Below are 56125 nucleotides of genomic sequence, written 5' to 3'. Positions count from 1 at the left end.
CCGAAACTCGGCCTTCTGGCGCCAGAGGGGTTGTTGCTGCCGCTGCGTGATCGGCTGAACGACAATCGTCGACAGGCTGAGCGCCTCGCTGCCGAAATCTGTGGCGGCCATGGGCGTGCGGTGCTGAAGCAGGGCTGGTTTGCTGCCGGCTCCATGTTCTGGTTTCGCCGGGGCGCACTGCAGGATCTGTCGGCCTCGCGCCTTATTGGCGAGTTCCCTCCGGAACGCGGCCAGCTTGACTCGACCGGTGCCCATGCGTTGGAGCGGCTCTTCGTGATCGCCGCCGAACACCGGGGCTTCGTTGCGCTACCGGCTGATGCTTTGGCTCAAGCCTCGTCCGTCAAGACGAAGGAGGACGCGCACCGGATCGCCGCGGAACGCCCGCCCAGCGAACATAGCTGGCTGCCGTCGCGTCCCCTGTTGATCGCACAGCGATACGTCCCGTTTCTCGCCTGGACATACCGGCGCATTCCGCCCCGCCTTCAGCAAGGACTGCGCCGGATCCTGCCGAGCGCCAGCAAGCGGCCTCCCCGCTCGTCCTAGGAACCCGCAGTGCCCTGTTCTGCGACCGAAGCCTTTGATCGCTGCAGCTCTGCTCGAACGGCGTATCGGGTCTCGGCACTCCCGTGTCGAAATTGGCCCGTAGCGCATCCCTATCGGACGACGTCAACGATACGCCGCGACATTCTGGGACTGACCACCTGGGTCATTCCAACCCGTTTCGGCGGCCGCCTCAAGCCGCGGCTGCCAAGACCACAATTGGCTGGATGTGAAATCGGGACCGAACAGGGTCGATCCAACCGATCGCGCCCATCCCGGGCTTTGCACTGGGGCGGCGTTGGCGAGACGCCGAGCACTGAAGGGCTCGGTCAGAACGCAGAACAACCATCGTTCTGAGACAAGCTGCTGGCCGCTCACATGGGGTGTAAGTTCGACATTTTGCCGATCGCGAAGACGTCTTGGTGGTTGTCCCACGCATGATCAACCTGCCGGTTGACGCGAAGCCCGGCCTCGGTCACAGCCGCTGTGACCCACTCTCGCTTTGCTGCCGAGATCCCATACTGCGCGTTGTGCGGATAGGGAGCGTAGCCGTAACCACTGTTCAGATAGCCGCTCAACACTTGCCGGGTTGAATCGGCGTCTAACCCGTAGATGCCGTCGGCCCGAAAGCTCGCCTCGAGGAGGCGACCCGCAACGAAGGCACCGTGAACGCTGACAACGGCAACACCCTCCGGCGAAAGATGTCGAGCGATGAATGCGAGGAAAGACTTCGTGTCCTGGTCTCGCAAGTGGGTGACGAGCGATCCAACCCAGATCAGATCGAACTGAATTCCGAAATTGATGCCATCGAACTTCTCGTTGGACGTCAGCTTCGTGCATCCGAGGACGCTGGCGCAAAAATCAGCGCCTTCCTCATCAAGATCTGCGACGTACACGGTGGAATTTGGATAGGTGGCACGCAGATGACGCGCGACGCGCCCATGCCCGCAGGGCAGATCAAGAATGGCCTTCGGCGACTGAGGCACTCCCGCCAGCGCCATTGCCTTCATGGCCGAACGGCCGACATCCAGATATCGGGCCAGGTCACCGTCCATCATCGTTTCCGATGATGAAATCGTTTCGTTTACAGCCACGCCAGCTGCTCCCGTCGTTTAACTGCTATGGCATAAGGAGATTGCCGGTGCGTTGCAAGCCCAGCACGCTTCTGCGTCCATGGGCACGCCCGCTACAAAGTCGATTGGCTTTCGGCCACGCCAATGATAACAGCCCTACATCAACGAGAGGCTAGGGCATGATGCGCATCGGGCGGTCGAGTATAATTCTTTGGATAGTCGCGCTAGCTATTGTCGGAATCTACACCGCAGTATTGATCCAGAATTCGCTGTATCAAGGCTCACTTGCTCTCCCGATGACATTCGATGATTCATCGTATTATCTCGATGGCGCGCGTTTTATAGCGGCCCTTTACGATCGCGGGGTAAGCGGCATCAGGTCAGAGTATTTACCGGCCCCACCGCATTCACCGCTCTCGACGGGAATGGCTTTCGTCGGCTTCCTCGTCTTCGGCATCACAAAATGGTCTGGATACGCGGTCGGCGGGCTTGTGCTGGCTTGTTTCGTCCGTTTGTTTCTTGGCGCCTCTTCGTCGATACCGTTAGGCTACGCGATCCTGCTCGTGATCGGACTGCTGACAGCTCCCTATTTCGGTCAGACCGTCATGTGGTTTCGGCCGGATATGATCGTGGGTCTCCTGATGGCGGCCGGCTCTCTTCTGATCGTTGTCAGCGGTGACTGGGTCGTTCGCCGGAGAACGCAGCTTCTCAGTGGTGTCTTCTTCGGACTGGCACTGCTGGCGAAACCAACTGTATTCCATCTGACCTTTGCGGTGTTTGGCGTCGCATTTCTGCTCGCCAGCGTACCCCATGTGGTCAGAAAAGAATGGCGCTTACTCTGTGAAGCCTGGCTTGTGACCGGCCTCCTCGGCGTCTTAGTGGCCCTGCCACATTATTACATCGCGGCCACCAGTATATTGACCTATATCTGGGACGTGGTGTTCGGCGCTCAAGCCGAGATCTGGACACGTCCCGTTCCGTTCTGGCAGTCGGCAAAGTTCTATTTCGTCGATCCCAATTATGGCTGGCCCGTGCTCGGATACTGGTATATCCCGACGCTTTTTGTCGGTCTGGTCGCTGTTGTCGCGCGATGGTTGCGTTCTGAGCCACTTTTGTGGTCCCGGGGCGCGGCGCCCGCCCTGCTGTTGTTGGCGACCTATCTGCTCGTCACGATTCCGAGCTTCAAGGGACCCCATGGGTTTGTTTTCGCGGCCTTGCTCATCTCGACCGCTGCCCTTGGGTCGGTTTACCTAACGGCAGTGTTGCCGAAACCCGTTGCTTGGGTCATTCCCGTCGCCGCACTTCTCTTCGGCATCACCACCTTTGTGTGGCCCTTCCAGCTTCGTGGCGGACAACCTGACCATAAGTTCATGGCGTCGCGGACCGAGATTCTCGACCAAGCCTTCTCTGCCATCCAGGCTCTGGACAGCAGTAAAGTGATGTTGGAGACAACTTCGTCAGTATATTTGAACTACAATAATATCGCGCTGAAAGCCTATGAGGAAGGTCAAAAGCCTTTGAGACCCGCCTCTATCGCAATGGCTACGGAAGAGAACGAGATTCGGGATGCCATTTCGAGATCCGATGCCATCTTAGCCTTCACGCCCGAGTATACGATGGTCTTCGACCATCTTCCCAGCGCATCGCCGGACGTGCGGGCACTGACGATCAGGCTGATCGAGGAAAGTGGCCGCTTCGGGCCACCGACAGCGATCGAGGACAAGGCTGCTGGTGGTGCCGCTTTGATCTATAAGGTCAGGGGAGAACCACCCCTCTAAACGTCGGTGCCTATCGTCTGATGGGTGGCGGACAAGAAGACGCGCCGGCGGAGAACTCCGGGCCGAGAATGGGCGCCGACTTTTAGGCTCTGCTGCCGGCCCTGCCGAACTGACAGACGCGGGCTCTCGCCGCCCGCGCCCCCGTCCTGCGCTGATGCTTCAGGCGAACACCACCGTCTTGTGCCCATTCAGCATGACGCGGCTTTCGACATGCAGCTTTACCGCCCGCGCGAGCACCCGGCTTTCGATGTCGCGGCCGGCGGCGACGAGGTCGTCGGCGGTCATGGCGTGGGTGACGCGCTCGGTCTCCTGCTCGATGATCGGCCCCTCGTCGAGATCGGGCGTGACGTAATGGGCCGTCGCGCCGATCAGCTTGACGCCGCGCTCGTGTGCCTGGTGGTAGGGTTTGGCGCCCTTGAAGCTCGGCAGGAAGGAGTGGTGGATGTTGATCACCTTGCCGAACAGCCGCTTCGACAGGGAGTCCGACAGGACCTGCATGTAGCGGGCGAGGACGACGAGGTCGGCGCCGGTGTCGCGCACGATCGCCAACAGCTTCTCCTCCTGTTCGGCCTTGGTGTCCTTGCCGACCGGCAGATGGTGGAAGGGGATGCCCTCGATCTCGGCGATGCGGCGGGCCTCCTCGTGGTTGGAGACCACGGCGACGACCTCGGCATCCATCCAGCCGACATGGATCTGGTAGAGCAGGTGGCGCAGCGCATGGTCGAACTTCGAGACCATCACCACGATCTTCGGCCGCACCGCGGCGTCGATGACCCGCGTCTTAACGTCGAAGCGCGAGATGACCGGCTCGATCGCCCTTTCGACGCCCTCGCGGGTCACGCCGACGGGCGCGGTGAAGGCGATGCGCATGAAGAAGCGCCCGGTGCCGCGATCCCAGAACTGGTTCGATTCGGCGATGTTGGCACCGAGCTCCGCCAGTTCCGTCGTGACCGCGGCGACGATGCCAGGCCGGTCGACGCAGGACAGGGTGAGCACATAGGTGGCGATGGGGGCTTCGGCCATGCGGGAACTCCGGGGGTGGATGGATGCGCGGACCGCCGCAAAGGCGGCGTTCCGGCGCGGCGCTGATCCTCTCTAGCGCTGCAGCGCAGCGCAGGCGAGGCCGATCCCGACCGTTTGCGTCGAGTCCGCGACAGGCTGCGCGCGGCGGGCTGTGGAAAGGTCGCCTGAACCCATCAAATTTTGTGATCCGGGCCATTCTCCGGCGAAATGTCGGGTTGCGTCGGCATCGCTGCTATGAAACTGATCATGCTCAGGTGATCGACAGCGTGTGGCCGAAAGGCGGCGGTCGATCGTGGGCACCACGCGGACGGCACGCAAAGGCGGTTCATGGAATATTTTCTGCAGCAATTGATCAACGGGCTGACGCTCGGCTCGATCTACGGGCTGATCGCCATCGGCTACACCATGGTCTACGGCATTATCGGCATGATCAACTTCGCCCATGGCGAGGTCTTCATGGTCGGGTCGTTCGTCGCCCTGACGACCATCCTGGCACTGGCGATGATCGGCGTCACCTTCTTCCCGATCGTCCTCATCATCATGCTGGTCGTGGCCATGGCCTTCACGGCGCTCTGGGGCTGGACGATCGAGCGCGTCGCCTACCGGCCGCTGCGCGGCTCCTTCCGCCTGGCGCCGCTGATCACCGCCATCGGCATGTCGATCTTCATCCAGAATTTTGTCCAGGTGACGCAGGGCGCCCGCGCCAAGCCGCTGGCGCCGCAGCTCTCGGGCAATATCGTGCTCTATGCCGGCGAGGGCAACATCGACGTGCAGGTCTCCTACATGCAGATCCTGATCATGGTGACGACCGTCGTCTTGATGACGATCTTCACCCTCGTCATCGCCAAGACCCCGCTCGGCCGCCAGCAGCGCGCCTGCGAGCAGGACGCCAAGATGGCCTCGCTGCTCGGCGTCAATGTCGACCGCACGATCTCGCTGACCTTCGTCCTCGGCGCCAGCCTCGCTGCGGTCGCGGGCACCATGTACCTCCTCTACTACGGCGTCATCGACTTCTACATCGGCTTCCTCGCCGGCGTGAAAGCCTTCACCGCGGCGGTGCTCGGCGGCATCGGGTCGCTGCCCGGCGCCATGCTCGGCGGCCTCCTGATCGGGCTGATCGAGACCTTCTTCGCCGGCTACTTCGCCGCCGAATACAAGGATGTCGCCGCCTTCTCGATCCTGGCCATCGTGCTGATCTTCATGCCCTCCGGCCTGCTCGGCCGTCCGGAAGTGGAGAAGGTCTGATCATGACGAGTCTCGACCCCACCGCCACCGCCGAGCCGGTGCGTGACACCCGGCTCGTCCGGTCGGTGAAGGATGCCTGCATCGCCGCGGCGATCGCCGCCCTCCTCACCGTCTTTTTCTTCCTCCTGCGCAGCGACATCGCCGTCGGCGGCCTCGTCCTGTCGATCCGTCCCGATCTCTGGGTCATCGCCATCGGCCTCGTCTTCGTCGTCCGCTTCCTCGTGTCCTACTTCATCTTCCGTGCCGAGCGCCCGGTCGACACACGGGCGAAGGCGCCTGCCTCGGCCTCGCGGGCCAACACGCTGAGCGTCCTCGACAAGGCCTTCGGCATCGCCATGCTGCTGATCGCGCTGGGCCTGCCCTTCCTCATCGACGCCGTGCTGCCGAACCAGAACCGCTATCTGCTCGACCTCGCCATCCTCATCGTCACTTATGTGATGCTGGGCTGGGGCCTCAACATCGTCGTCGGCCTCGCGGGCCTCCTCGACCTCGGCTATGTCGCCTTCTATGCCGTCGGCGCCTATTCCTTCGCGCTGCTCGCCATCAACTTCGACCTCGGCTTCTGGGTCTGCCTGCCGATGGCCGGCCTGTTCGCCGCGGCCTGGGGCGTGATGCTGGGCTTTCCCGTGCTGCGCCTGCGCGGCGACTATCTCGCCATCGTGACGCTCGCCTTCGGCGAAATCATCCGCGTGGTCCTCATCAACTGGGCGCCGATCACCGGCGGTCCGAACGGCCTGCTCGGCATCCCGAAGCCGACGCTGTTCGGTCTCGAATTCAACCGCGGTGAAGGCGGCTTCGCCGACTATTTCGGCCTCGAATACTCCTCGATCCACCGCTTCATCTTCCTCTACTACATCATCCTGGCACTGGCCCTGTTTACCAACTTCGTCACCATGCGCATGCGCAAGATGCCGATTGGCCGGGCCTGGGAAGCGCTGCGCGAGGACGAGATCGCCTGCCGCTCGCTCGGCATCAACACCACCAACGTCAAGCTCACGGCCTTCGCCACCGGCGCGATGTTCGGCGGCTTCGCCGGCTCGTTCTTCGCCACGCGCCAGGGCTTCATCTCGCCGGAGAGCTTCACCTTCATCGAGTCGGCGATCATCCTGGCCATCGTCGTCCTCGGCGGCCTCGGCTCGCAGCTCGGCGTCGTCATCGCCTCGGTGGTGATGATCGGCGGCATCGAACTGCTTCGAAACCTCACCATCCTCAAATCGGTCTTCGGCGAAGGCTTCGACCCGACGCAGTACCGCATGCTGATCTTCGGCCTCGCCATGATCGCCATCATGGTCTGGAAACCGCGCGGCCTGATCTCGTCCCGAACGCCGTCCGCGATCTACAAGGAGAAGAAGAAGATCGGCGCCGACATGGTCTCGCAAGGAGAGGGTCACTGATGGCCGTCGCCATGAACTCCCCCGCCGTCCCCGTGGCCGAGGCGCCGCAGCGCTGGCTGACCGATCCGATCCTGAGGGTCGAGAACCTCACCATGCGCTTCGGCGGCCTGACCGCCATCGACCGGCTGTCCTTCGACGTCGGCCGCGGCGACATCACCGCGCTGATCGGGCCGAACGGTGCCGGCAAGACCACGGTCTTCAACTGCGTGACCGGCTTCTACAAGCCGACGGAGGGCCGCATCGCGCTGAAGCGCGGCCGCAACATCGCCGATTCGGTCGTCGACCAGCTCACCGCCAGCGGCGACCAGCACCGCGAGCATGCCGACGGCTCGGTGTACCTGCTCGAGCGCATGGCCGACTTCAAGATCACCGAAAAGGCCGGCGTCGCCCGCACCTTCCAGAACATCCGCCTGTTCGGCGGCATGACGTGCCTGGAAAACCTGCTCGTCGCCCAGCACAACACGCTGATGCGCGCCTCCGGCTTCACCATCGCCGGGCTGTTCGGCCTGCCAGCCTATACCAGGGCGCGCAAGGCGGCGATGGAGAAGGCGATCGCCTGGCTCGGCTATGCCGATCTGCTCGACCGCGCCGACGATCCGGCGGCCGACCTGTCCTACGGGGCGCAGCGCCGGCTGGAGATCGCCCGGGCGATGTGCACGGGCCCTGCTCTGCTCTGCCTCGACGAGCCGGCCGCCGGCCTCAACCCGCGCGAATCCGCCGAGCTGAACAAGCTGCTGCGCCTCATCCGCGACGAGCACGACGTGTCGCTGCTCCTGATCGAGCACGACATGGGCGTGGTCATGGAAATCTCCGACCACATCATCGTCCTCGACTACGGCAAGAAGATCGCCGACGGCTCGGCGCTCGACGTGCGCAATGACCCCCGGGTCATCGCCGCCTATCTCGGCGTCGACGACGAGGAGGTCGAGGCGGTGGAGGAGAAACTGGACGTCGGCGACGTCGACGCGGCCATCGAGGTCGCCCATGTCGACGGCACCACCGATGCGCAAGGGAGAGCTTCGTGAGCGCTCTGGAACAGACCGAGACGGCGGCGCCCGTTGTGCCGATGCTGACGATCCGCGGCCTCGAGACCTTCTACGGCAAGATCCAGGCGCTGCGCGGCGTCGATCTCGACGTCAACCAGGGCGAGATCGTCACCATCATCGGCGCCAATGGCGCCGGCAAGTCGACGCTGATGATGACGATCTGCGGCAATCCCCGGGCGCGCGAGGGGTCGATCGTCTATCGCGGCGAGGACATCACGCAGCTGCCGACCCACACCATCATGACCAAGGACATCGCCCAGTCCCCCGAGGGGCGGCGGATCTTCGGCCGCATGACGGTGACGGAAAACCTGCAGATGGGCGCGACGCTGCAGGACGAAAAACACTATGATGACGACCTGAAGCGGGTCTTCACCCTCTTCCCGCGCCTGAAGGAGCGGGCCGGCCAGCGCGGCGGCACGCTGTCGGGCGGCGAGCAGCAGATGCTGGCGATCGGCCGGGCGCTGATGGGGCGGCCGAAACTGCTTCTCCTCGACGAGCCTTCGCTCGGCCTCGCGCCGCTGATCGTCAAGCAGATCTTCGAGGTGATCCGCGAATTGAACCGCAACGAAGGCCTGACCGTGTTCCTGGTCGAGCAGAACGCCTTCCACGCGCTGCGCCTCGCCCATCGCGGCTACGTCATGGTCAATGGCCGGATCACCATGACCGGCACGGGGCGCGAGCTGCTGGCCCGTCCGGAGGTGCGCCAGGCCTATCTCGAAGGAGGAGCGCATTGATGGCGCCGGACATGAGCCTCTTGTGGGAAGTCAGCTGGGTCGAATTCCTGGTCGTCACGCTGGCGCTCGGCGGCGGCGGCGCCTGGATGGTCGGGCGCTCGACGGCGCTCACCTGGAGCGGCTGGGGCGTTCTCGTCTTCTACGTCCTGCTCCTCACCATCGCGGCCCGCTTCATCCATTTCAGCCTGTTCGGCGGCAGCTTCTTCCTGCCGGCCTCGACGATGGCGACCGCCCTGCACTACGCCGTCGTCGATTTCGTCCTGCTGATGGCGATCGCGGCGGCCGGGCGCCAGTTCGTCCGCCGCCGCCAGATGGCGCGGCAGTACGGCTTCCTTCGGCCGGCTGCACCGAACCTCTCTTAGGACCGGGAATCTTTCACCAAAGGCACCGATAAGTAGCATGCCGCTATTCCGTCACCGCCTTTCCTAGTCTTTACTCTCGTCAGGCAGCGCGTTTTGCCCGTGCTGGCTTTCCACCCCCCGTCCACCCCAGTCCGTACACACAGGAAGGTTGTCATGAAAAAAGCTCTTTTGGCCGGCGCCGCGCTCAACATGGTTTTCGCCGGCATGGCGTTCGCTGACATCACGATCGGCGTCGCCGGTCCGATGACCGGCCAGTACGCGGCTTTCGGCGAGCAGCTGAAGACCGGCGCCGAGCAGGCGGTGGCCGATATCAACGCCGCGGGTGGCGTCAACGGCGAGAAGCTGGTCCTCTCGGTCGGCGACGATGCCTGCGATCCGAAGCAGGCCGTGGCGGTCGCGAACTCCTTCGCCGGCCAGAAGGTCCCCTTCGTCGCCGGTCATTTCTGCTCGGGCTCCTCGATCCCGGCCAGCCAGGTCTATGCCGAGGAAGGCATCATCCAGATCTCGCCCGCCTCGACCAATCCCGACTTCACCGACAAGCGCCCGGGCGACGGCATCTTCCGCGTCTGCGGTCGTGACGACCAGCAGGGCCAGGTCGCCGGCGCCTTCATCGCCGAGAAGTTCAAGGATGGCGTCGTCGCCGTGCTGAACGACAAGTCCGCCTACGGCAAGGGTCTGGCCGACGAGACCGAGAAGTACATGAAGGAAGCCGGCAAGGAGCCGGTGCTGGTCGAGTCCTACACGGCCGGCGAGAAGGACTATTCCTCGCTCATCACCAAGCTGAAGCAGGCCGGCGTCACGCTCGTCTACATCGGCGGCTACCACACCGAGGCCGGCCTCATCGCCCGCCAGATGAAGGACCAGGGCGTCACCGCGACCATCATGTCGGGCGACGCGCTCGTCACCGACGAATACTGGGCGATCACCGGCGACGCCGGCGAAGGCACGCTGATGACCTTCTCCCCGGATCCGCGCAAGAACGAGGCGGCCGCTCCGGTCGTCGCCGAACTCGACAAGGCCGGCAAGTCGGCCGAGGGCTACGTCCTCTACACCTATGCCGCGATCCAGGCCTGGGCCGAGGCTGCCAAGAAGGCCGGATCGACCGAGTACGAGGCCGTCACCGCGGCCCTGAACGAGGGCGGCTACCAGACCGTCATCGGCGACATCACCTTCGACGACAAGGGTGACGTCAAGCTGCCGGGCTACGTCATGTACGAGTGGAAGGCCGGCAAGTACGACTACCTCGCCGCCGCCCAGTAAGGACGGAAGGTACTTTTCGGCCCGCCGGGTCGGATGAAGGGTCCGGTGCAGCGATGCGCCGGACCTTTTTTTTTGTGGCCGCGCAAGCCGCAGGGCGGCAAGGTGCCAGCTGCCCACCTTTCCCAGCATGGCGCCATTCTTCTCCCCGCCGGGGGAGAAGGTGGCCGCCGCAAAGCGGCGGACGGATGAGGGGGCGACGGCTCAGAACATCCTCCTGGCCGTGCCCCCTCATCCCCCTGCCGGGACCTTCTCCCCGAAGGGGAGAAGAAAACCCTCCTCAAGGCCTGCGCATCGAGCGCTTTTGCGGATGCGTGCGCGCCCCCGCGCCTGTATGTCTTGCCCGTCCCGTCCGTCGTCGGAAACGCATCATGAGCAGTCTCAAATTCGGCACTAGCGGCCTGCGCGGCCTCGTCGGCGACCTCGTCGGCGCCCCGAGCTTCGCCTACACGCTCGCCTTCCTGCGGCACCTCGAGGCCGTCGCACCGGCCTCCGCCCGTGACCGCGTCCTGCTCGTCGGGCAGGACCTGCGCGCCTCGAGCCCGGCGATCGCACGCTCCTGCCTGGCCGCGGCCGAAGCTGCCGGCTACACCCCGCTCGACTGCGGTGCCCTGCCGACGCCGGCGCTGGCCCTGGCCGCCATGGCGCATGGCGCTGCCGGGGTGATGGTCACGGGCAGCCACATTCCCGACGACCGCAACGGCCTGAAATTCTACCGACCGGACGGCGAGATCGACAAGGACGACGAGGCCGGCATCGTCTCGGCCTTCGCCGCGCTCAGGACCGTCGGCACGCCGCCCGAGGCCGCCGTCGCGGCGCCCTACCCGGCGCTCGCGGCCTACATCACGCGTTATCTCGATTTCTTCCCGCGCGACGTGCTGGCCGGCCTCACCATCGGCGTCTACGAGCAGAGCTCCGTGGCGCGCGACGTTCTGTCGGAGGTGCTGTCGGCGCTCGGCGCTCGGGTCGAGGGCCTGGCGCGCTCGGACCGGTTCATTCCCGTCGATACCGAGGCGCACCGGCCCGAAGACAAGGCGCTGATCGCCGGCTGGGCCGCCGACGGGCGCTTCGACGCCATCGTCTCGACCGACGGCGATGCCGACCGGCCGCTCGTCGCCGACGAGACCGGCAGCATCCTGCGCGGCGACATTTTGGGTCTCCTGACGGCCGGTCATCTCGGCATCGGCACCATCGTCACGCCGATCACGTCGACTTCGGCGATCGAGACCTCCGGCATCGCCGCGCGGGTCCTGCGCACCCGCGTCGGCTCCCCCTATGTCATCGCCGGCATGCTGGCGGCGGGCGACGGCACCGTCCTCGGCTTCGAGGCCAATGGCGGCGTGCTTCTCGGCACCCCCATCGAAAGAGCCGGGCGACGCCTCGCGGCCCTGCCGACGCGAGACGCGCTGCTGCCGATCATCGCCGTCCTCGCCACGGTCGCGGCAAAGGGCCAGTCGCTCAGCCAGGTTGTGGCAGGCCTCGACGCCGGCCATACCGCCGCCTACCGCCTGCAGGACGTGCCCGCAGCGCGCAGCGGCGAGCTCCTCCGCCGCCTCGGGGACGATGCGGCCTATCGGGGCGATTTCATGGGCGATGTCGGCGCCGTGGTCGCGGTCGACCGGCTGGACGGCGTGCACATGACGCTGGCCGACGGCAGCGTCATCCATTTTCGCGCCTCGGGCAATGCGCCGGAACTGCGCTGCTACATCCAGGCCGCCGATGCGCAGCGTGCCGAGAGCCTGCTGGCCTGGGGCCTGGCGCGGGCAGATGCGGCGATGGCCGCGCTGGCCTGAGCCGGCCCGCAGTCGACCGGAAACGGCAGCCCGCGGGCCTCGCCGCTTCCGCCGGTGCAGGTGTCAGATGGCGGCGCGCAGAACGGCGTGCACGCCGACCGGCGCCGGCTCGTAGACGAGCTCGGCCTTCAGACTGTGCGCCATGGCGCCCATCAGCCGGCGGCCGAGGCCGGTGCCGCGCGGCGCATCCGACGGCGCCAGCCCGCGACCGTCGTCTTCGACGCGGAGCTCGAAGCGGTCCTCGCCCTGCTTCATCAGCGAGATCCGCACCTCGCCGGAATGGCCGGGATCGTAGGCGTATTTGCACGCATTGCTGACCAGCTCGTTGACGATGACGCCGATCGACACGGCCTGGTCGGTCTTCAGCCGGAGCGCCTCGACATGCAGCCGGAGATGCCGCGGCGCCGTGGCGCTCGACCAGGTCTCTTCCAGCTCGGCGAGCAGCGCGGTGAGATAGTCGACCATGTCGACGAGGCTGACCTCGTCCGAGGTGTAGAGCCGGCGGTGGACCTGGGCGATGGCGAGGATGCGGCGCTGGGTATCGCGCAGGGCCGAGCGGGCGCTCTCCTCCTCGACGGCGCTCGCCTGCATCTGCACGAAGCTCGAGACCATCTGCAGGCTGTTGGCGACGCGGTGGTTCACTTCCTTCAGCAGCGCTTCCAGCCGCGCATTGGTGGCGAGCAGGGAACGCTCGGCATTCTCCTTGCCGAGGCGCAGCTGGCGGTGATCGAAGGCCTGCTGCAGCGTCGTCGACAGGAGGTCGAAGAAGTCGTCGCCGATCGTCTTGACCACATAGTCGGAGGCACCGGCCTTCATTGCCGCGACCGCAATGCTGCTCTCCTCCGAGCCGGTGACGTAGACGACCGGCGGCTGGTACGGCAGTTCCCGCAGCCCCGCCAGCGTCGCCAGCCCGTCCTGTCCGGGCATGTAGTGGTCGACGGCGATGACGTCGAACATCTCCGCGCCGGCCAGCGCCACTCCCTCCTGGCCCGAGCCGGCCGTCACCACCGTGTATCCCCGACGCGTCAGCGCCCGCGCGGTGATTTTGCGCAGTCCCTCGTCGTCGTCGATATACAGAATGCGCTCGGCCGCAGTCATCCCGCGTCGGCCTCGACTTCCGGCACCTGGATGACCGTCAGGAACAGGCCGAGCTGGCGGATCGCCTGGGCGAAGGATTCGTAGTTCACCGGCTTGGTGATGTAGACATTGGCGCCGAGATCGTAGCAGCGCTGGATCTCGACCTTGTCGTCCGTGGTGGTCAGGACGACCACCGGCGTGCGCCGGAGCGCGCTGCCTTCCGCCTTCATCCGCTGCAGGATGTCGGTGCCGCTCATGTCCGGCAGGTTGAGGTCGAGCAGCACCAGCGCCGGTCCGTTCATCGCCGGGCCGTCGGGCGCGTGGAAGAGGTATTCCATCGCCGAGGTGCCGTCGGTGAAGTGGCGGATGGCGTTGGTGACGCCGGCGCGGCGGATGTTCTTTTCGATGAGGCGGGCATGGCCCTCGTCATCCTCGATCATCACGATATTCACGGTCTGATGGCCGGTCACTTGGCACCTTCCTTGTTGAGTTGAAACTGCGGCGGCATGGACAGGCGGAACGTCGCGCCCTCGCCGAGGCTGGATTCGCAGCTGATCGTGCCGCCGAGACGATAGGCCAGCGCCCGGACATGGGCGAGTCCGATGCCCTCGCCGGGCTGGTCCTGCGCGCCCGAGCGGCGGAAAAGATCGAAGATCCGCTCATGGTCCTTCGGATCGATGCCTCGGCCGTTGTCCTCGACCTCGAAGACGACCCGTCCGGCGGCGCGCTTGGCGCGGACGACGACCCTTCCCGGACGCCCGGGCTTGAGATATTTCACCGCGTTCTCGACGAGGTTGGACAGGATCTGCTCGACGGCGACGCGGTCGCTGACGATCTTCGGCAATGGCTTCTCGATCTCGACTTCGGCGCCGACCTCGGTGAGGCGATGCTGCATGCTGTCGACGATGCCGTCGAGCATGGTGCCGACGTCGAGCGGCTCGGGCGTGATGACGCGCCTGCCTTCGCGCGACAGGCGCAGGATGGCGTTGATCAGCCGGTCCATCTTCTGCGTCGAGGAGCGGATGAAACCGATCGCCTCGGGCAGATCCTCCCGGACCGCCAGGCGCACTTCCTCGGTGACCAGCGCCGGCGCCTCGACATCGACCTTCTCGATCAGCTCCGCCAGCGGCTTGACCACGGCGTCGAGCTCGCTGGTGAAGCCCATCACGTTGACCAGCGGCGAGCGCAGATCGTGCGAGACGATATAGGCGAAGCGCTGGATCTCGTCGTTCGCCCGCTGCAGGTCGGCGGTGCGCATCAGCACGGCGGTCTCGAGATTGTCGTTGAGGTCGCGCAGCGTGTCGCGCGAGCGCTTCACGTCGCGGAAATTCTGCCGCAGCGAGACGCTCGTCACCGCCGCCACCAGAAGCAGGAGAATGCCGGAGACGGCCAGCAGGATGTAGGAAAGAGCGATGCCCTCTTCCTGGCTTTCGCGGCGGGTGAGGAGGAGGCGCTGCTCCTCCTCCGACATCCGCCGCGCCGTCTCGCGCAGCTCGTTCAGGATGTCGCGCCCTGCCGCCGCGAACGCCGCCTGCGCCGCCTCCGGTCCCTCGGTGCGGCGAAGCGCGATCGAGCGCGTGATCTGGTCGAGATGGGCGGCGCTCCGCGTCCTCAACGTCGCCAGCGCATCGATCTGCACCGGGTTGTCGCTGGTCAGCGATCCGATCCTGTCCATGACCGCCGTCCGGCTGGTCACCGCGTCGTCGAGGGTCGCGAGCAGGTCGTCGGCCGGGTCCAGCAGATAGCCCCGCCGTGCCGACTCGACGCGCTCCGTCAGACCGCGGAACTGCAGGATCGCCTGCTCCACCTCATAGGTGTGCGACACCAGCCGACCGATCTCCTGCGACTGCGACAGTCCCCACATCGCAGCGCCGACAGCGACGATGAGGGAAAAGAAACCGGAGACCAGCGAGATCAGGATGAAGCGGTTGGACAGGCGGTCGGGCATCTTCATCGGTGTGCAGGTTCCTGTCGCGACATGGGCGCCATCCCCGGCCGGCAAGGCGGCACGAAGGGGCGAAAAACCCCAGGCATCCCTGTGCGTATATGATGACCCGCGTCAATGGCTAGAGCCGGCTTGCCCCCGGGGAACGGCCCGCCGCACAAGTTTGTTGGCTACCTCGCGACCGCAAGACCTTGGTAACCAAGATCATTGCCGCGTTGGCCCGCCGTCAGGCATGGCGCAGGGCGGGATAGAGCGCGCGGTAGCGGCCATAGGCCTCGTCGACGGCGGCGGCGAGGTCCCGGCGCGGCGCGAAGGCGCGCGCGATCGGCGGCTCACTCATGATCTCCAGGGGATCGGCACCGGTGGCTGCGCACAGGCCCAGCCTTGCTGCGCCCAGCGCCGCGCCGAAATCGCCCGCCGCCGGCAGCACGATCTCGCAGTCCAGCACCGTCGCCATCAGCTCCAGCCAGTAGGCCGAGCGCGAGCCGGCGCCGACGGCGACCAGCCGGTCGACCGTGCCGCCGCCGGCGACGAGGCAGTCGCGCATCGAGAAAGCGACGCCCTCGAGCACAGTCCGCGTCATGTCCGGCCGGTCGGTGTCGGCCTCGAGGCCGGCGAAGACGCCGCGGATGGCGGCATCGTTGTGCGGCGTGCGCTCGCCCGAGAGATAGGGCAGGAAGAGGAGCCGGCCGGGCGCCTGAACGTCCGTCCCGAGCGCTTGGGTCAGCTCGCCCGGCGTCTCGCGCAGGAGCTTGCTCAGCCATTCGAGCGAACCGGCGGCGGAGAGCGTCACGCCCATCTGGTGCCAGGTGTTCGGCAGCGCATGGCAGAACGTGTGCACGGCCGTTTCCGGCCGCGGCGCATAGCTCGCCGCTGTGGTGAACAGCACGCCCGACGTGCCGAGCGACAGAAAGCCCGAGCCCGGTCGGACGATGCCGACGCCGCAGGCCGAAGCTGCATTGTCGCCGCCACCGCCGGCGACGACGATGCCGAGACCGAGGCCCCATTCCGCCGCGAGATCCGGCCGCAGCGTGCCGCTGACTTCGGTGCCTTCGACCAGAAGCGGCATGTGATCGAGCGTCAGGCCCGTGCGCGCCAGCATTTCCGGCGACCATTCGCGCGCGCCGGTGTCGAGCCAGGCCGTGCCCGCGGCGTCGGACATTTCCGAGACCGCCTCGCCGGTCAGCCAGAGGCGCAGAAAATCCTTCGGCAGCAGGACGCGGCGAATCTTGGCGAAGATCTCGGGCTCGTGCCGCTGCACCCACAGCAGTTTCGGCGCGGTGAAGCCTGGGAAGACGATGTTGCCGGTGATCGCCCGCGACTGGGCGTCGTCGAGCTCGTGCGCCTCCTCATGCGAGCGGGTGTCGTTCCACAGGATGCAGGGGCGCAGCACCCTGTCGTCGGGGCCGACCAGCGTGGCGCCGTGCATGTGGCCGGAGAGGCCGATTCCCTCGACCCGGGCCAGCGCCTCGGCATGGCTCGCCTTCAGCATCCCCATCGCCGTCTGGCAGGCGGCGATCCAGGAGGCCGGGTCCTGCTCGGACCAGCCGAAATCGGGCCGCTCGACCGTCAGTGGCACGCTGGCGGTGGCGATCGGCGCCTGGTCCTCGCCGATGATGAGGACCTTCAGCGAGGAGGTCCCGAGGTCGAAACCCAGATAGTTCGGCATGTGATCGGCCTTCTCGATGAGGTCCGGCCACGAGGCCGGGAGTCGGATCAAAAACGGCGGGCCGCCCTGCGTCAACTGCAGGGCGGCCCGCGGGGTACAGGGCGCGAAGCGCGGTCAGACGTAGCGGTTGACGATGCCTTCGAGCAGCTCCTGGCGGCCCGACCGCGGCTGCGGGTCGAGCCCCTCGGCACGCGCGGCGATTGCTTCGAGCGTGCGCCCGCCCGAGGCCATGGCCTGGCCTTCCTCGCCCGACCAGCCGGCATAGCGCTCGGCGAGCGGCCCCGTCAGCGCACCGTCGGCGAGCATCTTCTCGGCGGCCAGAAGCCCGCGCGCGCAGGTGTCCATCGAGGCGACATGGGCGATCAAAAGGTCGTCCGGCTCGATCGACTGGCGGCGGATCTTGGCGTCGAAGTTCAGGCCGCCGGTGGAGAAGCCGCCATGTTTGAGCATTTCGTGGAAGACCAGCGCCATTTCCTTGGCGTCCATGGCGAACTGGTCGGTGTCCCAGCCGAGCAGGTCGTCGCCGCGGTTGACGTCGAGCGAGCCGAAGATGCCGAGCGCATAAGCGAGCTTCACCTCGTGCTCGAAGGAATGGCCGGCGAGGATCGCATGGTTCTGCTCGAGGTTCAGCTTCACGTCCTTGGTCAGGCCGTAGCGCTCAAGGAAGCCGTAGACCGTCGCCGTGTCGTAATCGTACTGGTGCTTTGTCGGCTCCTTCGGCTTCGGCTCGATCAGGATCGGGCCGGAGAAACCGATCTTGTGCTTGTAGTCGACGAGCATGGAGAGGAAGCGGCCGAGCTGGTCGAGCTCCTTCTTCATGTCGGTGTTCAGCAGCGTCTCGTAGCCCTCGCGCCCGCCCCAGCAGACGAAGTTCGCGCCGTTCAGCTTATGGGTGGCATCGATCGCGGCCTTCACCTGGCCGCAGGCATAAGCGAAGACGTCCGGGTCCGGATTGGTCGCCGCGCCCGCCATGTAGCGGCGGTTGGAGAAGAGGTTGGCGGTGCCCCAGAGCAGCTTTACCTTCGCGCTCTGCATCTTCTCGGCGAAGATGTCGGTGATGACGGCGAGGTTGCTGTTGGATTCGGTCAGCGACGCCCCTTCCGGCGCGACGTCGACGTCGTGGAAGGCGAAGAAGGGCACGTCGAGCAGGCGGAACATCTCGAAGGCCACCTCGGCCTTGGCCTTCGCCTGGCTCAGCTCGTCGCCGCCGTGCATCCAGGGGCGCAGAAAAGTCTCGCCGCCGAAGGGGTCGCCGCCCGGCCAGGTGAAGGAGTGCCAATAGGCAACGGAAAAGCGCAGATGCTCCTCCATGCGCTTGCCCATCACCATCCGGTCCTTGTCGTAGAAGCGGAAGGCGAGCGGATCGGTCGAGGCCTCGCCGGCGAAGGCGACGGGTTCGGTGCGCGTAAAGAACGAGGTGGTCATGGGGCTCCTCCGAGCAGTGCGGCGGTCCGGCCAGGGGCTGGAACCGGGGTTGCGTATCTCACATCGACGGGACGAGGCAAGCGGGGCGGCCGGTCGCCCGTCTGTCCGGCGGAGCGGTCGACCGGGCGTCCGGACGGGGCGTCCGGCGGGGCCTCCAAGCGGGGCGCCGTCACGGCATGGCTTCCGCCGCCAGGATCGGCGCCACCGTCTCCATTCGCGCGCCGGCGCTGGGCGCCCGCGAAAACTCCTCGTCGACGGCCGCCAGCGCCAGCGTCGTAGCGGCCTCCATGGTGACGCGGTCGACATCGGGCAGGACGTGGAAGGGAATGTCGGCGCCGGCCCCGGCGATGGCGCTTTCGGCGATGCCGCGCCGGATCGAGGGTTCGAGCAGGTCCATCGCCGCCGCGCCCGAGCCGACGAAGACGATCGGCAGCGGGTCGATCAGCGCGAACAGGCGCCCGAGACCGTAGCCGATGGCCTCGCCGGCGCGCGCGAAAGCCTCTTTCGCCGCGCCCTCGCCGCCGCGCGCGGCGGCCGCCAGGCCCCGCATGTCGGCGTCCGGCACCCGGCGCTCGACCGCCGAGGGTGCGCCACGGGCGGCGCGCCAGATTGCGTAGTCGCCGGCATAGGCCTCGATGCAGCCGCGGTTGCCGCAGCGGCAGAGGTCGCCGCGCGGAATGTGGTTGAGATGGCCGAATTCGACCGCCGAGGTGTGCGAGCCGCGAAACGTGCGGCCGCCGAGTTTCAGCCCCATGCCGACGCCGAAGCCGATGAACAGCGTGGCGAAATCGGCGGCCTCGACCTCGTTGCCCCAGCGAAACCGCTCCGGCATGGCGCCGCAATCGTTGAGGATGCGCGTCGCCGCCCCCGTCGCCGCCTCGATCGGCGTCGCGATGTCGACGTCGCGCATCTGCAGAACCGGCGACCAGGCGATGCGCCGCTCGGCCGCGTCGGTCACGCCCTGCACGCAGACGACGATCTGGCGCAGGGCGCCCTCGCCCATCACGCCGCCGGCCGTCGTCTGGGAAAGCAGCGTCAGCACGGCCTCGACCAGCTCACCCGGCGAAAGCTGGGAGAGCCCGAGTTCCCGCCTCCCGGTGGCCAGGGTCGCGCCGGCATAATCGCAGACCGTCACGGCGATCTCGCCGACGGTGATGTTGACGGCGGCGACGCGCGCGACCGCGCCGCAGAGTTCGAGGCTCACCTCTGGCCGGCCGCGCCCTTTCGGGGGCTCGGCGGAGCCGATCTCGCTGAGGATGGCGCTCCGCACCATGTCGCTGCCGATCGCCGAGGTGGAGGACAGGGACAGGCCCGTCGCCTCGCTCATGCGGCGGCGCGTCGACACCTTGAAGCGGCGAAAATGGTCGAGGATGATGCGACGGTTCTGCGACCGGACGGCATCGGCGTCCGCCTTCGAAAGCATGCTGTTTCCGGCTCCTCCCGCCCCGGCTTGCGGCCCCGTTGCCGAGGCGTCGCCGGTGATTGTCGCCATGTTGACACGGATAATTTTGTCTGTCACGATTTTTTCCGAGGCTTGGAAAAAGTCAGTTCGATGCTTTTCCAGGCACTCGACGGGATGGGAGAGTCCCGGGTTTTTGACGGGCGCCACGCGCCTCTGGGAGGAACACCATGAAGAGATTGACCCTCGCCCTCGCGGGCGCAGCGTTTTCGTGCCTGCTGACGGGAACGGCGTTCGCGCAGGCCGGCAAGACCATCGGCGTGTCCTGGTCGAATTTCCAGGAAGAGCGTTGGAAGACCGACGAAGCCGCGATCAAGGCCGCCATCGAGGCCGCCGGCGGAAAGTATATCTCGGCCGACGCGCAGTCGTCCGCCGCCAAGCAGCTCACCGACGTCGAGAGCCTGATCTCGCAGGGCGCCAACGCCCTCATCATCCTCGCCCAGGATTCCGATGCGATCGGCCCGGCGGTCGAGAAGGCCGTCAACGAGGGCATCCCGGTCGTCGGCTATGACCGGCTGATCGAGAACAAGGACGCCTTCTACATCACCTTCGACAACAAGGAAGTCGGGCGCATCCAGGCGCGCGAGGTCATGAAGGTCGCCCCCGAGGGCAACTACGCCTTCATCAAGGGCTCGTCCGCCGATCCGAACGCCGACTTCCTCTTCGCCGGCCAGGTCGAAGTGCTGAAGGAGGCGATGGACGCCGGCAAGATCAAGAATGTCGGCGAGGCCTATACCGACGGCTGGCTGCCCGAGAACGCCCAGGCCAACATGGAGCAGATCCTGACGGCCAACAACAACGAGGTCGCGGCCGTGGTCGCCTCCAATGACGGCACCGCCGGCGGCGCCATCGCGGCGCTGGAAGCGCAGGGTCTCGCCGGCTCCGTGCCGGTCTCCGGCCAGGACGCCGACTTCGCCGCACTGAACCGCATCGCCCGGGGAACCCAGACCGTGTCGGTCTGGAAGGACTCGCGCGAACTCGGCAAGCGCGCCGCCGAAATCGCGATCGAGCTCGCCGACGGCAAGGCGATGGGCGACATCGCCGGCGTCACCGCCTTCAACGGCGGCGCCAAGGGCATCGAGATGGAATCCATCTTTCTGACCCCCATCGCCATCACCAAGGAAAACCTCGGCACCATCATCGATGCCGGCTGGGTGGCGAAGGACGTCGTCTGCCAGGGCGTGACCGACACCACGGTCGCCGCCTGCCAGTAAGCCAGTCGGCCGCGCCTCCCCCGGGGATGCGCGGCCGTCTCTGACCGACGGCGTGCCTTTAGGCGACCCCGCCGAGGCCGCAACCCCAGCGCCGTCGCAGGCATGCCAGCTTTGCCCCCTCGCGCCATGGGGCCGGCAGGCGCACGGCATCTGCGGCGGTCTCGCCCGTCGCGGCCGGCGCACCCCGGCGGTTCGCCGGTGGACCGGACAACAAGCCGTGGGGCCAACGCTGCCCGGCAGGACAAGCCGAAAGCCGCCGCCAGAAGCGGTCGATCCAACAGCAGGAGGCGACGATGTCGCAGGCACCATCGCAGGCCCCAGCCGGGCGCACGTCGCAGGACGGCGCCGTCAAACGGCTGCTGAAAGCGACCGAGATCGATACCCGCATGCTCGGCATGCTGGCTGCGCTGGCGGTGATCTGGGTGGTCTTCCACTTCCTCTCCGGCGGTATCTTCCTCACTCCGCGCAATCTCTGGAACCTCACCGTCCAGACCTCCTCCGTCGCGGTGATGGCGACCGGCATGGTGCTGGTCATCGTCACGCGCAACATCGACCTCTCCGTCGGCTCGATCCTCGGCTTTACCGGCATGATCATGGCGCTGATGCAGACCGCCACCCTGCCGCAGCTGCTCGGCTTCGAGAGCCCGTTCACCTGGGTGCTCTCGCTTGTCTGCGGCGTGGCCGCCGGCGCCGTCATCGGCGGCTTCCAGGGCTGGATCATCGCCTATCGCGGCGTTCCATCCTTCATCGTCTCGCTCGGCGGCCTCCTGGTCTGGCGCGGCGCCGCCTGGTGGGTCGCCTCCGGCAAGACCATCGCGCCGATGGACTCGACCTTCCGGCTGATGGGCGGCGGCGCCGAGGGCTCGATCGGGGTGACCGCGACCTGGGTGCTGGCCGCCCTCGCCTGCCTCGCCGTCGCCGCCTCGCTCGTCCTCGCCCGCCAGAAGCGCACGCGCTTCGGCTTCCCGCTGCGCCCGGTCTGGGCGGAAGCCGTGCTGGCGGCCTGCGCCTTCGTCGCCATCCTCGGCGCGGCCGCGGTTCTCAACGCCTATACCTGGCCGACGGCGATCGCCCGGCGCTATGCCGAGGCGAACGGCATCGCCTGGCCGGAGGGCGGCTTGCTGATCGGCTACGGCGTCGCCATTCCGGTCCTCATCGCCATCGTCACCGGCATCGTCATGACCTTCGTCACCAAGCGCACGCGCTTTGGCCGCTACGTCTTCGCCATCGGCGGCAATCCGGAAGCGGCGGAGCTGGCCGGCATCAACACCCGCTGGGTGCTGATGAAGGTGTTCATGCTGATGGGCGGGCTCGCCGGCATTTCCGCCGCCATCTCCACCGCCCGCCTCAATGCCGCGACGAACGCGCAGGGGACGCTGGACGAGCTCTACGTCATCGCCGCCGCCGTCATCGGCGGCACCTCGCTCGCCGGCGGCGCCGGCACCATCGCCGGGGCGCTGCTCGGCGCGCTGGTGATGCAGTCGCTGCAGTCGGGCATGGTGCTGCTCGGCGTCGACTCGCCGCTGCAGTCCATCGTCGTCGGCATCGTCCTCGTCATCGCCGTCTGGATCGACACCGTCTACCGCAGGAGGGCCGCATGACCGCGTCCAGCATGGCCGAGATCACCGACCACGGCCCAGGCCATTCCGCCCCGGTCGACCGCTCCGGCCCGCCGCTCGTCGAGATGCGCGGCATCTCCATCGCCTTCGGCGGCATCCACGCCGTCGACGGCGCCTCGATCGACCTCTATCCCGGCGAGGTCGTGGCCCTCCTCGGCCACAATGGCGCGGGCAAGTCGACGCTGATCAAGATCCTCTCCGGCGCCTACCAGGCCGGCGAGGGCGAGATCTTTGTCGAGGGAAAGAAGGTCGCGATCACCAATCCGCGCGACGCCAAGGCTTTCGGGATCGAGACGATCTACCAGACGCTGGCGCTGGCCGACAATGTCGACGCCGCCGCCAACCTCTTCCTCGGCCGGGAGAAGCTGACCCCCTGGGGCACGCTCGACGACGCGGCGATGGAGGCGGAGGCGCGAAAAGTGATGGGCCGCCTCAACCCCAACTTCCGCCGCTTCAAGGAGCCGGTGAAGGCGCTCTCCGGCGGCCAGCGGCAGTCCGTCGCCATCGCCCGCGCCATCCTCTTCAACGCCCGCATCCTGATCATGGACGAGCCGACGGCCGCCCTCGGCCCCCAGGAGACGGCGCAGGTGGGCGAACTGATCAAGCAGCTGAAGAAGGAAGGCATCGGCATCTTCCTGATCAGCCACGACATCCACGACGTCTTCGACCTCGCCGACCGCGTCGTCGTCATGAAGAACGGCAAGGTCGTCGGCGGCGCCGCGACGTCCGACGTCACCAAGGACGAGGTCCTCGGCATGATCATCCTCGGCAAATGCCCGCCCGGCGCGGTGCCGGGGCCCGGGGCGAGCGTGGGGTAGTTCGCCCGCGCGGAGCGGACCGAAGAAGGTCGCCCGCGATCCACGCGGCATGTTTGGCGGGGTGCCTTGGCCCAGGACCGCGAGCGTGACCCGCATCATCAAGCTAGACCTCTTGATAACCCATCGCGATCGGTTATCCTCGGGGAGGATTGGTGAGGTGTCCGCGTGGTCACGGTTCTCAGGGCTCTCGGGCTGTCGGTCCGGATCTACAAGGACGATCACCCGCCCGCTCATGTCCACGTCCGATACGGCGGCGGGATGGCCAAGATCGACCTTGCCGGCCCCGAGAACCTTCCCATCCTGGTCTGGACGCGGGGACTGAATTCGGCCGATGCGCGCCACGTCCTCGACTATGTCGCCGAGAACCGCCCCTATCTGCTCGCCCGATGGGAAGAAATCCATGGTGCCTGAGATCAGCGAAAGCGAACTGGCAGCGGCCAGAGACCTTGGCAAGGCGATGGAGAACTCGCCTCTCCACGCCATCGCCGCGCGCTACGATGCGCCGTCCGGCCGGCTCGTCATCGATTTCCAGAACGGGGCGACTTTCATGGTACCCGCCCGACTTCTGCAAGACCTGGAAAACGCGGGAGATGACGACCTTGCCGAGGTCGAACTGGAATTCGGCTATGCTTTGCGCTGGGACAAGCTCGATGTCGATTTCACCGTCCCGGGCATCGTGACCGGCATTTTCGGCACCGCTTCCCACATGGCGCGCCGGGCCGGACAAGCGAAGTCGCCGGCAAAGGCGGCAGCCGCGCGGGAAAACGGCCGGAAAGGCGGACGGCCGAAGAAACTGTCAGGCGGGTAGGACAGGCCAGCAGCATTCGAATGCCGCCGGCCGCTGATGAACGCAGGCGGTGACGAATTCTGACCTATGGGCTGCGGAGAAGCTCGTGTAGGCGGCAACCCGATGCGGCACATCGTCTGACGGAAGTCCCCTCTTCCCGCTGCCGCGACCTTCTCCCCCACGGGGAGAAGAAAGCAGCGTCGGCGATTACGCCCTACTACAGACCGTGCAAGGGCTGGCGCCATTCCTCGCCCCGGAGGGGAGAGGGGTCCGAAGGACGGGCGAGACCAGTGTCTCGCCCTGGAGGATGCGAGCGACAGCAAGCAGACGGGAGAGGGGCGGCGCATCGTCGTGAGACTCAATCACGCCGTTGTCACGTTTCCCGTCTCCGTGCTCTCGCAGACCTACAACGCTGCGCGAACACAGCGACGTCTCGCCGCCGGCGTGACGCCAATGAGGATTCTCCCAGCGGCCAGCGCGGGTTTCGGAGCGAGCCCCCCGCCCCTTCAGCGCCCCGCGCTGGGGCGAAGCGTCTCCGCCAGCCGGCGCCAGGAGACCAGGGCGGCCTGGCGGGGCGTCGCGGCGCTGGCGCGGCGGTGGCTGCAGGCGAAGCAGCGGCAGGGTTCCTTGTCGGACGGGGCCGGCGCGGCGACATTGGGCTTGGCTGTCGGCTCGTTGAACACCAGCATGTCGGTCACCCCCCGCAATTGTCACTTCAAGCTAGCCCGGACCAAGGCCTTTGAACAGGGGATAACGGCACTGCAGCAATCGACCAAAGTCGCAGTGTGACGGCGCGGTGACGCCCAGCGCGCCTTCCGGCACAAGGGCCAGCATCCCATCGCCGTCGCCCCTCCCCGGCCGCGTGCCGGCGATGGATCGCAGTGCATGCCACGACCGTGCGGCAGCGCGGCACGGCGCCCGCAACACCCTATCCTCGCCGGGCGGTTTCCGTTAGCTGTCGGGCTCGCGCAAGACCAACTGGCAGGATCCCCATGAGCCGCATCGTCTATGTCAACGGCAGTTACGTCCCCGAGGAAGAGGCGAAGGTCTCGGTCTTCGACCGCGCCTTCCTGATGGCCGACGGCATCTACGAGGTGACGACGGTGGTCGGCGGAAAGCTGATCGACTTCGCCGGCCACATGGCGCGGCTCGGCCGCTCGCTCGCCGCGCTGAAGATGACGCCGCCCGCCGATACCGAGGCGCTCCTGGCGATCCACCGCGAACTGGTCGTCCGGAACGGTCTCGACGAGGGGCTGATCTATCTGCAGGTGTCGCGCGGCAGCGCCGACCGCGACTTCTCCTTCCCGCCGGAGGGGACGCCCCCCACCCTCGTCCTGTTCACGCAGAAGGTCGCGGTGCTGGAGCGCGAGAGCGTGCGGAGCGGCATCAAGGTCGCCTCGGTGCCGGACCTGCGCTGGGGCCTGCGCGACATCAAGACGGTGCAGCTCCTCTACCCCTCCATGGCCAAGATGGAAGCCAAGTCGAAGGGCGCCGACGATGCCTGGATGGTGGAAAGCGACGGCACAGTGACCGAGGGCTCGTCGAACAATGCCTACATCATCACCAAGGCGGGCACGCTCGTCACCCGCGCCCTCTCCCATGCCATCCTGCACGGCATCACCCGCCTCGCGGTGCTGCGCCTCGCCCGCGAGACCGGCCTGACGGTCGAGGAGCGCAGTTTCACGCTGGACGAGGCGAAGGACGCGCGCGAAGCCTTCATCACCTCGGCCTCGGCCTTCGTCACCCCCGTGGTGTCGATCGACGGGCAGCGGATCGGCGACGGCACTCCCGGCGAGACGACGAAGCGGATGCGCGAAATCTACATCGCGGAAAGCCTCGCCACCGCCATCTGAACGATGGCGAAGCCGGACCCGGTGCGCAGGCCGGGCCCGCGGTGCCGCCGAGCCGCGATCCGGCACGACCGTACGGCGTGCCGGTGGCGCGCGTCGACCGGTCAGGCCGCGGGCGACGCCAGCGACGCCTCGATCGCGTCCGACAGGATGGAAAGGCCGAGGTCGATCTCGTCCTCGGACACCGTCAGCGGCGGCGCGATGCGGAAGACGCCGCCCATGCCGGGCAGCTTGACGATGTTCATGCTGAGGCCGCGAAGCATGGCCTCGTCCATGATCCGGGCGCCGAGTTTGAAGCCGGGCGATTTCGAGTGGCGGTCCGTGACGATCTCCAGGCCCAGAAGCAGCCCGCGTCCGCGCACGTCGCCGATGCATTCGAATTTCTGCTGCAGCGACGAGAGGCCCTGCTTGAGGCGCGCGCCCCGCCGGACCGCCTGATCGACCAGCCCGTCCCGCTCCACCACTTCGAGCACCCGGAGGCCGACGGCGGCGGGCAGCGGGTCGGAGGCGTGGGTGGTGTAGAACAGATAGCCGCGCTCGAAGGCCTGTTGCTCGATCGCCGCCGTCGTCATGACAGCCGCCAGCGGCAGGCCGGCGCCGAGCGTCTTCGACAAAGTGAGAATATCGGGCGTGACGCCGTCCTTCTGGAAGGCGAATATGGTGCCGGTCCGCCCGACGCCGGTCTGCGCCTCGTCGAGGATCAGCAGCATGCCGCGCTCCTCGCATTTCCGCTTCAGCGCGGCGAGGTAGCCCTCCGGCAGTTCCAGGATGCCGCCGCTCGACAGGATCGGCTCGGCGATGAAGGCGGCGAGATTGCCGGTCGACTGCTGGTCGACGAGGGTGAACGCGTCGTCGAGCTCGCTCTGCCAGTCCAGCGTGCCGTCGGCATGCTTGAAGCGGGGGCGATAGGCGTTCGGCGCGGGAATGGCGAAAGAGCCCGCCGTCGCCGGACCATACCCCTTCCGGCCGGCGCTGTAGGTCGCCGAGGCGGCCGCGCCCGTCATGCCGTGCCAGCTCTGCGCGAAGGCGACGACCTCGAATTTTCCGGTCACGAGCTTGGCCATGCGCAGCGCCGCCTCGTTGGCCTCCGCGCCCGTCGTCAACAGCTGCACCCGCTCCAGTCCCGGGGCGAGGCCGGCCAGGCGCGCGGCGAGCGAGACCACCGGACGGCTCAGCATGCCGCTGAAGAGATGCGCCACCTTGCCCATCTGCTCGGCGACGGCGGCGACGATGTCGGGATGCCCGTGCCCGAGCACCGCGCTCATCTGGCCGGAGGTAAAGTCGAGGATTTTTCGGCCGTCCGCGTCGAAGACGAAGCTGCCCTCGGCGCGCTCGATGATCACCGGTTCGAAGGCCGGGCCGTAGCGCGTCAGGTTCTTGTGGGCAGCGTCCCAGAAGGCGGGCTCGGCATTCAGCGACATGGGGTCAACCTTCGGCATTGGCGATGGCTAGGAATGGCGCGATTGCGGCGGCAAATCGAATTGATAATACTGCAATCCGATATGAACGGATTTGATATGCTCGATTTCCAGCTGCTCCGCAGTTTCGCCATCGTCGCCCGCACCGGTTCGATCAGCGCCGCCTCGGCGCAGATCGGCCGCACGCAATCGGCGCTGAGCATGCAGATGCGCCGGCTGGAGGCGACCGTCGGCCAGAAACTGCTGCACCGGACGGGCTCGGGCGTCGGTCTGACCGTCACCGGCGAGCGGCTCCTGATCCACGCCGAAGCGCTGCTCGGACGACATGACGAGGCAGTGTCGGACATGGCGGGAACGGGCCTCCGGGGCTCGATCAGCTTCGGCTGTCCCGAGGAATATTCGATCGCCTTCGTGCCGGGCCTCCTGAAGGGGTTCTGCGCGGATCATCCGGACGTGGAGCTGCGCATGGTCTGCGCACCGACAATCGACCTGCGCGGCCTGTTGCACCGCCGGCAGCTGGAAATGGCGCTGGTCTCGACGCCGGATGCGGCTGGCGGCGAGACCATCCGGTCGGACGGTTTCGTCTGGGTCGGAAATCAGCCGGAGCCTGCCCTGCTCGCCCAGGACGTCCTGCCGCTGGCGCTGTCGGCCCCGACCACGCTCGACCACCGCGCGGCCTGCGACGCGATGCAGTCGACCGGCCGGCGCTACCGGCTGGCCTATGCCAGCAACAGCCTCGCCGGCCTCATCGCGATCACCCGCTCCGGCCATGCCATCAGCGTCACCACGCGCGCGGCCGTCCCGGGCGACCTCCACATCCTCACCCGGGATCTCCCGCCCCTGCCCGAGATCGGCATCGCGCTGGCCTTCGCCAGCGCGCCGCAGTCGGCCGCGGCGCATGCCCTTGGCGCGCACATCCGCGCGGTGCTCCCGACCCTTTAGGGCACTTTCGCATTGCGGGCGAAACTGCTGCAGTGCGCTTTCGCTTTCCCTTTTCCAGGTTTCGCTTTAGACAGGGCGACTTCCTCGCATCCAGGCCTCCCCATGCTCTCCGATCGCCAGCTGCAGATTCTCGAAGTCGCCAAGCGGCTCGGCCGCGTGCAGGTCGAGGAGCTGTCGCAGCGCTACGACGTCTCGGTCCAGACCATCCGCAAGGACCTGAACGAGCTCTGCGACCAGCGGCTTCTCGCCCGCGTCCATGGCGGGGCGGTAATCTCGTCCGGCGTCGAGAATGTCGGCTACGACGCGCGGCGGTCGATCGCGGCGACGGAGAAGGCGGCGATCGGCCGCGCCGTCGCCGACCTCATCCCCGACCGCGCCTCGCTGTTCATCAACATCGGCACCACCACCGAGGCCGTGGCGCAGGCGCTCTTGCGCCATGCCGGGCTGATGGTGATCACCAACAACATCAACGTCGCCACCATCCTGCGGCCCTATCCCGAGATCGAGGTGATCATCGCCGGCGGTGTCGTGCGGCGCTCGGACGGCGGCATCGTCGGCGAGGCGGCGGTCGACTTCATCCGCCAGTTCCGCGTCGACTTCGCCGTCATCGGCGTCTCCGCCATCGATCCCGACGGCTCGCTCCTCGACTACGACTACCGCGAGGTGCGCGTCGCCCAGGCGATCATGGCCAATGCCCGCCAGGTGATCCTCGCCGCCGACGCCACCAAGTTCGAGCGCAGCGCGCCGGTGCGCATCGGCCATCTCAGCCAGATCTCGTCCTTCGTCACCGACGTCTGCCCCCTACCGGGCATCGCGCGAATCTGCGCCGAGGCGAACGTGGCGCTGGTCGAGGCGCTGGGGGAGAAGGTCGAGGCGCGGCGGGAAAGCGCGGCAGACGCCGAATAATTCCGTCTTATTTAGGCGATTTCGCCGGCGGGTTGGCATCGGCAGCATTATCGGTCGGCACCGAACCAGGTTTCCAGAACTAGTCATCCCGGGCTTGACCCGGGACCCATGCCGAGGCGCTCGTCGCTGCCAAATCGGTTCAGGTGGGAAGGTCCGCCGCTCTCGATTTCGTTCGGCGATTTGGCATGGGTCCCGGCTCAAGGCCGGGATGACTAATCCTGAGAGGGAGCGGACCTCACCATTGCACCAAACCGGAGCGCCACACCAAAGCGCCTGCGTCGAAATTCACAGAGGTAGCATCGAAGAAGCACCGACCCTTCACCCGTATTTTCGATTGACTTTCGTTTCCCTTTCGCTGATCCTGCCCGGAGTTTCGCAAGCGCACGTTAGATGCTGCAATGCGAAAAGGGTGGAACATGAAGCATTTCGACATCTTCATCATCGGCGGCGGCATCAATGGCTGCGGCATCGCCCGCGACGCGGTCGGCCGCGGCTATTCGGTCGGGCTGGCCGAGATGAACGACCTGGCGTCCGGCACCTCGTCCTGGTCGACGAAGCTTGTCCATGGCGGCCTGCGCTATCTCGAGCATTACGAGTTCCGGCTCGTGCGCGAGTCCTTGATGGAGCGAGAGGTGCTCTGGCGCATCGCGCCGCACATCATCCGGCCGCTGCGCTTCGTGCTGCCGCACCACAAGGGCCTGCGCCCGGCCTGGCTGCTGCGCCTCGGCCTGTTCCTCTACGACCATCTCGGCGGCCGCAAGGCGCTGAAGGCGACGACCACGGTCGATCTCTCCAGCGGGCCGCTCGGCGCGCCGCTGAAGACTGGCTTTTCCAAGGGCTTCGAATATTCCGACGCCCGCGTCGACGACGCCCGCCTGGTGGTGCTGAACGCCCGCGACGCCGCCCTCCGCGGCGCCGAGATCAAGGTGCGCACCAAGGTCACCGGCGCCCGGCGCGAGGGCGACAAGTGGCACGTGACGCTCAGCGCGAGGGATGGCGGCGCGGCGGAAACCGTCACCGCCGACTTCCTCGTCAACGTCGCCGGCCCCTGGGTCGACCGCATCCTCCAGCAGGCCATGGGCCGCAACGAGGCGCACCACATCCGCCTCGTCCAGGGCTCGCACATCGTCACGCGAAAACTCTACGAGCACGACCGCGCCTACATCTTCCAGAACGCCGACAACCGCATCATCTTCGCCATCCCCTACGAGGACGACTACACGCTGATCGGCACGACCGACCGCGACTTCGACGGCGAGCCCGGCGAGGCCAGGATCACCCCGGCCGAGACCGACTACCTCCTGAAGGCGGCGAGCGAGTATTTCGAAAAGCCGGTGACGGCGACCGACATCGTCTGGAGCTTCTCCGGCGTGCGGCCGCTCTATGACGACGGCGCCTCCAAGGCGCAGGAAGCGACGCGCGACTACGTTCTCAAGGTCGAGGGCGAGACGGGCGAGGCGCCCGTCCTCAACGCCTTCGGCGGCAAGATCACCACCTACCGCAAACTGGCGGAGGAAGTGCTGGAGAAGATCGCCGACCGGCTGGGTCCGCGCGGCCAGCCGTGGACGGGCACGCAGCCTTTGCCCGGCGGCGGTTTTCCCCTCGACGGCGTCGACGCGCTGGAGCGCCAAGTGCGCACGGCTGCCGGTGCGCTCGATGCGCGCAGCGTGCGCCGGCTGGTCCGCTCCTACGGGCTCGAGGCGCTGGAGATCGTGCAGCCGAGAGCGGGACGGCAGGGGCTCGGCCGCGATTTCGGCCATGGCCTGTTCGCCGCCGAGGTCGACTGGATGATGTCCCGGGAATGGGCGGTCACGGCCGAGGACGTGCTGTGGCGCCGCTCGAAGCTCGGCCTGCGTTTTTCGCCTGCCGCAGCGGAAGATCTGGCGGGCTACATGGAAACTTATAGACTGACGCAAAGGACGGCGGCCGCCTGATACCGCGACCGGGGGGCTTCCCCGAACGCAGGGCCGCGACCTGGGAGGGTGCATGCTGGAACTGATCGATGTCGGCCGCAAGGTCGGAGCCGAGACGCAACTGTCGGGGATTTCGCTGCGCCTCGAGCGCGGCTCCCTGAACGTTCTGCTCGGCCCGACGCTCGCCGGCAAGACCACCTTGATGCGGCTGATGGCCGGGCTCGACCGTCCGACCTCGGGGCGCATCCTGATGGACGGCAAGGACGTGACGGGCGTGCCCGTGCGCCGCCGCAACGTCGCCATGGTCTACCAGCAGTTCATCAACTACCCCGCCATGACCGTCTACGAGAACATCGCCTCGCCGCTGCGCGTCGCCGGCAAGTCGAAGGCCGAGATCGAGGCGGCGGTCGCCAAGGCGGCGGCGCTGATGAAGCTCGGCCCCTATCTCCAGCGCACGCCGCTGACGCTTTCCGGCGGCCAGCAGCAGCGCACCGCACTCGCCCGTGCGCTGGTCAAGAACGCCGAGCTCGTGCTCCTCGACGAGCCACTCGCCAATCTCGACTACAAGCTGCGCGAAGAACTGCGCGAGGAACTGCCGCGGCTCTTCGCCGAGACCGGCGCGGTCTTCGTCTACGCCACGACCGAGCCGACCGAGGCGCTGCTTCTGGGCGGCAACACCGCGACGCTGTCGGAAGGCCGGGTGACGCAGTTCGGCGCGACGCCCGAGGTCTATCGCCGGCCGGCCGATCTCGTGACGGCCAGGACCTTCTCCGACCCGCCGCTGAACATCCTCACCTTGACCAAGCGCGGCGCGGTGTTTTCCGGCAGCGGCCAACTCGGCGTGACCGTACCCGCGCGCTACGCCTTCCTGGCCGACGGTTCCTACCAGGTGGGCCTGCGCCCGCATCATCTCTCGGTCGGCGGCGCCTTTTCCGAAGGGGCGCGGCTTTCGGCCCGGGTGGAGCTGTCGGAAGTGACGGGCTCGGTGACCTACGTGCATGCGGACTGGCAGGGCACCCGCCTCGTCGCCGTGTTGCCCGGCATCCACCGCGTCGCGACGGGCGATCCGATCGCGCTCGATTTCCGGCCGGATGACATGATGCTCTTCGATGCTGCCGGGCGCGCCGTTGCCGCCCCCACCGCCCTTGCGGCCTGAGGAGAGAGCCATGGCCCGCATCCGCCTCGACCATATCCGCCACGCCTATTCCGCCGATCTCGCCCGCTCGGGCAACTACGCCCTGCGCGAGGTCGACCACGAATTCGAGGACGGCGGCGCCTATGCGCTGCTCGGCCCCTCCGGCTGCGGCAAGACCACCCTCCTCAACATCATCTCCGGCCTCCTGACCCCGTCCGAAGGCCATGTGCGCTTCGGCGACCGGGACGTGACGCTGCTGTCGCCCGAGGCGCGCAACATCGCCCAGGTGTTCCAGTTCCCCGTCGTCTACGACACCATGACGGTGCGCGAAAACCTCGCCTTCCCCCTGAAGAACCGCAAAGTGCCGAAGAGCGAGATCGACCGCCGCGTCACTGACATGCTCCAGCGCATCGGCCTCGCCGAAAAGGCGGACCGGCGTGCGCAAGGGCTGACCGCCGACGAGAAGCAGAAAATCTCGCTCGGCCGCGGGCTCGTGCGCTCGGACGTCAACGCCATCCTCTTCGACGAGCCGCTGACCGTCATCGACCCGCACATGAAGTGGCAGCTGCGCTCGCAGCTGAAGGAACTGCACCGGCAGTTCCGCATGACCATGGTCTATGTCACGCACGACCAGACCGAGGCACTGACCTTCGCCGACAAGGTGGTGGTGATGTATGACGGCGAGGTCGTCCAGATCGGCACGCCGGAAGAGCTGTTCGAGCGGCCGAAGCACACCTTCGTCGGCTATTTCATCGGCTCGCCCGGCATGAACGTCCTCACCTGCGCCGTCGAGGGCACGGACGCCCTCGTCTCCGGCACGCGCATCGCCATCCCGGGCGGCGCCCGTCCGACGAAGGGGGCGGCCAAGACCGAGCTCGGCATTCGCCCCGAATTCGTCCGCCTCGTGCCGCGCGGCCAGGGCATGCCCGTCACCGTCACGCGGGTCGAGGACATCGGCTCGGAGCGCATCGTGCGCGCCGACTTCAACGGCCAGAAACTGGTTGCGATCGTGGGAGAAGGTGAGGGACTGCCGGCGGAGGCCGACGTCGTCTTCGACCCCTCGGCGCTGAATCTCTACGCTGATTCCTGGCTGGTCGACCGATCCGGACCGACGCCGACCAGCAACCGCGCCGGCGATCGAGCCGGCAGTTCGACCGGGGGGAGAGCGGCATGAACAAGACCTTCGACAACAAGGCCTGGTTCTTCGTCCTGCCGGTGCTGGTCCTCGTCGCCTTCTCCGCCGTCATCCCACTGATGACCGTGGTCAACTACTCCGTCCAGGACACGTTCGGGCGCAACGAGTTCTTCTGGAACGGCACCAGCTGGTTCGTCGACACGCTGCAGTCGCCGCGCTTCCACGCCGCGCTCGGTCGCAACCTGATCTTCTCGGCCATCATCCTCGCCATCGAGATACCGCTGGGTATCCTCGTCGCCCTGGCCATGCCGAAGAAGGGCATCTGGGTGCCGGTCTGCCTCGTCCTGATGGCGCTGCCGCTGCTCATCCCGTGGAACGTCGTCGGCACGATCTGGCAGGTGTTCGGGCGCACCGACATCGGCCTGCTCGGCCACTTCGTCGCCTGGCTCGGCATTCCCTACAACTACGTCCAGAACAGTTTCGACGCCTGGGTGACGCTGATCGTCATGGACGTCTGGCACTGGACGAGCCTCGTCGTCCTCCTCTGCTATGCCGGCCTCGTCTCGATCCCCGACGCCTACTACCAGGCCGCCAAGATCGACGGCGCCTCGCGCTGGGCCGTGTTCCGCTACATCCAGCTGCCGAAGATGGGCCGCGTGCTCCTGATCGCCGTGCTGCTGCGCTTCATGGACTCCTTCATGATCTACACCGAACCCTTCGTCGTCACCGGCGGCGGCCCCGGCAACTCGACGACCTTCCTGTCGATCGATCTCGTCAAAATGGCCGTCGGCCAGTTCGACCTCGGTCCGGCGGCGGCCATGAGCCTGATCTACTTCCTGATCATCCTCCTGATGTCCTGGGTCTTCTACACCGTGATGGAAAACGCCGGCCGCGACCGCGCCGTGAAGGAGCCGGTCGAATGAGCCACACCGCCCCGACCCTCCCGCGCCAGGCCGCCGACGGCATTCCGCCGGCCGCCCATTCCGAGACCGCCATCGCCATGCGCAGCCGGATGAAGTCCGGCCACTTCAAGCCGAAGGCGCTGATCCCGATCGTCTACATCCTGTTCCTGTTGTTGCCGATCTACTGGCTGGTCAACATGAGCTTCAAGACCAACACGGAGATCGTCAACCAGTTCACGCTGTTCCCGGCCGAGCCGACGCTCGCCAACTATCGCGTGATCTTCACCGATCCGTCCTGGTACAACGGTTACATCAACTCGATCATCTACGTCGTGATGAACATGGTGATCTCGGTGGCGGTCGCCCTGCCCGCCGCCTACGCCTTCTCGCGCTACCGCTTTCTCGGCGACAAGCACCTGTTCTTCTGGCTCCTGACCAACCGCATGGCGCCGCCGGCGGTCTTCGCCCTGCCCTTCTTCCAGCTCTATTCGGCCTTCGGGCTGATCGACACGCACATCGCGGTGGCGCTCGCCCACTGCCTGTTCAACGTGCCGCTGGCGGTCTGGATTCTCGAAGGCTTCATGTCGGGCGTGCCGAAGGAGATCGACGAGACCGCCTATATCGATGGCTATTCCTTCCCGCGCTTCTTCTTCAAGATCTTCACGCCGCTGATCGCGTCGGGCATCGGCGTCGCCGCCTTCTTCTGCTTCATGTTCTCCTGGGTCGAGCTCCTGATCGCCCGCACCCTGACGGTGACCGACGCTAAGCCGATCGCCGCGATCATGACGCGCACGGTCTCGGCCTCGGGCATGGACTGGGGCGTCCTCGCCGCCGCGGGCGTCCTGACCATCATCCCCGGCGCCATCGTCATCTGGTTCGTGCGCAACTACATCGCCAAGGGCTTCGCCCTGGGGAGGGTGTGATGCCAGCCCTCATGACCTCAGTCGACGATGTCCTCGATGCCGAGCTTCAGGGCCTTCGCCAGCGCCTTCAGCGTCGACAGCCGCGGGTCGATCTTGCGGCTCTCGATGTCGCTGACCGTCGCCGGACGAAGGCCCGCCGCGGCGGCGAGTTCCGCCTGCGTCAGGCCGACGGACTTGCGCCAGGCGGCGAGCGGGTGAAGTTCGCCCGCCCAGACCGCGCTCGCCAGGTCGCTCAGCATGCACGGGGCGTCAGGGTAATCAATTTCGGCCTGACGAATGAGAGCGATATCGCCGGAATCCTCAATCAGGTCTTCATACTCCGCACGAGTCATGACGATCATGCTCTCGCCTTTGAGGTTTACCGCTTCGTTCATTTTGACACCTCACCGATAGACTTCGCGTCGGTGGGCGACGCGAAGGACGATCATGTTTCCCTGCACGACGAACAGCGCGCGCCAGACACCTATTCTCATTCGATATTCATCGCGGCCGGACAGCTTTTTGACGTCACCATGCCCTGTGTCCGCGTAGATCTGCAGCTTTGCCTTGATGGCCTCACTATCTCGCACAGGCAGCCGACTCAGAACCTTTTCGGCATTCGGATGAATAATGAGCTGCATCATAAAATCCGCTTTAGCGCTAGAATAAAATACCTCAAAGCGGATATCCGTGCAAGGAGCACCAGATGATCGACCTCACCTGGATGGCCTGGACCTGGCCAACCGCGATCTTCTTCATCGCCATCTTCGCGCTGATCGCCTTGATGGGCGTCTGGGAATACGCCTCGCCCGGCGGCAACCCGCGCTACGGGATATTGCGCTTCGAGACGACGCGCGGCGACCGGCTGTTCCTGTCGCTCTTGGGTTCCGCCTTCATCTGCCTCGGCTTCCTCGGCCTCAGCGAGATCTCGTTGTGGTGGGCGCTCGTCGTCTGCTTCGGCTATGCCGTTCTGGTTTTCCGCCTCGTCTAGAGGCGCTTCTCTTTCGCCTCCCGACGGAGGCGGGATACGGCGCGCGCGACCTCGGCCGGTCGACGCCAGCGCGCCTCACTCATCGACCGGCCATCCGTCTCTCTGGGAGGAGATTTTGATGAAGAAGCAATGGATGCTCTCGGCCGCCGCGCTGGCGCTGACGCTCGGCGCCGGCCCCGCCTTTGCCGACATGGACGCCGCCAAGTCGTTCCTCGACACCGAGATCAAGGATCTTTCGACGCTCGACCGCGCCGCTCAGGAGAAGGAGCTGCAGTGGTTCATCGATGCCGCCAAGCCCTTCGCCGGCATGGACATCAAGGTCGTCTCAGAGACGATCGCCACGCATGAATACGAGTCCAAGGTGCTCGCGCCCGCCTTCACCGCCATCACCGGCATCAAGATCACGCACGACCTGATCGGCGAAGGCGACGTCGTCGAGAAGCTGCAGACGCAGATGCAGTCGGGCGAGAACATCTACGACGCCTACATCAACGATTCCGATCTGATCGGTACGCACTGGCGCTACCAGCAGGCGCGCAACCTGACCGAATGGATGGCCGGGGAAGGCAAGGCCGTCACCAATCCGGACCTCGACCTCGCCGACTATATCGGCACCTCCTTCACCACCGCCCCGGACAAGCAGCTCTACCAGCTGCCCGACCAGCAGTTCGCCAACCTCTATTGGTTCCGCTACGACTGGTTCAACGACGAGAAGAACAAGGCCGATTTCAAGGCCAAGTACGGCTACGACCTCGGCGTTCCCGTCAACTGGTCGGCCTATGAGGACATCGCCGAATTCTTCACCGGCCGCGAGATCGACGGCAAGAAGGTCTTCGGCCACATGGACTACGGCAAGAAGGACCCGTCGCTCGGCTGGCGCTTCACCGATGCCTGGCTGTCGATGGCCGGCAATGGCGACAAGGGCATTCCGAACGGCGTGCCGGTCGACGAATGGGGCATCCGCGTCAACGAGCAGAGCCAGCCCGTCGGCTCCTGCGTCGCCCGCGGCGGCGACACCAACGGACCGGCCGCGGTCTACTCCATCCAGAAATATCTCGACTGGATGAAGGCCTACGCGCCACCGGCCGCCCAGGGCATGACCTTCTCGGAATCCGGCCCCGTCCCGGCGCAGGGCGAGATCGCCCAGCAGATCTTCTGGTACACCGCCTTCACCGCCGACATGGTCAAGGAAGGCCTGCCGGTCGTCGATGCCGAGGGCAACCCGAAATGGCGCATGGCCCCCTCGCCGCACGGCGTCTACTGGAAGGACGGCATGAAGCTCGGCTACCAGGACGTCGGTTCCTGGACGCTGATGAAGTCGACCCCGGTCGACCGCGCCCAGGCGGCCTGGCTCTACGCCCAGTTCGTCTCGTCGAAGACCGTCGACGTGAAGAAGAGCCATGTCGGCCTCACCTTCGTGCGCGAATCCTCGATCCGCGACAAGAGCTTCACCGAGCGCGCGCCGAAGCTCGGCGGCCTCGTCGAGTTCTACCGCTCGCCGGCCCGCGTGCAGTGGTCGCCGACCGGCACCAACGTTCCGGACTATCCGAAGCTCGCCCAGCTCTGGTGGCAGGCGATCGGTGACGCGGCCTCGGGCGAGAAGACCCCGCAGGAAGCCATGGACTCCCTCTGCGCCGAGCAGGAGAAGGTCATGGAGCGTCTCGAGCGCGCCGGCATCCAGGGCGACATCGGCCCGAAGATGAACGAAGAAAAGGACATGGAATACTGGGTCGAGCAGGCCAAGGCGAACGGCACCCTCGCTCCGCAGCCCAAGGTCGAGAACGAAAAGGAAAAGCCGATCACCGTCAACTATGACGAGCTGGTCAAGAGCTGGGCCGACGCCGCTCCGGCGAAGTAAGGCAAAGCGCTGCTAGAGGCCGAGGCGAGAGCCCCGGCCTCTTTCACTCAAAAACATCCGTACCAACGTCTCCGAATAGTCATTCTCGGGCTTGACCCGAGAACCCATGCCGTAACCTGTCAGCCGCCAATCCAGGTCAGAATGACCCTTTCTGCACCGAATGGACCACGTTCAGCGCTTCGGCATGGGTTCTCGGGTCAAGCCCGAGAATGACTATGATCGGAGGTCGGCACTCGCATTGAAAGCGGCCAAAGCCGCCATTTCGTTGCAACGGCAACAGCTTTGGGTGCCACGCCCCCATCCGCCGCGTCATTCTCATGTCCTGCAAGGATTCCCCCATGTCCGGCTACGTCCTCGCCATCGACCAGGGCACCACCTCGACCCGCGCCATCGTCTTCGACGACGCCTTCCGCATCGTCGGTGTCGGCCAGCAGGAGTTCGTCCAGCACTTTCCGCGCTCCGGCTGGGTGGAGCACGATCCGGAGGACATCTGGGCCTCGGTGCTGGCGACGATCCGCACGGCGCTCGCCGATGCCTCGCTCTCGGCCGCCGACATCGCCGCCATCGGCATCACCAACCAGCGCGAGACGACGCTGCTCTGGGACCGCGGCACCGGCAAGGCCGTGCACAACGCCATCGTCTGGCAGGACCGGCGAACCGCCGAATTCTGCCGGAACCTCGTCGCCGACGGGGCCGAGGCGATGGTCACCGACAAGACCGGCCTCATCATCGACCCCTATTTTTCCGGCACCAAGCTGCGCTGGCTGCTCGACAACGTCGAGGGCGCGCGCGCCCGGGCAGAGGCCGGAAAGCTCGCCTTCGGCACCGTCGACACGTTTCTGCTCTGGCGCCTCACCGGCGGCAAGGTGCACGCGACGGATGCGACGAACGCCAGCCGCACCATGCTGTTCGACATCTCCGCCAATTGCTGGGACGAGGATCTCCTGAAACTCCTCGGCATTCCCTCGGCCGTGCTGCCGGACGTGCGCGACTGCGCCGCCGATTTCGGCATGACCGATCCCGGCCTGTTCGGCGTTTCCATCCCGATCCTCGGCATGGCCGGCGACCAGCATGCCGCCACCGTCGGCCAGGCCTGCTTTCGCCCGGGCATGCTGAAATCCACCTATGGCACCGGCTGCTTTGCCGTCTTGAACACCGGCACCGAAAAGGTCGCCTCGACGAACCGGCTGCTGACGACCATCGCCTACCGCCTCGACGGAGTCACCACCTACGCACTGGAAGGCTCGATCTTCATGGCCGGCGCCAGCGTGCAATGGCTGCGCGACGGGCTGAAGCTGATGGACCGCGCCGACCGTTCGGGGCCGATGGCGGCGGAGGCGGACGATGCGCAGGACGTCTATCTCGTTCCCGCCTTCACCGGCCTTGGCGCGCCCTGGTGGGATGCCGAGGCGCGCGGCGCGATGTTCGGCCTCACCCGCAGCACCGGCCCGAACGAGATCGCCCGCGCCGCGCTCGAAGCCGTCTGCTACCAGACCGCGGACCTCCTCGACGCCATGCGCCGGGACTGGACGGCCAATGGCGACACGGTGCTGCGCGTCGATGGCGGCATGGTCGCCTCGGACTGGACCCTGCAGCGCCTCGCCGATCTCCTCGCCGCCCCGGTCGACCGTCCCGTGGTGCTGGAAACCACCGCCCTCGGCGCCGCCTGGCTCGCCGGCCACAAGGCCGGCGTCTGGCCCGGCATGGATGGCTTCTCCGACCGCTGGCGCCTGGAAAAGCGCTTCGAGCCGGCCATGGACGCGGTCACGCGCGGCCGCAAGCTCAGCGGCTGGAGCGATGCGGTGAAGCGGACGCTGACGCGGAACTAGCCCGTCAGAGCGCCGAGGGAGATTACCGGCCGTCATTGACGGCGGGATTGCCCCTCCCTTACTCTCGGATATTCCACCCTTGAGGGGATAGGAGCATGGCACTCCACGTCGAGGATCCACAGGTCGGCGCGTTGGCCGACCGTCTCGCAGCAATTAAAGGCGTCAGCACGACCGAAGCCGTGCGGCAGGCACTGCAGAAAGAGCTGGATAGCATCCAGGCTCCGGATGAGATGTCGCGGCGCGTGCGGGAGGCGCTCGAGGTGGTCCGCGCCCTTCATGCAAAGCATCCTCCCACGGGGCAGGTCGCCGACAAGGCTTGGATCGACAGTCTCTATGAAGACGACTGATGTTCGTTGATGCATCCGCTCTCTGCGCCATCATGGCAGCGGAGCCTGATGCGGTTCCGCTGGCGACTCGGATCGAACGAACCTCGAAATCCATCACGTCCGCCATGGCGGTCTGGGAAACAGCGGTCGCGATCTCGCCCATTTTGAGGATAAACCCCACCGAGGCGGCAATGTCGGTCGGCGATGTCGCGGCGAAGCTCGGCATCGAGGTCATCGCCATCCCGCCCTAGGCCGCAGGCTTCGCGATCGAAGCCTTCGAGCGCTTCGGCAAGGGACGGCATCCCGCGGCGCTGAATTTTGGCGACTGTTTCGCCTATGCCTGCGCCCGGCATTTTCGCCTGCCGCTGCTATTCAAGGGCGGGGATTTTGCGCGCACGGACATCGAGGCCGCGTAGCAGGCGATGGGCTGCCGCCTTCGATCCCATCGCCGGCCTTCGCTGGCTGTCCTTCGCCCTTGGCGCGCAAGGCGGGATTGGCAGCCCGATTGACCTTTGCCGCGCAATGCGGTTCACGATGCCGGCATTGTCGCAGCGCCTCCGTCGAGGTTGCCGGGACGCCGGGAGACCAGACCATGAGCACCAGGGATATCGTCCACATCGCGCTGTTTGCGGCCCTGATGGCGGTGCTCGGCGTGTTTCCGCCGCTGATGATTCCGGCGATCGGCGTGCCGATTACGGCGCAGTCGATGGGGCCGATGCTGGCCGGCGGCATTCTCGGCGCCCGGCGCGGCGGGCTGTCGATGCTGCTCTTCGTCCTTCTCGTCGCCGTCGGCCTGCCGCTTCTGTCGGGCGGGCGCGGCGGCATCGGCGCGCTGGTCGGGCCGTGGTCGGGCTTCATCTACGGCTGGGTGGTGTCCGCCGTCGTCATCGGCTTTTTGACCGAGCGCTTCTGGCACCGCCTCTCCTTCGTAACGGCCTTCGCCTTCGCGCTCGTCGGCGGCATCGGCGTCGTCTACGGCATCGGCGTTCCCTGGTTCGCGGCGATGTCCGGCATGGATCTCGGCGCCGCCTTCCTCGCCTCCGCCGTCGCCTTCGTCCCCGGCGATCTCATCAAGGCCGGCATGGCGGCGCTCGTGATGGTCACCGTGCGCCAGGCCTATCCGCTGATCACCCGCGCCCGGAACGCCTGAGCCGGCCTCCGTCGCCGCCATGATCACGCTTTCCGGCGTCGGCGTCTCCCGCAATGGCCGTCCCGTGCTCTCGGACATCGACCTTCGGCTCGCCGAGCGCCGCATCGGTGTCATCGGCGCCAATGGCTCGGGCAAGAGCACGTTCGCGCGCCTCCTCAACGGCCTGCTTCTGCCGACCACGGGAACGGTCGCCGTCGACGGCCTCGATACCGCGAAGGACGGAAAGGCGGTGCGGCGCAAAGTCGGCTTCGTCTTCCAGAATCCCGACAGCCAGATCGTCTATCCCAGCGTCGGCGAGGACCTGGCCTTCGGGCTCAAGGGCCGGGGCCTGTCAAAACCCGAGATTGCGGGGCGGATCGCCGAGGTGCTGGAGCGCCAGGGCCTCGCCGGCAGCGAGAACCAGCTGATCCACGAGCTTTCGGGCGGCGAGCGGCAGCTGGTGGCGCTGGCCGGCGTCATGGTGATGCAGCCGGACGTCCTCGTCCTCGACGAGCCGACGACGCTGCTCGACCTCAGCAACACGCGCCGCATCGCCACGGCGATCGAAGCCTTCGACGGCCAGGTGCTGATGGTGACGCACGATCTTAGCCTCCTCGCCGGTTTCGACCGGGTGCTGGTCTTCGAGGCCGGCCGCCTGCACTGCGATGCTCCGCCCGCCGAGGCCATCGCCTCGTATCTCGACCTCTGCCGATGATCGCCGCGCTCTATGTCGACCGCGACAGCCCCCTGCACCGGCTGCGGCCGGGGGTGAAACTCCTAGCGCTGCCGATCCTCGGCACGCTGCTCTTCACCCTCCCCGGGCTCGTCCCCAGCGCTCTCGGCCTGGCGCTGGTCCTCGCCCTCTACGCCGTCGCCAAAATCCCGCCCGCCGTTATGCTCCGGCAGCTCCGGCCCGTCGCCTTCGTGCTCGTCTTCATCTTCCTGGCCCAGCTCTGGATCGCCGGCCTGCCGCTGGCGGTGCTCGCCGTGCTGCGTTTCCTCGCCCTCATCCTCGCTGCCGCTCTGGTGACGCTGACGACGCGCAGCGCCGACATGATCGCCGCGCTGGAGAAAGGCTTCTCGCTTTTCGCCTTCGCCGGGGTCGATGCGGCCAAGTGCAGCCTCGCGATCTCCCTCGTCATCCGCTTCGTGCCGGTGATCCAGACCGTGCTTTCCGAGGTCCGCGAGGCGCAGGCGGCGCGTGGGCGCGGCGTCAGCCTGTTTGCCCTCGCCGTGCCGGTGGTGGTGCGCACGCTGAAGCTCGCCGACGAGGTGGCCGAGGCGATCGACGCCAGGTCGTGACCCTGCGTCGCCAACCGAGAGCCGGCCGACGGGAAGTTTTGCCCGAAACAGGATCGCGGCGGCAAAGCGGATGGTGCTATGCTTTTTTCGGGCGCCGTCAGTGCGCGCGATACCGAGAGGCCGCCGAGGCCGCCGGATCGCGCGGGAATGAAGAACAGAGCGATGGGGATCTCCGTCGCGCTGATCGGGAGGACGCCATGAGATCGGTATTGAAGGCGCTGGTCGCCACCGCAGTGCTGTGGAGTGCTCCGGCGCTCGCCGCCGAGACCGTCCGCGTCGGCGTGCTGAAATTCGGCACGGTGAACTGGGAACTCGACGCGATGAAGCGTCACGGCATCGACGCGAAACACGGCGTCGACGTCGAGATCATCCCCTTCGCCGGCGAGGACGCCACCGGCATCGCGCTCCAGGGCGGCAGCGTCGACATGATCGTCACCGATTGGCTCTGGGTCTCGCGCCAGCGCGCCGAGGGCGGCTCTTACGTCTTCGCGCCCTATTCCACCTCGGTCGGCGCGATCATGGTGCCCGGCGACAGCCCGATCCAGTCGTTCGCCGATCTGAGCGGCAAGACGCTCGGCGTCGCCGGCGGCCCGCTCGACAAGAACTGGCTGCTGATCCAGGCGCTGGCCCTGCGCGACGCCCAAACCGATCTCTCGAACGACGCCCGGATCATCTACGGCGCGCCGCCGCTTCTGGCGGAAAAGGCGCGCAGCGGCGAGCTCGACGCCGTGCTGATCTTCTGGAACTACGCCGCCCGCCTCGAAGCCGAAGGCTTTCGTCGCCTCGTCTCGGGCGAAGAGGCGGCCAAAGCTTTTGGCGCAAGCGGGCCGGTGGCGACCATCGGCTATGTCTTCGACGAAGCCTGGGCGAAAGAGCACGCCGATGCGGCCAGCGGCTTCATCGCGGCGTCTAAGGAGACCAAGCAGCTTCTAAAGGCCTCGGACGCCGAATGGGACGCGCTGGAGCCGCTGGTGAATGCCGGCGATGCGGCGACGCTGGCAGTGATGCGCGACCGCTATCGCGAGGGCATTCCGGCCCGTGACGTGGTCGAGGAGGAGAAGGACGCGGCAAAACTCTACCAGGTGCTGGAAGGGCTTGCCGGCGAGAAGCTGGTCGGCCCCGGCAAGACGCTGGATCCCGGCACCTACTGGTCCGGGCTGAAGAATGGCTCCTGACGGCGTCGTGAGACCCTCCCTGCCATCGTCGATCGAGCGAGAGACGCCCGCGATGCCCCGCCGGGCCGGGTGCGACGTGCAACGCGCTCCGTCCCGACGCATCAGCCCCGCGGCGGTGACCACCGCCTCGATGCTGGCGCTGCTGGCGCTCTGGTGGGTCGCGGCCGGCCTCGCCCAGTCGCGCCTGCTGCCGACGCCCGCCGCCGTGGCGGCCGCCTTCTGGCGCGACGCCCGCACCGGCGAGCTGCCCTTCCATCTGGCGATGACGCTGATGCGCGTCGCCGCCTCCTTCGTCGTCGCCATGACGATCGGCTCTGCGATCGGTCTGGCGCTCGGCCTCAGCCGCACCGCCAACCGCTTCTTCAATCCCTGGGTGATCCTCTTCCTCAACCTGCCGGCGCTGGTGGTGATCTTTCTCCTGTTCATCTGGATCGGCACCAACGAGACGGCGGCGATCCTCGCCATCGCCATCAACAAGATCCCGAACGTCGTCGTCACCATCCGCGAGGGCGCGCAGGCGCTGGACCGGCAACTGGCCGAGATGGCGAAAGTCTATCGCTTCTCCCGCCGCGACCGTCTCGTCCACGTCATCCTGCCGCAGCTGCAACCCTATGTCGCCGCCGCGACGCGCTCCGGCCTGTCGCTGATCTGGAAGATCGCCCTCGTCGTCGAACTGTTCGGCCTGTCGAGCGGCGTCGGTTTCCAGATCGCCACCTATTTCTCCCTCTCCAACGTCGCCGCCATCCTCGCCTACACGCTCGCCTTCGTCGCGGTGATGCTGCTCGTCGAGCTCCTCATCGTGCAGCCGCTGGAAGCGCGCGCGACACGCTGGCGCGGAAAGAGTTGAGATGACCGATTTTTCCGCCACCGTCCCGCCGTCCTCCGCCGCGACGACGGGCACCGGGCCGAACGCCGATCCACTTTCCGAAAGGGGATCAGCCCCGCCGATGCCGTCTTCACCGGCCCCGCCCGCCAGCCTCGACGTCCACATCGCGGAAAAACGCTTCGTCTCGGCCGACGGGACGGACGTGCTGGCCATCGCCGACCTCGCTTTCACCGCTGCGGCAGGCAGCTTCACCGCCCTCATCGGCCCGTCCGGCTGCGGCAAGACGACGGCGCTGCGCATCATCCTCGGCCTCGACAGCGACTTCTCCGGCCATATCCGGCGCGCCGATCCCGAGGGGCGGATCGCCGCCGTGTTCCAGGAACCGCGGCTTCTGCCCTGGCGCGACGTGGAGACGAATGTGCGCCTTGCTTTGCCGCCCGAGCGCCGCGCCGACGATCTCGGCCCGCTGTTCGAGACGCTTGGCCTCGCCGATATGACCAGGCGTTTTCCCGGCGAGCTGTCGCTCGGCCTTGCCCGCCGCGTCGCGCTCGCCCGCGCCGTCGCGATCCGCCCCGCCCTCCTCCTCCTCGACGAGCCCTTCGTCTCGCTTGACGAGGAGACGGCGGCGCGGCTGCGCGCCCTCCTCCTCGACGTCTGGTCCGCCCGCCCGACGACGGCGGTGATGGTCACCCACAACCTGCGCGAAGCGGTGGAGCTCGCCGACCGCATCGTCTTCCTCACCGAGCGCCCGGCGCGGCTGCGCGGCGTCTACGATCTGCCGACACCCCGCGCGGAGCGCGATGCGTTCTGGCAGGAGCGGACGGTGGCGGAAGTCGGCGCGCTCTATCCCGGGGTCATCTGAAAGAGGTTCCACCGCGCCGACGCATGGCTGCCGCGCAGGATGTCCCTTGACCCAGACACCGCCGCATCCGACTTTGGCAAAATGAGCTTGATTCGATCCATCTGTGTCTATTGCGGTTCCTCACCCGGCCGCGATCCCGCCCATCTCCAGGCCGCCGAGGTGCTCGGCACCGCCATCGGCCGCGCCGGCCTGCGCCTCATCTATGGCGGCGGCACGCGCGGCATCATGGGCGCCGTGTCCGACGCGGTGATCGCCGCCGGCGGCAAGGTCACCGGCGTCATCCCGCGCTTCCTGATCGACATGGAGGCGACCGAGAGCGAGTTGCAGCGGCTCGACGAGCTGATCGTCACCGAGGACATGCACGAGCGCAAGCACATCATGTTCGAGCGCTCCGACGCCTTCGTGGCTCTCCCCGGCGGCATCGGCACGCTGGAGGAGCTGATCGAGATCATGACCTGGAGCCAGCTCGGCCGGCACAAGAAGCCGATCGCCATCGCCAATGTCGGCGGCTTCTGGGACCCGCTCTCCAGCCTGCTCGACCACATGCGCGACGAGGGCTACATCCACACCGCCCACCAGGTCCGCCCGCTCGTCATCGACCGCGCCGAGGACGTCATCCCGACCCTGATGCGCAAGGCGCCCGTGAATGCCGAGGGCGAGGCGGCGGTGATCGAGAGACTGTAGCGGGCCCGGATTGCCTCGGTTCCGTGCCCCTCGCGGGCACGACAGACGGCCATGCCCTACGCAATGACGTCTCCGTTTCGATATACGCCGGTCAACCGACCTGCCTTTGCCTGACGTCCCGGCATGGATCCCGGATCAAGTCCGGGATGACTATTCGGAAGGAACAGTGCTTCGCGCTTTGCAGGCAATGAAGCCTTCTGCGACCCTTTAAGTTTAGTCATCCCGGGCTTGACCCGGGACCCATGCCGAGGCGCTGCCACCGCCAGACCGGGTCAGGACGGGAAGGTCCACCGTCCTCGAGCCTGTTCAGCGATTTGGAATGGGTCCCGGATCAAGTCCGGGATGACGATTCGGCAAGGACAGTGCTTTGCGTTCGGCAAGCGGTGACATCTTCTGCCACCCCTTAGCATTCGTCATTGCCAAGCTGACGCAGGATTCATCCCGTGGCGCTTGTCCCTGCGAACAGCTCTCTTTGGTGTCATCCTCCTTGCGCGAAACGCGGGGATTCATGCCGGGATGGCTAAAATCGACCCATGGGTTCAGGCTGGCAATCTCCCCCCGCCACCATCATCCCGCCGTCCGCCCGTCAAAACGCTTCTGCGCCGCCTCGACCTGCGGGCCATGCTGCCGGCTCCAGGCCACCAGCGCGGCGACCTGGGCGGCGAAGGCGTGGCCGAGGTCGGTCAGTTCGTAGGTCACGCTCGGCGGAACACTCGCTTCGACATGGCGCAGGACGTGGCCGTCCCGCTCCAGGCGGCGCAAAGTGAGCGTCATCATGCGCTGCGAAATGCCCTCCAAAGCGCGTTCGAGCTCCGAATAGCGGCGGGGGCCGGGTGAGAGCTCCGCCAGCGCGGTGACCGTCCAGCGTTCGCCCAGGCGGCCGAGCACGAGGCGAAGGCCGCAATCCTGGTGATCGGCGGCGCCGCAGGGGCGCAGCGCGGCCACCGGACGAACATCCATGTGCGTATCGGACAAGATTGTGCCTCCTTATGCCAGCGGCCGAAACCGCCTAGGTCAGGACTGGATCGGACAGAGGGAGACGTAGCATGATCTCGTACCCGGAGCATCGTTGGCTGCCTCGGCACCCCGGGCCGGCGAGACCGGCGAGGCCGGATCGTCCTGCCCCACCGTCCGCCGTCTGCCCTTCCCGCCGACATCCATCACGGGACGGCAAGAGCCGGCCCCGCCACACAGGAGCACCCCATCCATGACCACTCGTCGCCACCTGCTCATCGGCGCGGCCATCGCCCCGATCGCCCTGAAGCTGTCGGTCCTGCCGGCCTCCGCCCAGGCGACCGCCGGCAGTCCCGCCCAGGTCGTCGCCCTGCAGCGCACGACCGCCGGCAAGGCGGTCGTGACCGCCATCTCCGACGGGTTTCTCCAGATCGACGTCGCCTATCTCTCGAACATCACGCCGGAGGCCGCCAACACCATCCTCGCGCAGGAATTTATCGAAGCCTCGCCGGTGACGACGGGGGTCAACACCTACCTCGTCTCCGTGGACGGGCGGAACATCCTCGTCGACACCGGCGGCGCCGGCTACACGCCCGACCTCGGAAGGCTGTCCGCGGGCCTCGACGCGGCGGGTGTTTCCCCTGACGACATCGACGCGATCCTCCTGACGCATCTGCATGTCGACCACATCGGCGGCCTCCTCTCGGACGGCAAGGCGGCCTTTGCCAAGGCCGAGCTCCACGTGCACGCCGAGGACGTCGCCCACTTCACCAGCGCCGAGAAGAAGGCGGCGGCGCCCGACGCGTTCAAGTCGGGCTTCGACATGGCGCAGGCGGCGCTCGCCGCCTATGGCGACCGGGTGAAGACGTTTTCGGGCGAGGCCGAGGTGGTGCCCGGCATTCGCTCGCGCGAGCTCTTCGGCCACACGCCGGGCCATTGCGGCTTCGTCGTCGGCGAGGGCGAGGACGCGCTGTTCATCTGGGGCGACATCGTCCATGTCGGCCCCGTCCAGATGGCCAAGCCCGATGTCGGCATCGCCTTCGACGTCGACGGCCCCCTGGCCATCGCGACCCGAAAGCGCATCCTCGAAGAGGTCGCCCGCGACCGCACCCGCATCGCCGGCATGCACATCAGCTTCCCCGGCATCGGCCATGTGCGCAAGCTCGCCGAGGGCGAGGGCTACGACTTCGAGCCGGCGGCCTGGACCTACGCCATCGAATAGGCTGACGTTTCGAGCGTCTTGGCATGGATCCCCGGGGCCAAGGCCCCGAGGATGACGATGCGGAAGGGACAGTGCTTCTTGCTCAGCAGGCATTGTAGCTTCCTGCCCCATCTAAGATTAGTCATCCCGGGCTTGACCCGGGACCCATGCCGAGGCGCGACCACTGCCCCATTGGGCAGGATCGGGAATGTCCCCCGTCCTCGACTACGTTCAGCGATTTGGCATGGGTCCCGGATCAAGTCCGGGATGACTACTCGGAAAGGACAGTGCTTTGCGTTCGGCAGGCGGTGACATCTTCTGCCACCCTACGACATTGGTCATTCCAGGCTTGACCCAGTCCCCATGCCGAGGCGCTTGTGCCTGCCAGAATGCGCGTCACCCTAAACACCATCGCCAGAGACGACGAGCCCTGGAAAGGTCAAGGCGCACGACGGCGAACACGAGAGATCCCCAGGCCAAGGCCTCGGCGATGACGTGGCATGTGGGCATGCCCTCGTCGGGCGTGCACCGCCCTCCCTCCCGTCGTCATTGTCGGGCTTGACCCGACAACCCATGCCGAAGCGATTGAGAAGTCGATTCGGGTCAGGATGCTGCGCTTCGCGGAACGAGCCCGCGCGACGCCATAGGGCTAGCCATCCCGACCTCGGGCCGGGATGGCGCCCTGCCCCAGCCTACGCCCGGCCGGCAAGGCCGCCGTTCAGGCCAGCGAGCCCACCACCGCACAGCCCCCGCCAAGGATAGAGCCCGTTTTTGACGACACAGCGTCACCGTGGCGAAGGCGCGCACGAGGGCCCGTGCCGCTCGTATCGCGGGGCCGGGACCCTATGTGACGCCCTATGCGTCCCCCGTGACGCGCAACATCAAAGGCATCCCCCATGAAAGCCATGGCCCTGCGCTCCCCCGCCGGACTCGACAACATCGTGCTCGAGGATCGCGCCGATCCCGGCCAGCCCGGCGCCGGCGAGATCCGCGTCGCGCTGCACGGCGCGTCCTTGAACTTCCATGACCTCGGCGTCGCCACCGGAAGGATGAAGGCCGACGATGGCCGCGTGCTGCTGGCCGACGGCGCCGGCGTCGTCGAAAGCGTCGGCGACGGTGTGACCGAGTTCAAGGCGGGCGACAGCGTCGTCTCCTGCTTCTTCCCGGACTGGCAGGACGGCACGCCGACCATCGGCGACTTTTCCCGGACTCCCGGCGACGGCATCGACGGTTTCGCGCAGGAAGCCGTCGTGCTGCCCGCCACCGCCTTCACCCATGCGCCGAAGGGCTACGACGCGGTCGAGGCGGCGACGATCACCACGGCTGGACTGACGGCCTGGCGGGCGCTCGTGACCGACGGAAAGCTGAAAGCCGGCGACACCGTGCTCCTGCTCGGCACCGGCGGCGTCTCGATCTGGGCGCTGCAGATCGCCAAGGCCTTTGGCGCCACGGTCGCCATCACCTCCTCGTCTGACGAGAAGCTGGCGCGGGCCAAGACGCTCGGCGCCGATTTCACGCTGAACTACCGGACGCAGCCGGCCTGGGGCAAAGCGATCGTCGAGTGGACGGGCGGGCGCGGCGTCGACCACGTCGTCGAGGTCGGCGGCCCCGGCACCTTGCCGCAGTCGATCGAGGCGGTGCGCGTCGGCGGGCACATCTCGCTGATCGGCGTTCTCACCGGCGGTGCCGGCGAGGTGCCGACGGCGGCGCTGATGGGCAAGCAGGCGCGCCTGCAGGGCCTGATCGTCGGCAGCCGGCGCGAGCAGCAGGATTTCGTCCGCGCGCTGGAAGCGACCGGCATCCGCCCCGTCATCGACCGCCGCTTCGGCCTCGAAGAGCTCGCGGAAGCCTTCCGCTACGAGGAAGGCGCCAGCCATTTCGGCAAGATCGGCATCGCCTGGTAGGAGTCTCGTGCTGAAGCGGGACGGTGTTTTGACGAAGCGCCGTCCCGCGAGCCGTCAGCTCGGGCACGTCTCCGCGGCCGCCGTCATGGCGCGCTGCCGGCGGCGGGCCCGGGCGCCAGAGACGAGCGACCAGACATAGATCGCGACCGCCACCCAGATCAGGCCGAAGGCGACGCCCTGCCAGAGCGAGAAGGGCTCGCCGAAGGCGAAGACGGCGGTGAAGAACAGCGCCGTCGGCGCGATGTACTGCAGGATGCCGATGGTCGAATAGTCCAGCCGCTTGGCGCCGGCGGCAAACAGGATCAGCGGGATCGCCGTCAGCGGACCGGCACAGACCAGAAGCCAGGCCTCGGCGGCATTGCCGGCGAAGTGGCTGGTGCCCTCGGCGAGCGTCCAGGCGATGAAGGCGAGGCACGGCACCGACAGGAGCACGACCTCGACGAAAAAGCCTTCCGTCGGGCCGATCGGCAGGATCTTGCGAAGCAAGCCGTAAGTGCCGAAGGAAAAGGCGAGGACGAGCGATATCCAGGGCAGGCCGCCGGCCTGCACGGTCAAGACGGCGACCGCCAGCGCCGCCAGCGCGATCGCCACGCTTTGCCAGCGCGTCGGCCGCTCGCCGAGGAAGATCGCCCCCATCATCACGTTGACCAGCGGGTTGATGTAGTAGCCGAGCGCCGCGTGCAGGGTGCGGTCGGTGACGATCGCGTAGACGTAGACGCCCCAGTTCAGCGAGATGATGCAGGCGGTGACGGACGCCAGCAGCAGCGTGCGCGGCGAGCGGAAGATCGGTCCGAGATTGCTGAGGCCCCCGAGCCACCAGAGGATCGCGGCGGCAAAGGGCACGGCCCAGACGATCCGGTGCGCCACGATCTCCAGCGGCGGAACGCTGCCGAGGAGCTTCATGAAGGCCGGCAGGATCAGCCCCCAGATCAGGTAGGCCGACGTCGCGAAGACGAAGCCGCGCGACTGCTCGGAAGATTCTGCCGCCATGAAATGCCGTCCCGGGAATGCGGCGCGCCGCCGCCGGCACCCCTTCCGCCCGGATAGGGCCTGCCCAAATCGAATGCAAGCCTGACCGTCCCGGCCGCATTCTCGCGGGGGCGCTACCGCCGGTCGGCAAAGCCGTCGGTGGCGGCGATCAGGCGGTCGAGGATGCCGGGTTCGGAATAGACGTGGCCGGCCGCCTCGACGAGGTGGAATTCGGCCTCGGGCCAGGCTTTGTGCAGGTCCCAGGCGGTGACCGGCGGCGTCGCCATGTCGTAGCGGCCCTGGATAATGACGCCGGGAATGTGCCGGATGCGGCGGGCGTCGCGGATCAGCTGCCCCTCCTCCATCCAGCCGGCATGCACGAAATAGTGGTTCTCGATGCGGGCGAAGGCGATGGCGAAGTCGTCGTCGTAGAAGGCCTCGCTGGTGGCGGGATCGGGCAGCAGCGTCAGCGTCTCGCCCTCCCAGCGGCTCCAGGCAAGGGCGGCCTCGATCTGTGCCGCGCGGTCCTCGCCGACGAGGCGGCGGCGGTAGGCGGCGATCATGTCGCCGCGCTCGGCCTCGGGGATCGGCGCCTGGAAACGCTCCCACTTCTCGGGGAAGAGCAGCGAGGCGCCATACTGGTAGTACCATTCGAGCTCGAAGCGGCGCAGCGTGAAGATGCCGCGCAGGACGATCTCGCTCGTACGCTCGGGATGCGTCTCGGCATAGGCCAACGCCAGGGTGGAGCCCCATGAGCCGCCGAAGACGAGCCACGACTCCACGCCGGCCATCTCGCGCAGACGCTCGATGTCGGCGACGAGGTGCCAGGTGGTGTTCGCCTCGAGGCTCGCATGCGGCGTGGAGCGGCCGCAGCCGCGCTGGTCGAACAGGAGGACGTCATAGCGCGCGGGGTCGAACAGGCGGCGGTGGCTCGGGCTGCAGCCGCCGCCCGGCCCGCCATGCAGGAAGACCGCGGGCTTCGCCCCCGGCGTGCCGACGCGCTCCCAATACAGGCTGTGGCCGTCGCCGACATCGAGCATGCCCGACTCATAGGGCTCGATCTCGGGATAGAGCTGGCGGAGATCGCTCACGCGGCAGGCCCCTTCCGGAAGTCGGTATCGTCGGTGTCATGGTCGGGATGCTGGTAGGAGACGAGATCGGCGAGGAATCCGACATCCGCGGCATCCTCCATCGTCTCCCGGGTCGGCAGCGCCGCCAGACGGTCGACGAAAGCGAGTTTCGCCTCGGTGCCGAACTGGATCTCCGGAGCGATCGCGCCTGGATCGTCGAAGGCGCCGATGGCCAGCGCCGGCCCGGACGGCGACTCGTAGGTCAGCGGCGTGCCGCAGGCGGCGCAGAAGCCGCGGCGGACGTGATTGGACGACTGGAAATAGGCCGGCGCGCCGCGCGTCCAGGCGTGCGCCGCCCAGTCGAAGGAGACCAGCGGCGCGTAAAAACTGCCGAACGCCTTCTGGCACATGCGGCAATGGCAGATCGAGGCGTTGCCGAGCGCGCCCTCGATGCGAAAGCGTACCGCGCCGCACTGGCAGCCGCCGGTATAGACGGGCTTGTTGTCGAGCGTCATGCGTCTTCCTCCTTCCGGGCCAGCGCCGCCTCATCGGCGCCGGAGAAACGATGCGTCGCGGCCATCAACTCGGCAAGGACGCCGGGCTCGGAAAAAGCATGGCCGGCTCCCTCGACGAGGCGGTAGTCGGCCTCCGACCAGGCGCGGTGCAGCGCCCAGCTGGTCGCTGCGGGGGTGACGACGTCGTAGCGGCCCTGGACGATTGTGCCGGGAATGCCGGCAAGCCGGGAGGCGTCGCGCAGGAGCTGACCCTCCTCCAGCCAGAGATCGTGCAGGAAATAGTGATTCTCGATCCGGGCAAACGCGATCGTGCCGTCGCCGGCAGTGGTGCCGGGCGCGCCCATGCCGCTCTTCAGCGTCACCGTACGCCCTTCCCAACCCGCCCAGGCGGCAGCGGCGCGGGCCTGCACCGCGCGGTCGGGATCGGTCAGGCGGGCGCGGAAGGCAGTGATCAGGTCGCCGCGCTCGGCCTCGGGAATCTGCTCTATGAAATCGGCCCAGCGGTCGGGAAAGAGCAGGCTGGCGCCGCTGCCATAGAACCAGTCGAGCTCTTGGCGGCGGCCGGTGAAGACGCCGCGCAGGATCATCGCCGACACGCGTTCAGGATGGGTCTCGGCATAGGCCAGCGCCAGCGTGGCGCCCCAGGAGCCGCCGAAGAGGAGCCAGGACTCAACGCCGATCATCCGCCGCAGCCGCTCCAGATCGGCGACGAGATGCCAGGTGGTGTTGGCTTCGAGCGATCCGACCGGCGTCGAGCGGCCGCTGCCGCGCTGGTCGAACAGGAGCACGTTGTAGCGCTCGGGATCGAACAGGCGGCGATGATGGGCGCCGGCGCCGCTGCCGGGACCGCCATGCAGGAAGACGGCCGGCCGCCCCTGCGGGTTGCCGCAGAGCTCCCAGTAGAGCGAGTGGCCGTCGCCGACGTCGAGCCGCCCGCTGTCATAGGGTTCGATCGGCGGAAAGGGCTTTGGCGCCTCGCTCATGCCGGTCTCGGGAGCAAGACGGCGGGCGGCGCGGCGGTGGGGGCGATGGGTGTCATCCCTCCGTCATCGCGGATCGCAGCTTTCCTGACAAGACACGCCGGGCCTGACAGGCCACAACGGGCCACGCCAAGGGCGGCGCGACCGGCTCCAGGCGACAAGGACCGGCGGCGCGAAGGCATCCCGCTTCGCCGCATGGGCGATGCGCGACCGTGCGGTCAGTCGCCGGCGACGAAGAACTGCAGCTTGCCGTCCGGCGAGATGCCGGCGCGGTAGAAATTGTAGGCGCCGAAGCCCAGCATTTCCTGATAGTCGCCGGCCGTGACGAGTTCGAAGAGCTCGACCTTCTGCGGCGGGGTCAGCCTGTCGAGCGGCACGCCGGTGAAATAGGGCCAGACGTAGATCTCTTCGTCGCTGCCGACGTCGTTGCGGACATGGCCGGCCTGCAGGACCTCGAGCAGGATCGCTAGGGTCTCGATGCCCTCGCCGTCGCCGGAGGCGGACTTCAGAAAGGCGATCGGATCCTCCTGGCCACCGCCGAAGCTCACCATCGTGCCGTCCTCGCCGATGTCGAGATAGGGCCGGAGCGCCTCGATGTCGCCGCCGCGGCAGATCTCGATCAGACGCTCCCGCAGATCGCGAACGGGCTTCGGGAGGTCGGCGTCGCCATAGAAGATCTCCGCCGGGGGAATCGCCGCAGCGGGCGCGGCCTCGTCGCCGGACGTGTCGGACTCGGTCGCGTCATCGGAAGAATCGCTCGCTGCGGGCGGAGCGAAGGGCGCCTCCCCGGTCGCCGGGGCTGGGGCCTGTCCGGCAGCGGGAGTCACCGGCCGAGGGGTGGCGGGTGCCGCCGGGTCGACCGCGCCGGCCGGGGCGTCGGTCACGGGCTGCGGGGCCGTTGCCGGCGTGGCTGGAGTCGGTGCGGTTTCGCCAGCCGGCGCCCGGTCCGGCGTGCCGGCGCCCGTGACGGAGGGAATAGGCGGCAGGGGAACGGAGACGATGCCCTGCTTCTGGTCCGATTCGCCGTCCTCGGAACCGATTTGGGAAAAGGCAACGGCGCCATCGGCGGCGGCGAGCAGCCAGAACGAGGCGGCCAGCGGCAGCAAAGCGAGGGTCAACCTGGAAGACATCAAGCGATTCCTCGTCGCATCCGGCCCGGGCGCCCGGCGGAAGGGCGCCCTAATGCAGGCCTCGCTCGGACCGGAATTCACCGAACTCGATTCGCTGGCGCAGCCCGTCCAGAAGTTCCAGCACCTCGTCCTCGCCGTGCAGGCGCACGAGCTCGGTCAGCGCGGTGGAAATCGCCGTCTCGGCCAGGATCTCAGCCTCGATGCCGTCGGAGATGCCGTCGGCCCAGGCCTCGTTGTGATACTCGAAAGCGACCTGCTTCTTCTCGGCTTCGATCATGGCGTCGAGCTCGGCATTCTGCAAATCGACCATCCGTATTTCCTCTCATTTAGCCTTTCGGCTTCACGTGTCGTTAAGGTCCTAACACGATCCGGACTCGGCATTTCGTTCGAAATTCCGAAACCGTTACCGAATGGTTAATTCCCGTACCTTGCGCTGATCTCGCGGCTGAGAGACGCCCCCTCGCCCTGGTATCGCGCCAGGGCCACGCGGGCCGCCGGCGTACAATTGCGGTAGGTCGATTCGAAGGCGCGAAACCCGTCGTTGAAGGCGGCGACGAGGATCTGGCGGTCCGCCGCGTTCGGTGAGAGCGTCACCAGAATCTCGTTCATCTTGTCGCGCCATATCTCGGCCTCGCCGTCGCCGCACAGCCTCCGGAGAAAGTGCACCGACCCCAGGATCGAGGAGAGGCGCGCCAGCGTCGGCATGTACGGCGCGCCGGACGGCGGCTCGGTTGCCGCCGCAGGATCCTCTGCCTCGCCTTCGCCCTCGGCCACCGCGACCCGCAAGACCACCGTCTTCGCGTCTGCCTCCGCTTCTGCCTTTGTTTCCGCCTTGGACGTCTCCGCCCACGACGTTGCCGCCCAGGGCGTCTGCGTCCCCCTCGCGCCCAATGCCGGCGCTTGCGGGGATCTTTCCGCCATCCCGACACCGGGCTGCAGTGCCAACGCCACGATCGTCAGCAGCGAAGTCAGTACGGATCGAGAGGCCATCATCACGGTGAACAGTCTCGCCTCGTTAACGAAATTGCAAGATTGGCGGGAGTGGCGGCCGCGCATTGG

56 protein-coding genes (1 of these 56 running past the window's edge) are annotated in these 56125 nt (G+C 67.0%); 36 read left to right on the top strand and 20 right to left on the bottom strand.

Going from position 1 to position 56125, the window contains the following annotated elements:
• Positions 1-543, top strand: partial view of a rhamnan synthesis F family protein gene (locus IEX88_RS08060; protein ID WP_188850072.1) — the 3' portion only. The gene continues 405 nt to the left of window position 1, outside the view; the window shows 543 of its 948 coding nt (coding positions 406-948); the start codon falls outside the window, past its left edge; it ends in the stop codon at positions 541-543.
• 371 nt (positions 544-914) lie between these two features.
• Here the strand turns inward: IEX88_RS08060 and IEX88_RS08055 are convergent, their stop codons facing one another.
• Positions 915-1634, bottom strand: coding sequence for a class I SAM-dependent methyltransferase (locus tag IEX88_RS08055; protein WP_188850071.1), 720 nt, complete (start codon positions 1632-1634; stop codon positions 915-917).
• A gap of 158 nt (positions 1635-1792) precedes the next feature.
• On the opposite strand from IEX88_RS08055, the gene IEX88_RS08050 reads away from it, so the two are divergent.
• Entirely contained in the window at positions 1793-3391 is a 1599-nt protein-coding gene (locus tag IEX88_RS08050; protein WP_188850070.1) for an ArnT family glycosyltransferase, read from the top strand.
• A 159-nt stretch (positions 3392-3550) separates the two neighbouring features.
• Here IEX88_RS08050 and purU read toward each other — a convergent pair whose 3' ends face one another.
• On the bottom strand, positions 3551-4414 hold the full coding sequence (purU, locus tag IEX88_RS08045; RefSeq protein ID WP_188850069.1) for a formyltetrahydrofolate deformylase: 864 nt from the start codon (positions 4412-4414) through the stop codon (positions 3551-3553).
• Positions 4415-4741: 327 nt separating this feature from the next.
• On the opposite strand from purU, the gene IEX88_RS08040 reads away from it, so the two are divergent.
• The 7 genes from IEX88_RS08040 (at position 4742) to IEX88_RS08010 (ending at position 12245) form a co-directional block, all read left to right on the top strand.
• The gene (locus IEX88_RS08040) at positions 4742-5659 is read left to right on the top strand and encodes an ABC transporter permease subunit (RefSeq protein WP_188850068.1); all 918 of its coding nucleotides are present in this window, start codon (positions 4742-4744) and stop codon (positions 5657-5659) included.
• 2 nt (positions 5660-5661) lie between these two features.
• Entirely contained in the window at positions 5662-7053 is a 1392-nt protein-coding gene (gene livM / locus IEX88_RS08035; RefSeq protein ID WP_188850067.1) for a high-affinity branched-chain amino acid ABC transporter permease LivM, read from the top strand.
• Positions 7053-8078, top strand: a complete 1026-nt coding sequence (locus IEX88_RS08030; RefSeq protein WP_373289559.1) for an ABC transporter ATP-binding protein — start codon at positions 7053-7055, stop codon at positions 8076-8078. The genes livM and IEX88_RS08030 overlap by 1 nt, the downstream gene beginning before the upstream one ends.
• A 41-nt stretch (positions 8079-8119) precedes the next feature.
• Positions 8120-8833 carry an ABC transporter ATP-binding protein gene (locus IEX88_RS08025; RefSeq protein ID WP_188850328.1) on the top strand — a complete coding sequence of 238 codons (714 nt, stop codon included), beginning with the start codon at positions 8120-8122 and terminating at the stop codon, positions 8831-8833.
• Positions 8833-9195: a DUF6867 family protein gene (locus IEX88_RS08020; RefSeq protein WP_188850066.1), complete on the top strand. Its 363-nt coding sequence runs from the start codon at positions 8833-8835 to the stop codon at positions 9193-9195. Before IEX88_RS08025 ends, IEX88_RS08020 begins: the two co-directional genes overlap by 1 nt.
• Before the next feature lie 153 nt (positions 9196-9348).
• Complete coding sequence (locus tag IEX88_RS08015; RefSeq protein ID WP_188850065.1) at positions 9349-10455, top strand: branched-chain amino acid ABC transporter substrate-binding protein; 1107 nt, start codon at positions 9349-9351, stop codon at positions 10453-10455.
• A gap of 368 nt (positions 10456-10823) precedes the next feature.
• Positions 10824-12245, top strand: coding sequence for a phosphomannomutase (locus IEX88_RS08010; RefSeq protein ID WP_188850064.1), 1422 nt, complete (start codon positions 10824-10826; stop codon positions 12243-12245).
• A 63-nt stretch (positions 12246-12308) separates the two neighbouring features.
• On the opposite strand, the gene IEX88_RS08005 is transcribed toward IEX88_RS08010, so the two are convergent.
• From IEX88_RS08005 to IEX88_RS07980, 6 genes are all read right to left on the bottom strand, one after another.
• Complete coding sequence (locus IEX88_RS08005; protein WP_188850063.1) at positions 12309-13343, bottom strand: response regulator; 1035 nt, start codon at positions 13341-13343, stop codon at positions 12309-12311.
• Positions 13340-13762, bottom strand: a complete 423-nt coding sequence (locus IEX88_RS08000) for a response regulator (RefSeq protein ID WP_210319257.1) — start codon at positions 13760-13762, stop codon at positions 13340-13342. The genes IEX88_RS08005 and IEX88_RS08000 overlap by 4 nt, the downstream gene beginning before the upstream one ends.
• A gap of 26 nt (positions 13763-13788) precedes the next feature.
• Positions 13789-15276 (bottom strand): sensor histidine kinase, encoded by a 1488-nt coding sequence (locus tag IEX88_RS07995; protein WP_188850061.1) that lies wholly within the window; start codon positions 15274-15276, stop codon positions 13789-13791.
• A 217-nt stretch (positions 15277-15493) separates the two neighbouring features.
• Positions 15494-16936, bottom strand: coding sequence for a xylulokinase (xylB, locus tag IEX88_RS07990; RefSeq protein WP_188850060.1), 1443 nt, complete (start codon positions 16934-16936; stop codon positions 15494-15496).
• A gap of 114 nt (positions 16937-17050) precedes the next feature.
• Complete coding sequence (xylA, locus tag IEX88_RS07985; protein ID WP_188850059.1) at positions 17051-18361, bottom strand: xylose isomerase; 1311 nt, start codon at positions 18359-18361, stop codon at positions 17051-17053.
• A gap of 169 nt (positions 18362-18530) precedes the next feature.
• Entirely contained in the window at positions 18531-19784 is a 1254-nt protein-coding gene (locus IEX88_RS07980) for an ROK family protein (protein WP_244639946.1), read from the bottom strand.
• 206 nt (positions 19785-19990) lie between these two features.
• Between IEX88_RS07980 and xylF the strand changes: the two genes are divergently transcribed.
• From xylF to IEX88_RS07955, 5 genes are all read left to right on the top strand, one after another.
• The gene (gene xylF, locus IEX88_RS07975; protein ID WP_188850058.1) at positions 19991-21034 is read left to right on the top strand and encodes a D-xylose ABC transporter substrate-binding protein; all 1044 of its coding nucleotides are present in this window, start codon (positions 19991-19993) and stop codon (positions 21032-21034) included.
• Positions 21035-21327: 293 nt separating this feature from the next.
• Positions 21328-22635 carry a sugar ABC transporter permease gene (locus IEX88_RS07970; protein WP_188850057.1) on the top strand — a complete coding sequence of 436 codons (1308 nt, stop codon included), beginning with the start codon at positions 21328-21330 and terminating at the stop codon, positions 22633-22635.
• 11 nt (positions 22636-22646) lie between these two features.
• Complete coding sequence (locus IEX88_RS07965; protein ID WP_244639996.1) at positions 22647-23471, top strand: ATP-binding cassette domain-containing protein; 825 nt, start codon at positions 22647-22649, stop codon at positions 23469-23471.
• 165 nt (positions 23472-23636) lie between these two features.
• Positions 23637-23882 (top strand): DUF4160 domain-containing protein, encoded by a 246-nt coding sequence (locus tag IEX88_RS07960; RefSeq protein WP_188850055.1) that lies wholly within the window; start codon positions 23637-23639, stop codon positions 23880-23882.
• A complete protein-coding gene (locus IEX88_RS07955; protein WP_244639945.1) occupies positions 23872-24279 on the top strand; it encodes a DUF2442 domain-containing protein in 408 nt (135 codons plus the stop codon). Before IEX88_RS07960 ends, IEX88_RS07955 begins: the two co-directional genes overlap by 11 nt.
• Positions 24280-24764: 485 nt before the next feature.
• On the opposite strand, the gene IEX88_RS07950 is transcribed toward IEX88_RS07955, so the two are convergent.
• Positions 24765-24965 carry a hypothetical protein gene (locus IEX88_RS07950; protein WP_188850054.1) on the bottom strand — a complete coding sequence of 67 codons (201 nt, stop codon included), beginning with the start codon at positions 24963-24965 and terminating at the stop codon, positions 24765-24767.
• A gap of 285 nt (positions 24966-25250) precedes the next feature.
• On the opposite strand from IEX88_RS07950, the gene IEX88_RS07945 reads away from it, so the two are divergent.
• Positions 25251-26111, top strand: a complete 861-nt coding sequence (locus IEX88_RS07945) for a D-amino-acid transaminase (protein ID WP_188850053.1) — start codon at positions 25251-25253, stop codon at positions 26109-26111.
• 101 nt (positions 26112-26212) lie between these two features.
• Here IEX88_RS07945 and IEX88_RS07940 read toward each other — a convergent pair whose 3' ends face one another.
• Positions 26213-27529: an aspartate aminotransferase family protein gene (locus IEX88_RS07940; protein ID WP_188850052.1), complete on the bottom strand. Its 1317-nt coding sequence runs from the start codon at positions 27527-27529 to the stop codon at positions 26213-26215.
• Positions 27530-27625: 96 nt separating this feature from the next.
• On the opposite strand from IEX88_RS07940, the gene IEX88_RS07935 reads away from it, so the two are divergent.
• The 7 genes from IEX88_RS07935 to IEX88_RS07905 all read left to right on the top strand — a co-directional run bounded on the left by IEX88_RS07935 (position 27626) and on the right by IEX88_RS07905 (position 35382).
• Positions 27626-28468: a LysR family transcriptional regulator gene (locus tag IEX88_RS07935; RefSeq protein ID WP_188850051.1), complete on the top strand. Its 843-nt coding sequence runs from the start codon at positions 27626-27628 to the stop codon at positions 28466-28468.
• Positions 28469-28570: 102 nt separating this feature from the next.
• Positions 28571-29374 (top strand): DeoR/GlpR family DNA-binding transcription regulator, encoded by an 804-nt coding sequence (locus tag IEX88_RS07930; protein ID WP_188850050.1) that lies wholly within the window; start codon positions 28571-28573, stop codon positions 29372-29374.
• Between the two features lie 416 nt (positions 29375-29790).
• Complete coding sequence (glpD, locus tag IEX88_RS07925) at positions 29791-31308, top strand: glycerol-3-phosphate dehydrogenase (protein WP_188850049.1); 1518 nt, start codon at positions 29791-29793, stop codon at positions 31306-31308.
• Positions 31309-31360: 52 nt separating this feature from the next.
• Entirely contained in the window at positions 31361-32443 is a 1083-nt protein-coding gene (locus IEX88_RS07920; RefSeq protein ID WP_188850048.1) for an ABC transporter ATP-binding protein, read from the top strand.
• A gap of 10 nt (positions 32444-32453) precedes the next feature.
• A complete protein-coding gene (locus IEX88_RS07915) occupies positions 32454-33596 on the top strand; it encodes an ABC transporter ATP-binding protein (protein WP_188850047.1) in 1143 nt (380 codons plus the stop codon).
• Complete coding sequence (locus IEX88_RS07910) at positions 33593-34480, top strand: carbohydrate ABC transporter permease (RefSeq protein WP_188850046.1); 888 nt, start codon at positions 33593-33595, stop codon at positions 34478-34480. Before IEX88_RS07915 ends, IEX88_RS07910 begins: the two co-directional genes overlap by 4 nt.
• An 89-nt stretch (positions 34481-34569) precedes the next feature.
• The gene (locus IEX88_RS07905) at positions 34570-35382 is read left to right on the top strand and encodes a carbohydrate ABC transporter permease (protein WP_210319256.1); all 813 of its coding nucleotides are present in this window, start codon (positions 34570-34572) and stop codon (positions 35380-35382) included.
• Positions 35383-35399: 17 nt separating this feature from the next.
• On the opposite strand, the gene IEX88_RS07900 is transcribed toward IEX88_RS07905, so the two are convergent.
• Together IEX88_RS07900 and IEX88_RS07895 are read right to left on the bottom strand one after the other, a co-directional pair.
• A complete protein-coding gene (locus IEX88_RS07900; RefSeq protein ID WP_188850045.1) occupies positions 35400-35621 on the bottom strand; it encodes a helix-turn-helix transcriptional regulator in 222 nt (73 codons plus the stop codon).
• Positions 35622-35765: 144 nt separating this feature from the next.
• Positions 35766-36002, bottom strand: coding sequence for a type II toxin-antitoxin system RelE family toxin (locus tag IEX88_RS07895; RefSeq protein ID WP_188850044.1), 237 nt, complete (start codon positions 36000-36002; stop codon positions 35766-35768).
• Positions 36003-36067: 65 nt separating this feature from the next.
• Here IEX88_RS07895 and IEX88_RS07890 point away from each other — a divergent pair, with 65 nt between their 5' ends.
• From IEX88_RS07890 to IEX88_RS07835, 12 genes are all read left to right on the top strand, one after another.
• On the top strand, positions 36068-36352 hold the full coding sequence (locus IEX88_RS07890) for a DUF2160 domain-containing protein (protein ID WP_188850043.1): 285 nt from the start codon (positions 36068-36070) through the stop codon (positions 36350-36352).
• 118 nt (positions 36353-36470) lie between these two features.
• The gene (locus IEX88_RS07885) at positions 36471-38210 is read left to right on the top strand and encodes an ABC transporter substrate-binding protein (protein ID WP_188850042.1); all 1740 of its coding nucleotides are present in this window, start codon (positions 36471-36473) and stop codon (positions 38208-38210) included.
• A gap of 338 nt (positions 38211-38548) precedes the next feature.
• A complete protein-coding gene (glpK, locus tag IEX88_RS07880) occupies positions 38549-40039 on the top strand; it encodes a glycerol kinase GlpK (protein WP_188850041.1) in 1491 nt (496 codons plus the stop codon).
• Positions 40040-40134: 95 nt separating this feature from the next.
• The gene (locus tag IEX88_RS07875) at positions 40135-40386 is read left to right on the top strand and encodes a type II toxin-antitoxin system VapB family antitoxin (protein ID WP_188850040.1); all 252 of its coding nucleotides are present in this window, start codon (positions 40135-40137) and stop codon (positions 40384-40386) included.
• A complete protein-coding gene (locus IEX88_RS27180) occupies positions 40386-40616 on the top strand; it encodes a type II toxin-antitoxin system VapC family toxin (protein ID WP_308423835.1) in 231 nt (76 codons plus the stop codon). The genes IEX88_RS07875 and IEX88_RS27180 overlap by 1 nt, the downstream gene beginning before the upstream one ends.
• A 341-nt stretch (positions 40617-40957) precedes the next feature.
• Positions 40958-41515 carry a biotin transporter BioY gene (locus tag IEX88_RS07865; RefSeq protein ID WP_188850039.1) on the top strand — a complete coding sequence of 186 codons (558 nt, stop codon included), beginning with the start codon at positions 40958-40960 and terminating at the stop codon, positions 41513-41515.
• A gap of 19 nt (positions 41516-41534) precedes the next feature.
• Positions 41535-42209 carry an energy-coupling factor ABC transporter ATP-binding protein gene (locus tag IEX88_RS07860; RefSeq protein WP_188850038.1) on the top strand — a complete coding sequence of 225 codons (675 nt, stop codon included), beginning with the start codon at positions 41535-41537 and terminating at the stop codon, positions 42207-42209.
• Positions 42206-42796 carry an energy-coupling factor transporter transmembrane component T family protein gene (locus IEX88_RS07855; protein WP_188850037.1) on the top strand — a complete coding sequence of 197 codons (591 nt, stop codon included), beginning with the start codon at positions 42206-42208 and terminating at the stop codon, positions 42794-42796. The genes IEX88_RS07860 and IEX88_RS07855 overlap by 4 nt, the downstream gene beginning before the upstream one ends.
• Before the next feature lie 197 nt (positions 42797-42993).
• A complete protein-coding gene (locus IEX88_RS07850; RefSeq protein ID WP_188850036.1) occupies positions 42994-43971 on the top strand; it encodes an ABC transporter substrate-binding protein in 978 nt (325 codons plus the stop codon).
• 52 nt (positions 43972-44023) lie between these two features.
• On the top strand, positions 44024-44818 hold the full coding sequence (locus tag IEX88_RS07845; protein WP_188850035.1) for an ABC transporter permease: 795 nt from the start codon (positions 44024-44026) through the stop codon (positions 44816-44818).
• A gap of 100 nt (positions 44819-44918) precedes the next feature.
• A complete protein-coding gene (locus IEX88_RS07840) occupies positions 44919-45659 on the top strand; it encodes an ABC transporter ATP-binding protein (protein WP_188850323.1) in 741 nt (246 codons plus the stop codon).
• A gap of 81 nt (positions 45660-45740) precedes the next feature.
• Complete coding sequence (locus IEX88_RS07835) at positions 45741-46343, top strand: LOG family protein (protein ID WP_188850034.1); 603 nt, start codon at positions 45741-45743, stop codon at positions 46341-46343.
• A gap of 567 nt (positions 46344-46910) precedes the next feature.
• On the opposite strand, the gene IEX88_RS07830 is transcribed toward IEX88_RS07835, so the two are convergent.
• The gene (locus tag IEX88_RS07830) at positions 46911-47318 is read right to left on the bottom strand and encodes a winged helix-turn-helix transcriptional regulator (RefSeq protein WP_244639943.1); all 408 of its coding nucleotides are present in this window, start codon (positions 47316-47318) and stop codon (positions 46911-46913) included.
• Between the two features lie 232 nt (positions 47319-47550).
• Here IEX88_RS07830 and IEX88_RS07825 point away from each other — a divergent pair, with 232 nt between their 5' ends.
• Together IEX88_RS07825 and IEX88_RS07820 are read left to right on the top strand one after the other, a co-directional pair.
• Positions 47551-48519, top strand: coding sequence for an MBL fold metallo-hydrolase (locus IEX88_RS07825; RefSeq protein WP_188850033.1), 969 nt, complete (start codon positions 47551-47553; stop codon positions 48517-48519).
• A gap of 875 nt (positions 48520-49394) precedes the next feature.
• Positions 49395-50402: a zinc-dependent alcohol dehydrogenase family protein gene (locus tag IEX88_RS07820; protein ID WP_188850032.1), complete on the top strand. Its 1008-nt coding sequence runs from the start codon at positions 49395-49397 to the stop codon at positions 50400-50402.
• Positions 50403-50456: 54 nt separating this feature from the next.
• Here IEX88_RS07820 and rarD read toward each other — a convergent pair whose 3' ends face one another.
• The 7 genes from rarD to IEX88_RS07785 all read right to left on the bottom strand — a co-directional run bounded on the left by rarD (position 50457) and on the right by IEX88_RS07785 (position 56059).
• Positions 50457-51392 (bottom strand): EamA family transporter RarD, encoded by a 936-nt coding sequence (gene rarD / locus IEX88_RS07815; RefSeq protein WP_188850031.1) that lies wholly within the window; start codon positions 51390-51392, stop codon positions 50457-50459.
• Between the two features lie 113 nt (positions 51393-51505).
• The gene (gene pip / locus IEX88_RS07810) at positions 51506-52462 is read right to left on the bottom strand and encodes a prolyl aminopeptidase (protein ID WP_188850030.1); all 957 of its coding nucleotides are present in this window, start codon (positions 52460-52462) and stop codon (positions 51506-51508) included.
• Positions 52459-52956 (bottom strand): GFA family protein, encoded by a 498-nt coding sequence (locus IEX88_RS07805; protein WP_188850029.1) that lies wholly within the window; start codon positions 52954-52956, stop codon positions 52459-52461. The genes pip (IEX88_RS07810) and IEX88_RS07805 overlap by 4 nt, the downstream gene beginning before the upstream one ends.
• Positions 52953-53939: a prolyl aminopeptidase gene (pip, locus tag IEX88_RS07800; RefSeq protein WP_188850028.1), complete on the bottom strand. Its 987-nt coding sequence runs from the start codon at positions 53937-53939 to the stop codon at positions 52953-52955. Before pip (IEX88_RS07800) ends, IEX88_RS07805 begins: the two co-directional genes overlap by 4 nt.
• 215 nt (positions 53940-54154) lie before the next feature.
• The gene (locus tag IEX88_RS07795; RefSeq protein ID WP_188850027.1) at positions 54155-55066 is read right to left on the bottom strand and encodes a hypothetical protein; all 912 of its coding nucleotides are present in this window, start codon (positions 55064-55066) and stop codon (positions 54155-54157) included.
• A 49-nt stretch (positions 55067-55115) separates the two neighbouring features.
• On the bottom strand, positions 55116-55376 hold the full coding sequence (locus tag IEX88_RS07790; RefSeq protein WP_188850026.1) for a hypothetical protein: 261 nt from the start codon (positions 55374-55376) through the stop codon (positions 55116-55118).
• A 104-nt stretch (positions 55377-55480) separates the two neighbouring features.
• Entirely contained in the window at positions 55481-56059 is a 579-nt protein-coding gene (locus tag IEX88_RS07785) for a TIGR02301 family protein (protein ID WP_244639992.1), read from the bottom strand.
• Positions 56060-56125 lie beyond the last annotated feature (66 nt).

The sequence above is a fragment of the Aureimonas glaciei genome, from assembly GCF_014643375.1.
Classification (GTDB): Bacteria; Pseudomonadota; Alphaproteobacteria; order Rhizobiales; family Rhizobiaceae; genus Plantimonas; species Plantimonas glaciei.
The sequence above is the reverse complement of the archived record's forward strand: the minus strand, read 5'-3'. Positions and strand labels throughout refer to the sequence as shown.

Bases quoted from the DNA above. Each gene is read 5' to 3' on its own strand.
- IEX88_RS08050 (WP_188850070.1), top strand. From the start codon at position 1,793: ATGATGCGCATCGGGCGGTCGAGTATAATTCTTTGGATAGTCGCGCTA.
- purU (WP_188850069.1), bottom strand. From the start codon at position 4,414: ATGGCCGAAGCCCCCATCGCCACCTATGTGCTCACCCTGTCCTGCGTC.
- IEX88_RS08040 (WP_188850068.1), top strand. From the start codon at position 4,742: ATGGAATATTTTCTGCAGCAATTGATCAACGGGCTGACGCTCGGCTCG.
- livM (WP_188850067.1), top strand. From the start codon at position 5,662: ATGACGAGTCTCGACCCCACCGCCACCGCCGAGCCGGTGCGTGACACC.
- IEX88_RS08030 (WP_373289559.1), top strand. From the start codon at position 7,053: ATGGCCGTCGCCATGAACTCCCCCGCCGTCCCCGTGGCCGAGGCGCCG.
- IEX88_RS08025 (WP_188850328.1), top strand. From the start codon at position 8,120: ATGCTGACGATCCGCGGCCTCGAGACCTTCTACGGCAAGATCCAGGCG.
- IEX88_RS08020 (WP_188850066.1), top strand. From the start codon at position 8,833: ATGGCGCCGGACATGAGCCTCTTGTGGGAAGTCAGCTGGGTCGAATTC.
- IEX88_RS08015 (WP_188850065.1), top strand. From the start codon at position 9,349: ATGAAAAAAGCTCTTTTGGCCGGCGCCGCGCTCAACATGGTTTTCGCC.
- IEX88_RS08010 (WP_188850064.1), top strand. From the start codon at position 10,824: ATGAGCAGTCTCAAATTCGGCACTAGCGGCCTGCGCGGCCTCGTCGGC.
- IEX88_RS08005 (WP_188850063.1), bottom strand. From the start codon at position 13,343: ATGACTGCGGCCGAGCGCATTCTGTATATCGACGACGACGAGGGACTG.
- IEX88_RS08000 (WP_210319257.1), bottom strand. From the start codon at position 13,762: ATGATCGAGGATGACGAGGGCCATGCCCGCCTCATCGAAAAGAACATC.
- IEX88_RS07995 (WP_188850061.1), bottom strand. From the start codon at position 15,276: ATGAAGATGCCCGACCGCCTGTCCAACCGCTTCATCCTGATCTCGCTG.
- xylB (WP_188850060.1), bottom strand. From the start codon at position 16,936: ATGCCGAACTATCTGGGTTTCGACCTCGGGACCTCCTCGCTGAAGGTC.
- xylA (WP_188850059.1), bottom strand. From the start codon at position 18,361: ATGACCACCTCGTTCTTTACGCGCACCGAACCCGTCGCCTTCGCCGGC.
- IEX88_RS07980 (WP_244639946.1), bottom strand. From the start codon at position 19,784: ATGCTTTCGAAGGCGGACGCCGATGCCGTCCGGTCGCAGAACCGTCGC.
- xylF (WP_188850058.1), top strand. From the start codon at position 19,991: ATGAAGAGATTGACCCTCGCCCTCGCGGGCGCAGCGTTTTCGTGCCTG.
- IEX88_RS07970 (WP_188850057.1), top strand. From the start codon at position 21,328: ATGTCGCAGGCACCATCGCAGGCCCCAGCCGGGCGCACGTCGCAGGAC.
- IEX88_RS07965 (WP_244639996.1), top strand. From the start codon at position 22,647: ATGGCCGAGATCACCGACCACGGCCCAGGCCATTCCGCCCCGGTCGAC.
- IEX88_RS07955 (WP_244639945.1), top strand. From the start codon at position 23,872: ATGGTGCCTGAGATCAGCGAAAGCGAACTGGCAGCGGCCAGAGACCTT.
- IEX88_RS07945 (WP_188850053.1), top strand. From the start codon at position 25,251: ATGAGCCGCATCGTCTATGTCAACGGCAGTTACGTCCCCGAGGAAGAG.
- IEX88_RS07940 (WP_188850052.1), bottom strand. From the start codon at position 27,529: ATGTCGCTGAATGCCGAGCCCGCCTTCTGGGACGCTGCCCACAAGAAC.
- IEX88_RS07935 (WP_188850051.1), top strand. From the start codon at position 27,626: ATGCTCGATTTCCAGCTGCTCCGCAGTTTCGCCATCGTCGCCCGCACC.
- IEX88_RS07930 (WP_188850050.1), top strand. From the start codon at position 28,571: ATGCTCTCCGATCGCCAGCTGCAGATTCTCGAAGTCGCCAAGCGGCTC.
- glpD (WP_188850049.1), top strand. From the start codon at position 29,791: ATGAAGCATTTCGACATCTTCATCATCGGCGGCGGCATCAATGGCTGC.
- IEX88_RS07920 (WP_188850048.1), top strand. From the start codon at position 31,361: ATGCTGGAACTGATCGATGTCGGCCGCAAGGTCGGAGCCGAGACGCAA.
- IEX88_RS07915 (WP_188850047.1), top strand. From the start codon at position 32,454: ATGGCCCGCATCCGCCTCGACCATATCCGCCACGCCTATTCCGCCGAT.
- IEX88_RS07910 (WP_188850046.1), top strand. From the start codon at position 33,593: ATGAACAAGACCTTCGACAACAAGGCCTGGTTCTTCGTCCTGCCGGTG.
- IEX88_RS07905 (WP_210319256.1), top strand. From the start codon at position 34,570: ATGAAGTCCGGCCACTTCAAGCCGAAGGCGCTGATCCCGATCGTCTAC.
- IEX88_RS07900 (WP_188850045.1), bottom strand. From the start codon at position 35,621: ATGCTGAGCGACCTGGCGAGCGCGGTCTGGGCGGGCGAACTTCACCCG.
- IEX88_RS07895 (WP_188850044.1), bottom strand. From the start codon at position 36,002: ATGCAGCTCATTATTCATCCGAATGCCGAAAAGGTTCTGAGTCGGCTG.
- IEX88_RS07890 (WP_188850043.1), top strand. From the start codon at position 36,068: ATGATCGACCTCACCTGGATGGCCTGGACCTGGCCAACCGCGATCTTC.
- IEX88_RS07885 (WP_188850042.1), top strand. From the start codon at position 36,471: ATGAAGAAGCAATGGATGCTCTCGGCCGCCGCGCTGGCGCTGACGCTC.
- glpK (WP_188850041.1), top strand. From the start codon at position 38,549: ATGTCCGGCTACGTCCTCGCCATCGACCAGGGCACCACCTCGACCCGC.
- IEX88_RS07875 (WP_188850040.1), top strand. From the start codon at position 40,135: ATGGCACTCCACGTCGAGGATCCACAGGTCGGCGCGTTGGCCGACCGT.
- IEX88_RS27180 (WP_308423835.1), top strand. From the start codon at position 40,386: ATGTTCGTTGATGCATCCGCTCTCTGCGCCATCATGGCAGCGGAGCCT.
- IEX88_RS07865 (WP_188850039.1), top strand. From the start codon at position 40,958: ATGAGCACCAGGGATATCGTCCACATCGCGCTGTTTGCGGCCCTGATG.
- IEX88_RS07860 (WP_188850038.1), top strand. From the start codon at position 41,535: ATGATCACGCTTTCCGGCGTCGGCGTCTCCCGCAATGGCCGTCCCGTG.
- IEX88_RS07855 (WP_188850037.1), top strand. From the start codon at position 42,206: ATGATCGCCGCGCTCTATGTCGACCGCGACAGCCCCCTGCACCGGCTG.
- IEX88_RS07850 (WP_188850036.1), top strand. From the start codon at position 42,994: ATGAGATCGGTATTGAAGGCGCTGGTCGCCACCGCAGTGCTGTGGAGT.
- IEX88_RS07845 (WP_188850035.1), top strand. From the start codon at position 44,024: ATGCCCCGCCGGGCCGGGTGCGACGTGCAACGCGCTCCGTCCCGACGC.
- IEX88_RS07840 (WP_188850323.1), top strand. From the start codon at position 44,919: ATGCCGTCTTCACCGGCCCCGCCCGCCAGCCTCGACGTCCACATCGCG.
- IEX88_RS07835 (WP_188850034.1), top strand. From the start codon at position 45,741: ATGAGCTTGATTCGATCCATCTGTGTCTATTGCGGTTCCTCACCCGGC.
- IEX88_RS07825 (WP_188850033.1), top strand. From the start codon at position 47,551: ATGACCACTCGTCGCCACCTGCTCATCGGCGCGGCCATCGCCCCGATC.
- IEX88_RS07820 (WP_188850032.1), top strand. From the start codon at position 49,395: ATGAAAGCCATGGCCCTGCGCTCCCCCGCCGGACTCGACAACATCGTG.
- rarD (WP_188850031.1), bottom strand. From the start codon at position 51,392: ATGGCGGCAGAATCTTCCGAGCAGTCGCGCGGCTTCGTCTTCGCGACG.
- IEX88_RS07805 (WP_188850029.1), bottom strand. From the start codon at position 52,956: ATGACGCTCGACAACAAGCCCGTCTATACCGGCGGCTGCCAGTGCGGC.
- pip (WP_188850028.1), bottom strand. From the start codon at position 53,939: ATGAGCGAGGCGCCAAAGCCCTTTCCGCCGATCGAACCCTATGACAGC.
- IEX88_RS07795 (WP_188850027.1), bottom strand. From the start codon at position 55,066: ATGTCTTCCAGGTTGACCCTCGCTTTGCTGCCGCTGGCCGCCTCGTTC.
- IEX88_RS07790 (WP_188850026.1), bottom strand. From the start codon at position 55,376: ATGGTCGATTTGCAGAATGCCGAGCTCGACGCCATGATCGAAGCCGAG.
- IEX88_RS07785 (WP_244639992.1), bottom strand. From the start codon at position 56,059: ATGATGGCCTCTCGATCCGTACTGACTTCGCTGCTGACGATCGTGGCG.